Genomic DNA, 57,671 nt, shown 5'->3' with positions numbered 1-57,671 from the left:
CGACGTTGAAAGAAGGCGGGCGCTCATGCGGCGCCCGGCGCGCGGCCGGCCTTGACCGCGTCGAGCGCGGCCGCGCCGTAGATCTGCGCGATCGTTGCGTCGACGCGCGGGTTGGTGCGCAGCTCGTGGCCGCCGTCGACCGCGAAGCTCTGGCCGGTGACCCAGCCCGACTCGGGGCCCGCGAGATAGCGCACCGCGTGCGCGATCGCTTCCGGTTCACCGAGCGTGCCGAGCGGAATCTGTTCGAGGAAGCTGTCGACCAGCGCACGGTCGTCGAACATCGGGGCGGTGGCTTCGGAGCGCGTGAGGCCCGGCCGCACTGCGTTCACACGGATCTTCGCGCCGGCCAGCTCCTCGGCCGCACCGCGCACCAGCGCCTCGAGCGCGGCCTTCGCGGTGCAGTACGCGGTCAGCCAGCGGAAATTGATCTGCGCGGCGGTCGACGAGATGCAAACGATGGAGCCGCCGCCGCTGTCGGCGAGCCGCGGCGCGGCGTGACGGATCGCGGCGAACGCGCTGGACAGGTTCAGGTCGATTTCCGCGCGGAAGCTGTCGGCGTCGTGCATCAGCAGCGGGCGGAACCCGGCGCCGCCGACGGTCGGCACGACGATGTCGAGACGGCCGTCGAGCGCCCATGCGGTATCCAGCGCGGCCTGCAGGTCGGCGTCGTCGCAGGCGTCGCCGGCGTGGATCGCGACCCGGCTGCCGGGCACTGCCTCGGCCAGATGCCGCTGCGTGCGTTCGAGCGCGTCGCGGCGGCGGCCCATCAGCACGACGGCCGCGCCATCGGCGGCGAGCGCGTGCGCGCAGGCCGCGCCGATGCCGCCGGCGCCGCCCGTGACGAGCGCGGTGCGGCCGGCGAGGGGGAGGGGCGAGCGCATCGTTCAGCCCTCCAGCGGCAGGTCTTGCGACCAGTCGACGTGCAGCGTGCGCGCGGCGAAGCGCCACGTGCCGCCGTCGAACACGCAGCGGTCGCGATAGCGCAGCCCCCAGTCGAGCTTGCGCTTCACGCCGTCGCGCACATAGACGTGGCACGCGACGCCGTAGGTCTCGACATCGGCTTCGCCGCCGTCGAGCGTGACGAGCTGGTTGTGCACGTGATGCTGGGTCGTCTCGTAGCGCTCGATCACGCTCATGCCGGCGACGATCGCGTCGCGGTCGTCGAAGCGGAAACCGGGGCCGTCGAGCTGCGCATCGGCGGTGAAGAGGGTGGCGAGGCGCGGCCAGTCGCGCCGATCGACGGCTTGCGCGTAACGGCACGCAAGTTCGTACAGCGCGTGGCGGGGATTCGAATCGGTCATGCGGTACTCCCGTGAGTGAACGGAAAGCGTTTGCCGCGCCGCGAGCGCGGATGCAGCGGCGTTGCGACGTCGACGCGCAGGTTCGCATCGGACCGATCGATGCTCATCATCCATACGGAGCAGGGTCAGGATCGGGGAAAACACCGGGGCCGACGGCGGTGCAACGTCCGATGCTGCGATGCAGCGACGGATGCACGGCATGCGGCCGACGGTGATGCGGCCGATCGCAACAAGCCGGGGCAGACGGTTTGCGGGTCTTTCAGTCGAACCAATCACGCAGTAATGCTGCAGTGCGGTGCGCCGCATGAAGCGCGATTCGTGTTTGCCCCTAGTCGAAATGGACGATGGCTGGCGGGCCGGCGCTGGCTACCGTGCAGTCATCCGGCGCCGTTGCACGTGGTCAGTCGCCGGATACGAACCGCGATAGCGGCCAACCGGAGGGGACGACAATCATGAGACTGACGACTCGCAAGCTGTGCGTATTGGCGATAGGCACGTTCGCGGCCACGGTAGTGGCGCGATATGGTGCCGAGCAGGTCCCGTCGCCGCCGTATGCGGCCGGCATCCTGCAATGCCGCTCGGTCGACTCGAACGGCTTGCCGACGGGTTGCGTACCGATCGATCCGTCGCACTTCGGCTTCGCCGCGCTGCGCGGCATGTGACGCTGGCGCGGCCGTGCGCCGCGCCGATTCGATGTCGCCGGGAAGCCGTCGCGATGCGGCGGCGTCCTCGCGGACAGACCGGGTGGAGCACCGCGATACATGCGCCGCGGGTCGCCCATCCGGTTTCCCGTCGTCGTTCGAGTTTCCCGCCCACGATACCCCGCGCGGCTCGCATGCGCGCTCTCGAGCGCTCGCATCGACACCGCGCCGACGTCCGTGTCGGGCTGCCTGCCCGGCGGTGCTTCGCCACGACCACCGCCTTTCACCCATTCCCTTCACGCAGAACCATTACGCGATGTCATCCGACTATTCCCTGACCCGCCCCCTGAACGTCCGCGACGTGCGTCGCTGGGACGCCGAACACGACGTCGTGATCGTCGGCTTCGGCGCGGCCGGCGCGTGCGCGGCGATCGAAGCCGCGAGCGCCGGCGCCGACACGCTGATCGTCGAGCGCGCGTCGAGCTACGGCGGCACGAGCGCGCTGTCCGGCGGCGAGATCTACCTCGGCGGCAGTGGCGGCACGCCTGCGCAGCGGCAGGCCGGCTTCAGCGACGATACCGAGGACCTGTACCGCTACCTGATGCTCGCGGGCGGCCGAGACGCGGACGAGGCGAAGGTGCGTCTCTACGCGAACGAGAGCCTCGCGCATCACGACTGGCTCGTCGCGCAGGGCCTCACGTACAAGAACACGTTCATTGCCGAGCGGATCGTCGAACCGGAAACGGACGATTGCCTGATCTGGTCCGGCAGCGAGGAGGCCTGGCCGTTCAGCGAGGCCGCGAAGCCGTGCCCGCGCGGGCACACACCGCAATGGCCGGGCTGGGGCGGCGGGCAGATGCTGATGCGCGTGCTGGCCGGGCGCGTGCAGGCGCTCGGCGTATCGACACGCTACGACACGCGCGCCCTGGCGCTGATCGTCGACGATGCCGGCGCGGTGCGCGGCGTCGTGCTGCGCGCGTACGGCGAGACGGCATGCGTGCGGGCGCGCCGCGCGGTGATCCTGTGCGCGGGCGGCTTCGCGATGAACCGCGACATGGTGCGCCGGCACGCGCCGCAGTTGCTGCGCTCGGACGAACCGATCGGCAGCCCGGGCGACGACGGCTCGGGCATCCTGCTCGGCCAGAGCGCGGGCGGGGCCGCGATCCACATGGACCAGGGTTTCGTCAGCCTGCCGTTCTACGCGCCCGAATCGCTGATCCGCGGGATCTTCGTGAACGCGCGCGGCCAGCGCTTCATCAACGAGGACGGCTATCACGGCCGCACCGGCCATCACGCGTTCCACCAGGCCGACGACCGGATCTACCTGCTGGTCGACCAGGCGACCTATCAGGAGCCGCCCGCGATCGCGCGGATCGGCATCGCGGCGGCGGGCGAGACATGGGAGGAAGTCGAACGCGACCTGCAGATGCCGGCCGGCACCCTGACGGCGACCGTCGACGTCTACAACCGCCACGCGGCCGAAGGCGTCGATCCGTTGTTCCACAAGGCGGAGAAGTGGCTGACGCCGCTGATCGAGCCGCCGTTCGTCGCGCTCGATTGCCGGATCGACTACGCGTTCTATCCGCATTTCACGCTGGGTGGGCTCGACACGCTGCCGACCGGGCAGGTGCTCGACGCCATGCGCGTGCCGGTGGCGGGCCTCTATGCGGCCGGCCGCACGAGCTGCGGGCTGCCGCGCTGGGGCGCCGGGTACAGTTCGGGGCTGTCGCTGGCCGATGCGACGTTCTTCGGCCGGCAGGCCGGCCGTCATGCCGCGCGTTCGGCGAGCGAGGCGGAGCGCCGCGCCGCGTAGCGTCGCCTGAACAGGAAAGCACGACGCCCCGGGCAACCGTGTTGCACCGGGGCGTCGTCGTTTCAGGCGGACGTCGGTGGCGCGTCGACAGGCCGTCAGCCGAGATCGAGCGCGTTCGTCAGGTCGCCCGGCGGCGTCGCGCTGCGCGACGCGAACGCCTTGTCGCGCGCGGCGACGCCGTCGAGCGGCGCGAGCCCGTGCACGCGGCTGATGAAGCGCAGGATCGAGTTCGTGTCGTACATCGTGTGGTCGACGTAACCCTTCTTCGCGAACGGCGAGATCACGAGCGCGGGAATCCGTGAGCCGGGGCCCCAGCGATCGCCGACCGGCGGCGCGACGTGATCCCACCAGCCGCCGTTCTCGTCGTGCGTCATCACGATCACGGTGTTCGCCCACTGCGGGCCGCGCCGGATGCGTTCGATCACGTTCGCGATGTGGCGATCGCCGGATTCGACGTCCGCATAGCCCGCGTGCATGTTCAGGTTGCCTTGCGGCTTGTAGAACGCGACGGCCGGCAGGCGGCCCGCGTCGATGTCGGCGATGAAGCGGTTGGTCGACGGCTCGTCGCCGAGGCCCGCGTCGCGCAGGTGCTTGCGGCGCGCGTCGGTGCCGGGCGCATAGTTCGCGAAGTAGTTGAACGGCTGATGGTGATACTGGAAATCCGGCACCGTGCCCGTGTCGCGGTGCTCGAGCGCGTATTGCCACGCGCCGCTGTACCACGCCCAGTCGACGTTCTTCTCCGACAGGCGGTCGCCGATCGTCGCATGGCCTTGCGGCGGTATCACGCGATGGTCGGCCGGATCCGCGTATGCCGCGTTGCCCGGATCGGCCGGCGGCACGTAGCTCGGCTGGTACGGCGGCGCCATCGTGTTCACGCCGTAGCCGTCGGGCGTCAGCGGGCCGTCGATCGCGAACTTCGGCGGGCCGTCGAGCGCGGATGCCGGCGAATCGGCGGCGAGCGTGAGCCGCGTGCCGGCCGGATCGTCGCCGTCGACCTTCGACAGCAGCTTCGCCGCGTGCGGATGCCGGTGTGCATCCGGATAGATCGGCGGCTGCGCGGAAATCAGGAACATGTGGTTCAGCCACGAACCGCCGAAGGCCGCCATGAAGAAGTTGTCGCACAGCGTGTATTGCCGTGCGAGATTCCACAGCCGCAGCGTGTCGGCCGAATTGCGGTAATGGCCCATCACGAGGCCGCCCGAATCGGCCCACGCGGCAAACTGGTTGTTGCGGCCGCCCGCGATCTGCATCTGGTTCTGGTAGAAGCGGTGCCACAGGTCACGCGTGATTACGCCATTGGGCAGCGGCTTGCCCTGCGCGTCGGCGATCCGGAACGGCGCGTTCGGCAGCTTGTCGATGTCACGCTCGGCGATCGCGTAGCGCTTGCCGTCCACTTCCTGCGCCTGCGGCACGAGTCCGCCCCAGATTTTCGGCAGCACCGGCAACGGCGTCTTGCCGTCGCGATCGAGCTGCTGCGCATGCTCGGGCCGCACCTCGCTCAGCGGGTAGCGCACACCGGGGAAGTCGCCATACAGGTTCGCAAAGCTGCGGTTTTCCGCATAGATCACGACGATGTGGCGCACCTGCCGGCGCAGCGCCTCGTCGAGCCGCAGGTCGGCGGCGGTGCGCGGCGCGCCGCCCGGCGTGGTCTCGCAGCCGCCGAGCGCGACGCCGGCGCCGAGCGCGGCGAGGCCGCCGAGCATGCGGCGGCGGTCGGGATCAACGGGAAGGTCGTCGGGGCGATCGGGGGTGTCGTTCACGTCGTGAGCTCCTCGGATGGGCGGTTGTCGTTCGATGCGCGGCGGCGTCACGCGGCCTGCCGCGACGCGGGACGGGACGCAACGGCCGGCGTCGCGCCCGGGCGGGGCGATGCCGGCTGTCACGGAAATGTCATGAACGCGACTATAACGTGGCCGCCCGCCTCGATGAAAGCTGTTTGTCGGACAATGCGCGACGCTTGCGCGCGAACTAGACTTGAATCACGGGCGGCGCGTTGCCGTGCGTCGTCCGCGCGAACGGCGCGTGGCGCGCCTTCGCGGTGTCATTCATGCGACGAAACGAGGCGAAGATGACGCGGATGCGTTCCGTCTGCGCGTGGCTGCCGATGCCGCGTGCCGGCCCGGCGCGCGGGCACGCATAAGCGCGCGGCGGCGTGACCGGCCGGCCCGATGCCATGGACAGGAAATTCGACTACGCAGGATTGCTGATCGCGGCGGGCTTCTTCGTGCTGTTCGCCGCGCAGTTGCTGATGCTGCGTCCGACGTCGACGCTGATCGCGTACAGCGATTTCCATCGGCTCGTCGCCGCGCGGCTCGTCGACGATCTCGAGATCGGATCGACGACGATCACGGGCACGCTGACGATGCCGCAGGCCGGCGCGATGCTGCCGGCGTCCGAAGTCACGGCCCTGAAGTCGGAGGGCACGCCGCCGCGCTTCGCCACCAACCGCGTGACCGACCCGCAGTTGATCGACGCGCTGACCGCCGCCGGCATCCGCTTCCACGGCGCGTCCGACACCGGCTGGATCGCGTCGCTCGCGTCGTGGCTGGTGCCGCTCGTCGCGTTCGTGTTCATCTGGAACCTGATGCTGCGCAAGCGCGGCGGGCTGCAGGATTTCACCGGGATGGGCAAGAGCCGCGCACGCGTCTACGTGCAGCAGGAAACCGGCATCACGTTCGACGACATCGCGGGCATCGACGAAGCGAAGGCCGAGCTGCAGCAGCTCGTCGCGTTCCTGCGCGATCCGGATCGCTACCAGCGGCTCGGCGGCAAGATTCCGAAGGGCGTGCTGGTCGTCGGCGCGCCCGGCACCGGCAAGACGTTGCTCGCGCGCGCGGTGGCGGGCGAGGCGGCCGTGCCGTTCTTCTCGATCAGCGGCTCGGCGTTCGTCGAGATGTTCGTCGGCGTCGGCGCGGCGCGCGTGCGCGACCTGTTCGAGCAGGCGCAGCAGAAGGCGCCGTGCATCGTGTTCGTCGACGAGCTCGATGCGCTCGGCAAGGTGCGCGGGGTCGGCCCGATGTCGGGTAACGACGAGCGCGAGCAGACGCTCAATCAGTTGCTCGTCGAGATGGACGGCTTCCAGGCCGGCTCCGGCGTGATCATCATGGCCGCGACCAACCGGCCGGAGATTCTCGATCCCGCACTGCTGCGCCCGGGCCGCTTCGACCGTCACATCGCGATCGACCGGCCCGACGTGAACGGCCGCCGCCAGATCCTCGGCGTGCACGTGAAGCACGTGAAGCTCGCGGCCGACGTCGACCTCGGCGAACTCGCGTCGCGCACGCCGGGCTTCGTCGGCGCCGATCTCGCGAACGTCGTCAACGAGGCCGCGCTGCATGCGGCGGAACTCGGCAAGCCGGCGATCGGGATGGACGACTTCGACGAGGCGATCGATCGCGCGCTGACGGGCCTCGAGCGCAAGAGCCGCGTGATGAACGCGCAGGAGAAGCTGACGATCGCCTATCACGAGGCCGGCCATGCGCTCGTCGCGGAAAGCCGCGCGCATTGCGATCCGGTAAAGAAGGTGTCGATCATTCCGCGCGGCGTGGCCGCGCTCGGCTATACGCAGCAGGTGCCGACCGAGGATCGCTACGTCCTGCGCCGCAGCGAGCTGCTCGATCGGATCGACGCGCTGCTCGGCGGGCGCGTCGCGGAAGAACTCGTATTCGGCGACGTGTCGACGGGCGCGCAGAACGATCTCGAGCGCGCGACCGCAATGGCGCGCCACATGGTCATGCAGTACGGGATGAGCGAGCGGATCGGGCTGGTGAGCTTCGACGACGGCGATGCGCGCACCGGCATGCCGGGCGCATGGCATTCGGGCGAGGGGCGCTGCAGCGAGCACACCGCACGGATGATCGACGACGAGGTGCATACGCTGCTGACCGATGCGCATGCGCGCGTCGCGTCGACGCTCGGAGAACGTCGCGATGCGCTCGAGCGGATCGCACGACGGCTGCTTGCGTGCGAGGTGCTCGAACGCGATGCGTTGCAGGCGCTGATCGACGGGCGCGAGGCGCCTGGCGCCGTGCCGTCCACGACCGATCCCGGGCCTTGCGCGGGCGCGAATGCGCCGGAGCAGGCGTCGGCGGTCGAGCGCGATTTCGTCGCATACGGGCCGCCGCGCGAACCCGAACGCTGAAGCGCGAGCCTGTCGCCGGCAGGACGTGGTGCGTCAGGACTCGGTCGCGGCGGCGACTTCCGCCGCTTCGGCGAGCGCGTCGAGAAAGCGCGTGCGCCACCAGTGCACGTCGGTCTTGCGCACGATCGCCATCAGCGCGTCGTGGCGCTGGCGGCGTTCGTCGAGCGGCATCGTGAGCGCGCGCTGGATCGCCTGCGCGGTGCCTTGCGTGTCGTACGGATTGACGAGCAGCGCGGGCTTCAACTGCTCGGCCGCGCCCGCGAAACGCGACAGCACGAGCACGCCCGGATCGGCCTCGTCCTGCGCGGCGAGAAACTCCTTCGCGACCAGGTTCATGCCATCGCGCAGCGGCGTGACGAGCGCGACGCGGCTCGCGCGGTAGAGGCCCGGCAAGCGCTTGCGCGCGACCGTGCGGTGGATGTAGCGCATCGGCATCCACTCGAGTTCGCCGTAATCGCCGTTGATCGCGCCGCACAGGCTGTCCATCTCGCGCCGCAGGTCGTCGTACGCGCCGAGATCCTCGCGGCTTGGTGCGGCGATCTGGATCAGCGTCGCGCGGTCGCGGTTCTCCGGATATTGTTCGAGCAACTGACGGAACGCGTGCACGCGCTGCGGCAGCCCCTTCGTGTAGTCGAGCCGGTCGACGCCGACGAGCAACTGGCGACGCGAATACTCGTCGCGCATCCGCTCGAACATGTCGATGCCGTCGCGGTTCTCCGCGAGCGCCGCGAATTCGTCGACGTTGATGCCGATCGGGAACGCACCGGCCGACAGCGTGCGGCCGAACGCGTGCAGGCGGCCGTCCGGTAGCCGCGCGGCGCCGGCTTCCGCCTCGACGTAGTGCTCGAAGTGAAGGAGATCCGATTCGGTCTGGAAGCCGACGAGATCGTAGGCGAACAGCGAGCGCATCAGCCACTCGTGCTCCGGGATCGCGGCCATGATCGGCGGCGGCGGCATCGGAATGTGCAGGAAGAAGCCGATCGGATTCCTGCAGCCCATCGCACGCAGTTCGGCGGCGAGCGGAATCAGCTGGTAATCGTGGACCCAGACGACGTCGTCGGGGCGCAGCAGCGTGCTCAGCTTGCGCGCGAACAACTGGTTCACACGCCGGTAGCCGTCCGCGAAGCGGCGGTCGAACTGCGCGAGATCGAGGCGGTAGTGGAACACCGGCCACAGCACGTTGTTCGAGTAGCCGAGGTAATACGCGTCGTAATCCTGCGGATCGAGATCGATCGTCGCGAGCTGGATGCCGCCGACGTTCTGGATCTGCACGTCGTCGCCGTGCGCGGGGCGTTCGCCGTCGCCGCGCAGCCTGCCGCTCCACCCGAACCAGACGCCGCCCGATTCCTGCAGGCTGTCTTTCACGGCCACGGCAAGCCCGCCTGCCGCGGCTTTACGGGGATCTGCAATGCGATTGGATACGACGACGAGTCGGCTCACCAGCTCTCCTGCGAATGGTTGGGGAAGGTTCGTGCGGCCAGGGCGCGAGGCGGACGCCGCCATCGACGCGTGGCGCGATGGGGCCGCGATACGAGCGGACGGGAATCAGGGAACGCGATTCGCCGTTCGAACGTGGAGTGCTTTTTTTAGGATACTCGTCATTCGCATGATTTAAAAGTGCATGACCGTGATCGGCGAATTCGCAGGCGGTTCAACACTTGCCGTTTCGCGTGCAGGGCGGGCGGGACCGGAAATTGCGCTGCAGCGTGTGCAGCGAGAGGCGGCGATCCTGGAGAAAGGGGATCGTGGACGGACGCGCCCGATCGTGCTCCGTGTCGATCGAAATTGCTTCGATCGATCGCGATTTGCGTGGTCGACGCGCGCGAGGATGCGTGCCGCGGACACATGGAGCGTGCCGCGCGACGCCTGGCGTTTCAGGTTCGCACGAGCGCGACGACCGTCGCACGCAGGCGGTGGCGATGCGCAGCCGGGCCGTGTTACGTGCGACGCGTTACGCGTGACACGCGTGACACGTTATGCGGCAGCAGCCTGCCAGTGCGACGCGCTGTCGTCTGCTTGCGCACGCGCGTGTGCCGACGCTGCATGTTCGCCGGCCGGCATCCGGAACGCGGACACCGTCTCCGACAGATCGCGGCCCTGCGCCTCGAGCGATTTCGACGCGGCCGCAGCCTGTTCGACGAGTGCCGCGTTCTGCTGCGTCGTCTCGTCCATCTGCGTGATCGTCAGGTTCACCTGGTCGATGCCGCGGCTCTGTTCGGCCGATGCGGCCGCGATTTCACCCATGATGTCGGTGACGCGCGCGACGGCTCGCGTCACGTCCGACATCGTCTTGCCGGCTTCGCCCGCGAGCGCCGAGCCGTCCTGGATCGTCTGTACCGACGCCGAGATCAGTTCCTTGATTTCCTTCGCGGCCGTGGACGAACGTTGCGCGAGGCTGCGCACCTCGCTCGCGACGACCGCGAAGCCGCGGCCCTGTTCGCCCGCGCGTGCCGCCTCGACTGCCGCGTTCAGCGCGAGGATGTTGGTCTGGAATGCGATGCCTTCGATGATCCCGGTGATGTCCGCAATTTTCGACGAGCTGTTGCCGATCTCCGTCATCGTATCGACCACGCGGCCGACCACCGCGCTGCCGCGCAGCGCGACGTCCGACGCGTTCGCGGCGAGCGTGCTCGCCTGCTGCGCGTTCTCCGCGTTCAGGCGCACCGTCGACGTGAATTGCTCCATCGTCGCGGCGGTCTCCTGCAGCGATGCGGCCTGTTCCTCGGTGCGCTGGCTCAGGTCGAGATTGCCCGATGCGATCTCGCCTACCGCATGCGCGATGCTGTTCGACGAATCGCGCACGCGACCGACGATGTCGATCAGCCGCGCATTCATCGTGCGCAGCGCGTCGAGCAGGTCGCGCGTCTCGTCGTTGCCGCTCACGCTGATACGGCTGCCGAGATCGCCATTGGCCACCGTGCGCGCGACGTCGACTGCCGCGACGATCGGTGCGGTGATCCTGCGCGTCAGCCACAGGCCGCCGCCAACCGCCACCGCGATCGCGATTGCGCAGATGGCCAGCAGCAAGTTGCGCTCGAGCGCGTAGCGATCCGAGAATGCCTGCGCGATCGCGACTTCACGCTCGTGCGTATAGGTTGCGTACGCATCGGTCGCGCGAACAAGTTGCGCAAGCAACGGACGGCAGCGATTGTCGATATCGGCGGTCGCCTCGTCCTTCTTGCCGGCCTGCGCGAGCCCGACGATATTCAGCGCGACGGGCCCGTAGCTCGCTTCGACGCGCACGATCTCGGCGACCAGTTCGCGCGCGCGGTCGGTCGTGTCGGTCGCATTCGCCATCATGTCCTTCAGCTTCGCGAGACGGTCCTGCACGTCCTTGTGCGCCTGCTGCACTTCTGCCAGTTCGAGCTGAATGTCGGACGGCGTGGTCACGAGCACCAGGTTGCGCGCGGCGATCGCGCGCCGGTCGACCGCCGTGCGGATTTGCGCGGACAGGTTTGCGCGCGCATTGACGCCGTTCATGTACCGGGAAAACTCGTCGTTCGTATCGGACAGCGCTTTCAGCGCCATGCCCGACACGACCACGACGACCACGGCGAGCAAACCGAAGCCGCCAAGCAGTTTTGCCTTGATTGTTATTCTGGCGATTTTCACGATGTGCCTCTGTGCGAGTGGTTGGCGATGGGAATTTGTTGTTCGACCGCGTGCAGGCCCGTGCCGTCATTAACGGGAATGCCGGATATTTCTTTACCCATCGAAAACCCTGATATTTATTTTATTTCGCTTGGAACCCTCGCCGGCTGGGCTTTCTCGATCCGGATCAAGGCTCGGGAATCATCAATGATCGTCGCGTTCATACGCGGACATAAAAATCGACTTTTTACCGAAAGTTAATACGTTCTGGTCGGTTTCTCAAATCGCCAGATTGGTATGTTCCTTGATTTACGGGTGAATCGCGCATTTACGTTCGGACGCTCGGGAACGCCCGATTTGGCCCTGTAAAAGAGGCTAAGAACGTGCGCCCGTTCGACCCGGCCCGCGGTCGGCGCTGCGGGCCGTCCGGCGATCAGAACGTCGTGCGCAGGCCGGCCATCATGCTGCGGCCGCCTTGCGGTGCGAAGCCGCGCACGACCGAGGTCGCATAGCGGATCTCCTGGTTCGTCAGGTTGTCGCCGCGCAGGTACGCGAGCCAGTGCGTCGCGCCGACACGGAACTTGTACGTGAGCATCACGCCGAGCGACGTGTAGCCGTCGGTCGGAACGTCGTTGTCGGGCACGCGGTGCTGCGACCATGCGTGCGTGACCTGTGCGCGCGCACCGAACGGGCCGTAGCCATAGTCGGCCGCGAGCGTCGCGCGCAGCGGCGCGATGCGCGGCAGCGGCTGGCCGGTGTCGACGTTGCGTGCATGCGTGTAGTCGGCGGTCAGTTCCAGGTCGACCGTGTGACCGCGCCGCGAGAACGCGCGCCACTTGCCGTCGAGTTCGACGCCGTAGAACTCGGCGCGCACGCCGCGATAGATTGCTTCGTCGAGCGTATCGCCGGCGCCGGGCGCGACCGGTTCGCCGTCGTCGTTCACGATGCGGCCCGTGTTGTACTCGGTCAGGTAGTTGGAAAAGCGGTTGTAGAACACGCCGACGCTGCCGCGGTTCGGGCCGCTCGCATAGCGTAGCGACAGGTCGGTCGACACGGCCTTTTCCTTCGACGCGTTCGGGTTGCCGATCAGGAACTGGCCGGTCGCGTCGTGCGGGCCGTTCGAGTACAACTCGTAGAAGGTCGGCGCGCGTTCGGTGTACGCGACGTTCGCCGCGACCGACCACACGGGCGTCAGCGAGAACAGCGCGCCGGCCGATACGCTGCCGGCATTGAAGTCGCGCGGCTGCGCGACCGCGAATTTCTCGATACCGGCCGGATCGGGATCGATCTTCACGTGCTCGAAGCGCCCGCCGAGGCTCAGCTTCAGCGCGGGGACGACCTGCCATTCCTCGAGACCGAACAGCGCGACGCTGTTCGTTCGCGTGGACGGCACGAGCATTTCGTCGCCGAGCGCCGAGAACGTGTTCTGGCCGAACTGAATACCGATCGCGCCTTCGAACGGGCCGATCCGGCGATGCCGCGCCTCGATGCGCGCCTCGTAGCCGCGGTTGCGGAAGGTGGTGGCCGTCTCGCCGTTGTCGACTTCCTTGTGGCGATAGTCGGTGTACGCGAAGTCGAACTTCAGCGTCGTGAACGGTCCGCTCAGGTTGCGCACCTCGGACGCGAGCGCGAGGCGCTCCTGGCGCATCCGCAAGCGCACGTCGTCCTCGGCGACGGAGCCGTAGTTCGACTCGTAGCCGCTGTACGACAGGCCCGCGAAGCCATCGGCCCACGTGTACGACGCGCCGAGCGCGCCGCCATGCACGCGGCCGTCGCTGTTCGGCACGTTGCCGTACGGTTGCGGCGTGTCGGGGCTGTCGATCGCCCGTTGCTGGCTGCTGCGCGCGTAGCCGGGAATCCGCAGCTTGCTCGTTTCCCGGTCGAATGCGTCGACATGGAACGCAAAGCGGCCGTTGCCGCCTTCGACCTGCGCGGCGCCCGCGCGCACCGAATTGGCGCCACCGTAGCGCGCGTCGAGCGCGCCCGTCACGCCTTCGATCGCCTCTCGCGGAATCCGGTTGTCGATCGTGTTGACGACCCCGCCGACCGCGTTGCCGCCGTACAGCAGCGCGGCCGGCCCGCGCACGATCTCGACGCGTTCGATCGACAGCGGATCCTGCGGCACCGCGTGGTCGTACGACAGCGACGACGCGTCGTAGGCGGCGACGCCGTTCTGCAGCAGGCGGATCCGGTCGCCGTCCATCCCGCGGATGATCGGGCGGCCGACCATCGGCCCGTAGGTGGTGGTCGATACGCCGGGCAGGCCGTCGAGCGTTTCGCCGAGCGAATCGGCCTGGCGGCGCGTCAGCGCGTCGCCGGACAGTTGCACGGTCGGCGAGATCAGCTCGGTGTCGCCGAGCGGGTTCGCGGTCACGAAAATCGGTGCGAGCGGCGTGGTGTGCGTCGGCGTCGACGAGGCGGGCGTATCGGCCTGTGCGTGCGCGACGGCGGCGAACAGCATCAGCGAAACGGGCGGTAGCGGGCGAAGCGGTAGACGAGGGAGGTCGCGCATGGTCGGTGAATCGATTGGAATGGGTTGGAATCGGATCGGGAAACGAGACATGTGGGTCACCACTTGATACGATATATTGTTGCGTCTGCTACGCGCAGTGACCCGTTTGGATATGACTCGGCGTAACCCGGCCACCCGGGCGGAACGGCTTCAGATGGACGAGTTCGCGAATGATATGTTATATCATCACAAATTCCAAGCGGAACGGCGGTAGCCCACAGGGTCTACGACAACCTGCCGAAATGGCCGAGAACGCGGCGGCGGGGTGTTCAAACCGGCACCGGCACTGGCAGCGCGAGCAACCATGTCTCGCGATGAATCCGCCGCCGGCGCGCACGATTTCTGCCCCGTTGATGCGCATCAATGCGTTCCGGTTTCGAGCCCGGATACTGGCGCGGTCATCGACCAGACAGGAGCGACGCATGACTCAAACCATGAAAGCGGCGGTGGTGCACGCGTTCGGCGAACCGTTGCGCATCGAGGAAGTGCCGATCCCGACGCCGGGCCCTGGCCAGATCCTCGTCAACATCAAGGCGACGGGTGTCTGCCATACGGACCTGCACGCAGCCGACGGCGACTGGCCCGTGAAGCCGACGCTGCCGTTCATTCCCGGACACGAAGGCGTGGGCGTCGTCGCGGCGGTCGGCGCGGGCGTCACGCACGTGCGCGAGGGCGACCGCGTCGGCGTGCCCTGGCTCTACACGGCGTGCGGCCACTGCGAGTACTGCCACACCGGCTGGGAAACCCTTTGCCACGGGCAGCAGAACACCGGCTATTCGGTGAACGGCAGCTACGCGGAATACGTGCTGGCCGATCCCGACTACGTCGGCCATCTGCCCGCGCAGGTCGCGTTCGACGAGATCGCGCCGATCCTGTGCGCGGGCGTAACCGTCTACAAGGGGATTCGCGTCACCGACACGCGTCCGGGCCAGTGGATCGCGATTTCGGGTATCGGCGGGCTCGGCCACGTGGCCGTGCAATACGCGCGCGCGATGGGCCTGCACGTCGCGGCGATCGACGTGTCTCCGGCCAAGCTCGAACTCGCTCGCCAGCTTGGCGCACAACTGACGATCGATGCGTCGACCGACGATCCGGCGAAGGTCATCCAGAAGGAGATCGGCGGGGCGCATGGCGTGCTGGTCACGGCCGTGTCGCGCAGTGCGTTCGCGCAGGCGCTCGGGATGGTGCGGCGTGGCGGCACGGTGGCGCTCAACGGCTTGCCGCCCGGCGATTTCCCGTTGCCGATCTTCTCGACCGTGCTGAACGGCATCACGGTGCGCGGCTCGATCGTCGGCACGCGTCGCGATCTGCAGGAGTCTCTCGATTTCGCGGCGGACGGGCTGGTGCGCGCGCATATCCATCGTGACCGACTCGGCAACATCAACGACATATTCGCGCGGCTGCGCGAAGGGAAGGTCGACGGCCGCATCGTGCTGACCGACATGCATTGACGCGCATTCGGGCACGCTGCCGCGACGCGAGGCGCGTCGCGGCAGCGCTGCGCTCACGCGTGCATCACGGCGCGAAGAACACGTCGGTGCGGTTCGTCAGGTTGCCCGCGTTGGTCTGGACGAAGAACGGATGGAACGACGACGACGGCAGCACGTCGAGCCCCTGGTAATCGCCGATGAAGAAGCCCTCCGCGTTCGGCGCGAGCTTCATGTCGAACGGGCCGCCGACGCGCCGCTCGTCGGCGAACGTGGTGCCGCCGTCGTGCGAGATCTTGCGCCAGAACCCGGTCGGCAGCGTCGTCGTGTTGCCGGCCTGCAGGTCGCGGAAGTCGTAGTAGGTGACCATCACCGAGCCGGCATTGTCGACGCGCACCGACGGATTGAACGCGGCACGCCCGGTCGGCGTGTTCACTTGCAGCGGCGCGCTCCAGCTCGCGCCGCCGTCCTTCGACGTCGACAGCGCGATCTCGTCGTAGTTGCCGCCGTTGAAGCGGCTGTCCTGCCAGACGACGTACAGTTGCCCCGATGCCGGATCGATCGCGGGCTCCGGAATGATGTCGCCGGTGCGTACCGGTTCGCCGGTGTTCGGATCGGTCACGCCGACCGTCTGCAGCCCGGCGATCACCTGCGGCTTCGTCCAGGTCGCGCCGTCGTCGGTCGACTTGATGAACGCGACCTTGCCGGCCGCCTTGCTGAACGGCGGCTGGATCAGGTCGAAGAAGTCGTAGAGCGTACCGGTCTTCGGGTCGACGACGATCTGGTTGCCGATCGTCTGCTGACGCGACGGCACGTTGACGATGACCTTCGCTCTGCTCCACGTCTTGCCGCCGTCGACCGTCTTCGAGAAGAATGTCGGCCCGCGATATGCCTGCGTGTGCAGGTTCGCGTACGGGTTGCCGTTCGGCAGTTCGAGGCGGTCCCACACCGCGTAGGCCGTGCCGGCCTTCACCGGGTTCGCCGTGACCGATTCCTTGTCGTTGAAGAACTGTGTCGTCGGTTCGTCGTTCGCGATCAGTACGGCCGGGCTGCTCCACGTCTGTCCGCCGTCGGTCGACACCGAGGCCGCGACCGCATTGCCGTTGTTCGACTGGTTGAACGAGATCGATACCGAATACGCGGTGCCGTCGGGCCCGAACGACACCCACGGATCTGACGCGCGCTCGTACTTGAGGCCGCCCGGCGCGCAGGCGCTGAACGGTTGCGGCGTGCGCGCCCAGGTCGCACCGCCGTCGAACGTGTAGCCGGCGACGAGCCCGTGGGCGCCGCCGTTCGACCAGCGATCCTGCTGCCACACGCCGATCATGTTGGTCGGGTTCGCCGGATTGACCGAGAGCCATGGTTCGACCTCGGCGTTCACGTAGTTCGTGCCGGGGCCGCCGATGGTGCAGGCGGCGAACGGGCTCGGGCCGGACACGACCACGGGGTCGGCATGCGCGGCCGCGGCGGCGGCCATCGCCATGCCCATCGTGGCGGACAGGCGGGTGAGGCGGGTGACAAGCGAGTGGGATACCATCGTGTGTCGCATGGACTGCTCCTCGTTCACGTGCGGCGGCGATGTCAGGGCGCAGCGGCACGTCGCGCACCGGTACGCGGCGGCAATGGATGCCGTGCCACGCGTCGGATCGTGTCGTTCAGGATGCCGCTTCAGTCATCGCAATCCGCGTGTGCTGGATGCCGCCAGCACGTCGGTCAAGACACCTCTTCGTTTTCATTGCTTGTCGAGTGCGTCCCGGGCTGCGGACGCGACGGGAAGGCCAGTCCGTGCATATGACGAATGCGTCGAAGTGGATAGCAATGTAGGCGATCGGTATGCGGCGCGGGAGGCAATTTTTTGTAACAGGACGTAGCCGGAAAGCGTTGCCGAAGCGGTGCATCCGGAACGCAAAATTTGCCGCCGGAAAGTTCGGAAACCGAATCGAAAGCGCGAATCGGAATTGCTATCGATTACGCGGCATCGTGCCGATGCAGCGCAACGCTGGCGCCGTTCAGCGTTCGGTCGGAAAGCGGTCCTGCAATGCGTGCAGCCAGCGCGCGACGACGTCGAGTTCGGCGTCGGAAAACCCGTCACACAGCTTGCCGTTCAGCTCGCGCAGCGCCACGCGCGCACGCTTGAGCGCCGCTTGTCCTTCGTCGGTCAGGAACAGGCGCGTTGCACGCCCGTCGTCCGAATCGGCGTGACGCGCGAGCAGGCCGGCCTTCGCCATCCGGTCGGCGAGCCCCGTCATCGCGGACGGCGCCAATTGCAGCGCCGCGCCGACTTCGCCGATCAGCGCGCCGTCCTGCCTCGCGAGGCAGAACAGCACGCCGGCCTGCGCGGCGCTGGCGCGCGCATCGGTCTCGGCCTTGCGATCGACCCAGCGCTGCACGCGCCGCTGGCCGATGGTCAACAGGAAAAACAATCGTCGGTCTTCGCTCAAGCTCGGTTCCCGGCTGCAATGGAAAGGGACGGGCGACCCGCCGCGCGCGGCGCGTCGAGTGCCTGCGCGAGCCAGTCTGCGACCGCTGGCCACAGCACGGTGCCTGGCCGGCTGCGGAAGAAACCCATGTGTCCGACCGGTCCGCTGCCCGCGGCGTTCGGATCGATCTGGCGGCGTTCGACGGCCGCCCGGGTCAGGTAGCTTACCAGCAGGTCGATCGCGGGCGGGTTCGCCCACGGATCGTCGTCGAAGCCGAGCGCGAGAATCGGCAACTGCTGCTTCGAGAAGCGCTCGGCTGCCCCGAGCGTCGGATCGTCGAAGAAGTAGCGCGGCAACGTGGTCCAGCGGCTCCACTCGCGGAACACGCCGGCGGGGAGGTCCTCGCCGAGCCCGAGCCGCTTGCCGGGCACGTAGCCGAGCAGCGCGGACGCGAGCGGGCCGAGCACGCGCAGGATCAGCCGCACCTTCAGCCGCTCGGCCGCGCGGGAAATCAGCCGCGTGCTGCCCGCGTGCGCGGCGACGAGCACGGCCGCGCGCAGGTGCGCGGTGCCGGCCGACAGCCCGATCGCGTGACCGCCGACGCTATGCCCGACCGCCAGCAGCGGCAACCCTGCGTACGCGTCGCGCGCCCACGCGATCGCGGCGCCCACGTCGAGTTCGACCCAGTCGCGCATGCGAGCCTGCAGCGCGCTCAGCCGCGCGGGCCGCGACGCACCGATGCCGCGATAGTTGTAGGTCAGCGCCGCGAAGCCGCGTTCGGTCAGGAAGCGCGCGAAGCCCGCGTACAGCCGCTCCGGCACGGCGGTGGCCGGATGGATCAACACCAGCGCGCGCGGCGGCGTGTCCGGCAACCACCGCGTGCCGCGCAGCGTATAGCCGTCGGCGGCGCAAAACTCCACGGGGTCTGACGTCATGGCGATCCTCATTCGGGAAGTTATTTCGTATGCGAAATATAGTTCGTGATTTATTTCGCGCACGAAATATCTATCGAGGAATCATTCGAACGGCGTTGCGCGACGCGTGGCGGCCGGCGTCGCTTCGTGGCGACTCATCCATAAAACATTTGCATCTTTGCATAGAAGAATATTGCGTTTGTCTCATGAAGCGGATCGCCTTATCTTCATCGGTTCCATCCGTGCGCCGGCCGTCGCGGCAAGCGGACCCAAGGGCGACGCCGTCGCGCGGCCGTCCGCCAACCACCGGGGAGATCACGTTGTTGAGCCGAATCGTCACGGCGCTGCTGCTCGCGCTCGCCGCGCAGCCGGGCATCGCCAAAGACACCGTCACGCTGCGCGTCGGTGAACAGAACTACTTCAACATCCAGGCGTCGATGGAGGCGTCCGGCGTGCTGAAGGACCTGCCTTACACGATCGAGTGGAAGCACTTCCAGGCCGCCGCGCCCGTTGCCGAAAGCCTGAACGGCAATGCGATCGACATCGGCTTCCTCGGCGATTCCGCGCTGCTCACGCTGGCCGCGCGCGGCGCGCCGGTGAAAGTGATCGCGGTGTCGCGGCAGAGCCTCGACGGCGTCGCGATCCTCGTGCCGAAGAACTCGCCGGTGCGCACCGTCGCCGACCTGCAGGGCAAGACCGTGGCCGTTTGGCGCGGCGCATGGAGCCAGCAGCTCGTGCTGCGCGCGCTCGAACACGCTGGCCTGCGCGCGGATTCCGTCAAGTACGCTTACCTGATGCCGATCGATGCGACCAACGCGCTCGCGAACGGCTCGGTCGACGCCGTGTCGCTGTGGGAGCCGTTCGTCAGCACGCTCGCGCTGCGGCAAGGCGCGCGGCCGGTGACGACCGCGCAGGGCCTGATGCCCGCGCTGAGCTTCGTCGCGGCGAACGAGCAGGCGGCTACGGCCAGGCGCGCGGAGATCACCGATTTCCTGAAGCGCGTGGTGGCCGCACGCCAGTGGGTCGACAGTCATCCGCGCGAGTATGCCGACCTGTGGGCGAAGCGCGCGAAGCTCGAGCCGGACGTCGCGTACCGCTGGCTCGACAACGCGCACCAGCGCGTGGGCCCCGTCGACGACACGGCCGCGAAGGACGCGCAGAACACGGCCGACTTCCTGCACAAGGCCGGCGTGATTCCGGCCGCCTACGACACGGCGAAGCTGCTCGACCGGTCGTATGCGGGCGCATTCGCGGCGCCCGCGCAAAAGACGGCCGCCGCGCAGTGACCGTGCCGCCACGCCCGCCCGTTCCGATCCACCATCAGAAGGACAACCCGACATGCCCGTCGACATCATCGGCATGATCACCGCGACGCCCGGCGCGGAGGTCGACGTACCGGGCGGCGCCGCCGTTCAGCCCGACTACGTGCGGCGCTTCGCGCAGGCGCACGAAGCCGCCGGCTTCGACCAGATCCTGGTCGGCCATTTCAGCAACGCGGCGGATGGTTTCATCGTCGCGTCGTTCGCGGCCGCCGCGACCGAACGCATCCGCATCCTGCTCGCGCACCGGCCGGGCGTGATCGTGCCGTCGGCGGCCGCGCGGCAGATCGCCACGCTCGACGTGTTCAGCGGCGGCCGGCTCGCGCTGAACGTCGTGTCGGGCGGCGACGATGCCGATCTGCAGCGCGACGGCGATTTCGTGCCGCACGACGCACGCTATCGTCGCACCGGCGAATATCTCGACGTGCTGAAACGCATCTGGCTCGCCGACGCGCCGGTCGATCACGACGGCGCGTTCTATCGGCTGCGCGGTGCGTCGCCGGTCGTGAAGGGCGCGCAGCGCCCGCACGTGCCGATCTATTTCGGCGGTTCGTCGCCGGCCGCGCTGGCGGTGGCCGGGCAACACGCGGACGTCTACATGACGTGGGGCGAGCCGCTCGCCGCGGTGCGCGAGCAGATCGCGCGCGTGCGGGCCGCCGCGGCGCCGTTCGGACGCGCGCCGCGCATCAGCGTGTCGTTCCGGCCGATCGTCGCGAGCACCGAAGCCGCCGCGTGGGAAAAAGCCGAGCGGATCCGTGCGCGCGTGCGCGCGGCGCGGCTCGCGAACGGCCAGCCGATCGACGGTCACGCACCGCAGAATGCGGGCTCGCAACGGTTGATGGCCGCGGCCGCGCAGGGCGACGTGCTCGACGAGCGGTTGTGGATGGGCGTCGCGAACCTGACCGGCGCGCGCTGGAATTCGACCGCGCTCGTCGGCACGCCGGAACAGGTTGCGCGGGCGCTCGGCGCGTATTACCGGCTCGGCGTGTCGACGTTCCTGATTCGCGGTTTCGATCCGCTCGACGATGCGCTGGCCTATGGGCGCGATCTGATTCCGGCGATTCACGCGCATGTCGCGGAACTCGACCGGTATCACGAGGCGGTGACGGCGTAGGCGGCGAAGGTTGTCTTGTCGTTTCGCCCCGGCATGTCGATCGCGGAATGCCGGGGCGATTTCATTTCACGGGTCGGCGCATCGAGTCAGAACGACGGCAACCCAGGCGGATTCGTCTCCGCGCGCGCGACCGCCTCGCTCTGCAACCCCCAGCGCGCCAGCGCCTGCCCGTAGCGGCCGTTGCCGATGAGCGCGTTCGTCGCGAGCGTCAGCGCCGGCGCGAGCCCGCTGCCGCGACGCGTCGCGATCGCGACATCCGCATTCGCCGGCCAGCCCGCGTTGACGACGCCGACCCGGCGAATCCTGCCGTCGCGCGCGGCCTCGTAAGCCAGCGACGCATTCGGGTTCAGCTCGGCATCGGCGCGGCCCGACAGCAGCGCGACGCGGGCGGCCGCATCGTCGTCGAAATAGAGCAGTTCGGTCGCCTTCAGCCCCTGCGCGACATTGCGCCGGCTCCATTCGAGCAGGATGCGCTCCTGGCTCGTGCCCGCACCCGTGATGATGCGCAGGCCCGCGACATCCTTCGGCTCGGCAATCTTCGCGATCGGACTCGCGGTGCGCACGTAGAAGCCGTGCAGCCCGAGCCGATAGGTCGTGAAATCGTATTTCTCCTTGCGCTTCTCGGTCACGCCGACGTTCGAGATCACGGCATCGTACTTGCCCGACGTGAGCCCGAGGGGCCAGTCTGCCCACGCGATCGGCACCAGCACCAGCGTGCGGCCGAGCGCGTCGGCGACGAGCTGCGCATAGTCGGGATCGGCCCCGACCACGGTGCGTGCGTCGGTCGCATAGGTCGACACCGGTGGCGCGTGCGGAGAAATCGCGACCGTGAAGGCTCCGTCGCGTACCCAGCGGTAGCTGCTTGCCGCACGAATCGCCGCATCGTCGCGCGACGCGCGGATCCGGCCGGCCTGGCGCGGATCGAGGTCGGCCGTCGCGGCGGCGTCGGCCGCGTGCCACGGGAGGCCGGCGGCGGCCGCCAGCGTGGCGGTCATGAACTGGCGTCGGTCGATCATCGTCGGTTGCCTCGGAGGTCGTGAGCGGCGCGCATCAGAGCACCCGCGACAGGAACGCGCGCGTGCGCGGATGGGCCGGCGCGTCGAGCACGACGGCGGGCGGGCCCGACTCGACGATGCGGCCGCGCTCCATGAACAGCACGTGGTCCGCGACTTCGCGCGCGAAGCCGATCTCGTGTGTGACGATCACGAGCGTGGTGCCCGAACGCGCCAGCTCCTTGATCACGTCGAGCACTTCGTTGACCAGTTCGGGATCGAGCGCCGACGTCGGCTCGTCGAACAGCAGCACCTTCGGGCGCAACGCGAGCGCCCGCGCGATCGCGACGCGCTGCTGCTGGCCGCCCGACAGCTGGCGCGGGTACGCATCGGCCTTGTCCGCGAGGCCGACGCGCGCGAGCAGCGTGCGCGCGGTGCGCTCGGCCGCCTCGCGCGTGACGCCGCCGACGGCGACCGGCGCCTCGATGAGGTTCTCGAGCACCGTCAGGTGCGGAAACAGGTTGAAGTTCTGGAACACCATCCCGACCGCCGTGCGCCGCTTCAGCACGTCGCGCTCCTTCAGCTCGTGCAGCGCGTCGCCGTCGCGCCGATAGCCGATCAGCTCGCCGTCGATGTCGATGAAGCCGTCGTCGATGCGTTCGAGATGGTTGATCGTGCGCAGCAGCGTCGACTTGCCGGAGCCGGACGGCCCGACGATCACCGTCACGCTGCCGCGCGGCGCGACGAACGACACGTTGTCGAGCACGCGCTGCGTGCCGAACTGCTTCGACACGTTGTGCACGGCGACTTCGCCGCCGGTGCGCGGCACGGGCGCGTCAGCGGTCGTGCCCTGAAGCGTCGCATCGGCCGTTGCGCTGCGTGTCGCCGCACGCCGCCGCAGCGCACCGATGCGCGCCAGCAGGAACGTCAGCGCCGACGGCGGCGGATTGCGCAGCGCGCCGCGCGCATAGTGACGCTCGACCTGGACCTGGATCGCGGACAGCACGGTCAGGATGATCAGGTACCAGACGGTCGCGACCATCAGCAGCGGAATCACCTCGAGATTGCGGCGATAGATGACCTGCACCGTGTAGAACAGTTCGGGCATCGCGAGCACGTAGACCATCGACGTGCCTTTCGCGAGCGTGATCAGGTCGTTGAACGCGGTCGGCAGGATCGCGCGCATCGCCTGCGGCAACACGATCCGCGTGGTCTGGCGGCCGCGCGGCAAGCCGAGCGCGGCGGCCGCTTCGAGCTGCCCCTGGTCGACCGCGAGAATGCCGCCGCGAATCACTTCCGCGGAAAACGCCGCGTGGTTCAGCGTGAGACCGAGCACGGCCGCGAGGAACGGGCTGATCAGGTCGGTGGTCGGCGTGTCGAACCACACGATGTTGGTGAACGGCACGCCGAGCCGCACGTGTTCGTACAGGTAGCCGAGGTTGTTGAGGATCAGCAGCAGCACGATCAGCGGAATCGACCGGAACAGCCACACGAACGTCCACGCGCTCGCGGCGAGCAGGCGCGAGCGCGACAGCCGGGCCAGCGCGACCAGCGCGCCGAGCGCGAAGCCGAACACCGCGCCGAGGAGCGTCAGCACCAGCGTGCGCGCGAGCCCGGACAGCACCGGCGGCGACAGGAACCATTCGGCGAACACGGGCCAGCCCCATTGCGGGTTGCCGAGAATCGAATGCAGCGCGAGCGCGATCAGCACGAGCGCGAGCACGGCGCCGACCGTGCGCGACCGGTGCCGGGCCGGCACGATCCGCGGGCGCGTGCCGGCGTCTCGGGCGTGGGAGGAAGCAAGCGGCAGCGCGCCGCCGAGATGTGTCGTGTCGCTCATGTCGGTGAGGGTCCTCGATCGAGTTGGCCGGGTGCGGCGGGCGAGGCGCAGCGCCGGCGTCAGGCGTGCGCTTCGGCCGCGTCGCCGTGTTGTTGCACCGCGCCGGGCGCCGCATGGCGGCTCGCCTTGCGCGGCAGGCCGAGGTGGTCGCGCAGCGTGCTGCCCGGCAGGTCGCGGCGGTAGCGGCCGCGCGCCTCGAGCACCGGAATCACGAGTTCGACGAAGTCGTCGACGCCCTGGGCCTGCACCGGGAAGCCGAGGATGAAGCCGTCGCCGGCACCGGCGTCGTGCCAGCGGATCAGCTCGTCGGCGACGTGCTCGGCCGTGCCGATGAAGTTCGGTCGCGGCGTCGCGACGGCGAGTGCCGTCTCGCGCAGCGTGAGGTGCTTGCGCTTCGCGTCGGCCTTGATCCGGTCGGTGGTCGAGCGGAAGCTGTTGCGACCGATGTCGCCGAGTTCGGGGAACGGCGCGTCGAGCGCGTACTGCGTGAAATCGTGGTGATCGAAATAGCGGCCGAGATACGCGAGCGCCTCGTCGATCGTCAGGAGGTCGCGAATCGCCTGGTATTTGTCTTCCGCCTCGGCCGCCGTGCGGCCGACGATCGGCCCGACGCCGGGGAAGATCTTCACGTCGCCCGGCTGCCGCCCGTGCTCGACCGCGCTTTGCTTCACGCGCCGCGTGAACGCGGCCGTTTCGTCGAGCGACGGCGAATGCGTGAACACGGCGTCCGCATACTTGCCCGCGAGCCCGATGCCGGTGTCGGACGAGCCGGCCTGGAAGATCACCGGCTGCCCCTGCGGCGAGCGCTGGATGTTCAGCGGACCGGCAACCTGGAAGAAGCGGCCGTGGTGGTCGAGCGTATGCAGCTTGTCGCGATCGAAGAAGCGCCCGGTCGCGCGATCGCGCACGAACGCGTCGTCGTCCCAGCTGTCCCACAGCCCCTGCACGACGTCGAGGTATTCGTCGGCGATTTCGTAGCGCAGTTCGTGATCGGGATGCGCCTTGCCGAAATTCTTCGCGGTGCCTTCGAGCGGCGTCGTCACGACGTTCCAGCCCGCGCGCCCGCCGCTGATCGCGTCGAGCGACGCGAGCTGACGCGCGACCGTGAACGGCTCGCTGTACGACGTCGAGATCGTGCCCGCGAGGCCGATCTTCTTCGTCGCGACCGCGAGCGCCGACAGCACGGTGAGCGGCTCGAAGCGGTTCAGGAAGTGCGGGATCGACTTCTCGTTGATGTAGAGGCCGTCCGCGACGAACGCGAATGCGATGCCGGCGGCTTCCGCCTTGCGCGCGATGCCGATCGCGAAGTCGAGGTTGATGCTCGCGTCCGGCGGGTTGCTCGGATGCCGCCATGCGTTCATGTGGCTGCCTGCGCCTTGCAGCATCAGGCCGAAGGGAATCGATCGTCGGGTCGTCATGGGCGCGTCACGCGTTCTGGTCGGGGGAAGGGAAACGTTCGGCGGCGAGGGCCGCCTGCACGGGCGTGATCGACTGCGCGCCGCCGAGCCATTCGGCAGACGCGAGCCGCGCCGCGTAGTCGGTCACCGGCGAGTCGATCACGAATGCATCGACGTCGAGCCGCCGGCTCAGCGCGTCGAGCGCGCGGTGCACGCGCTCCGGCGTATCGGCCAGCACGGTCGGACGCAACTCGTCGATCCGGTAGTCGGACGCGCCGCTCTGCCGCGCGAATTCGGCGGCGGCGTGCGCGCTCGCCAGGTTGAAGCTCTGGCCGCCGGCGAATTGCAGCTTGAAGATCTTCAGCGGGCCGATCAGTTGCTCGGCTTCGTCGCGGGTCGGCGCGGCGACGGCGTACAGCGCGACGATCGGGCGTGTGCCGCCCGCGTCGCGGTACGCGGCCAGCGAACGTTCGAGGTTCGCGTCGTCGCCGTTGAAGTGCCCCGCGTAGCAGAAGCGCCAGCCGTGGCGGGCGGCGAGCGCGCCGCTATCGGGCGAGCCGCCGAGCAGGATGCGTTCGGGCGCGTGCGGCGGCACCGGCATCGCGACGGCGCCGGCGAGCGGATGGTCTTCGGCGACGCCCCAGCCGAGGAACGCGTCGAGTTCCGCGAGCTGGCCCGCGAAGTCGGGCTTCTTCGCCTTGTCGTGAAACCACTGAAGCGCACGCGTGGTCAGCGGTAGCCCGCCGGGCGCCTTGCCGATGCCGAGATCGACGCGGCCTGGCCCGAGCGCGGCAAGCAGCTTGAACGACTCGGCGACCTTGAACGGGCTGTAGTGTTGCAGCATCACGCCGCCGGAACCGACGCGAATGCGCGACGTGTGCGCGAGCAGGTGCGCGACGACGATCTCGGGCGCGGAGCTCGCGAAGCCCGGCGCGCCGTGATGCTCGGCAATCCAGAAGCGCTCGTAGCCGAGCTGTTCGGCGCGTCGCGCGAGGGTGGTCGTGAAGCGCAGCGCGTCGGCGGCGGTCGCGCCGTCGGCGATCGGGCTTTTGTCCAGCAATGAAAGCGAATAAGACATGGTGTCGGCGTTCCGGCGAGGGCGTGGACGGGCGGCGCTCAGATCTTCGGCAAGCCCGGCGGATTCGTGCGCGACTGGTCGATCGCTTCGGAGGCGAGGTTCCAGCGATCGAGAATCTGCTGATAGCGGCCGTTCCTGATCAGCCCGTTCAGCGCGATCGTCAGCGGATCGGCGAGCCCGCTGCCGCGGCGCGTCGCGATCGCGATGTCGGCCGTGCGCGGCCAGCCGCCGCTGATTGCGCCAACGAGGCGCGTCTTGCCCTGCTGCGCGCTCTGGTAGGCGAGCACCGAGTTCACGCTGAACACGGCATCGGCGCGGCCCGACTGCACGGCGACGATCCGCATCGCCTGGTCGTCGTAGTACTGGACCTGCACGGGCTTCAGGCCGTGCGCGACGTTCTCGCGATCCCACGCGAGCAGGATCTTTTCCTGGTTGGTGCCGGCATCGGTGACGATGCGCAGCCCCGCGACGTCCTTCGGCTCGCGGATCGACTGGATCTTGCTGTCGATGCGCACGTAGAAGCCGACCTGGTCCTTGCGGTAGGTCGAGAAATCGAACTTCTGCTTGCGCTCCTCGGTGACGGTGACGTTCGAGATCACCGCGTCGACTTTCCCCGATTCGAGCGCGAGCGGCCAGTCGGCCCACGCAAGCGGGACGATCTTCAGCTTGCGGCCGAGGCTGTCGGACACGAGCTGGCCGACGTCCGCGTCAAAGCCGATCACCGTGCGCGCGTCGGTCGCATACGAACTGATCGGCGGCAGGCTCGGCGCGACGCCGATCGTCAGCGTGCCGGCCTCGGCGAACCTGAACGACGCGGGCACCGCGCGCTCGACGGCCGCATCGGCCGCACCGCGCGGGCGGCCGCGTTGCTCGGGGCTCAGGTCGAAGGTCGCGGCGGCCGCGGCGATCGCGGTCACGCCGATCAGCGCGGCGGCCAGCGTGCGGATTGCGCGCGGCGTGAAGGGTACGGCTCGTTGCATGGATGTGTCCTGTTGTCGTCGTGTCTTGGGGAACGGGAGAGCGGAATCGGATGGCGCGGGGCGTTCAGCGCGGCAGCACGGCCTCGGGCAGCGGCGCCCGCAGGTCGGCGAGCGTCGACGTGCGCGACGGATCGGCGAGATCCTTGCCGAAGCGCAGGTGGAAATACGCTTCCGGGTCGATCGACGAATCGAACAGCCGCGTATAGCCGGTGCGGTCGTACAGCGCCCACGCTTCGGGCTGGCGAAAGCCGGTGGTCAGGTACACGCGTCGATAGCCCTGCTGCGCGGCGCGCAGTTCGAGTGCGTCGACGATCAGGCGCGCGAGCCCCTGTCGGCGCAGGTCCGCGCGGGTCCAGATGCGTTTGAGTTCGGCGGTCTGCGCGTCGTAGCGCTTGAACGCGCCGCCGCCGATCGTTTCGCCGTCGCGCAGCAGCAGCACAAACGCGCCTTCGGGCGGCGCGAACAGCTCGGCCGGGTAGCGCGCGAGTTCGTCGCGTGCGGACGCACGGCTGTCGGGGCGGTACGCGTCGTAGCGCGTCGCGTATTCGTCGATCAGCGCGTCGATCAGCGGCTGGGCGCGGACGTCGAGCGGCGTCGTGTCGATGAGGCGGTCGTTCGTGGCCATGGGCATCGCGAAGGGCGCGCGATGCGGACGTTCCTGGCGGGGGCGGGCCACGGGGCCCGCCCGGTCTGTTCCGTTATCGCGACGCGGTTGTCGTGATGACGGCGGCCACGGTGCTTCCTGCGCTGCATCCGGCGTGCCGCCGCCGTTTCGAACACGTTAGCGGCGCGACCGGCAAAGACGAACGAAGCAATTTCGATAAGGATTTCGCGGGGTGCGTCAGAAGGCTTGCAGGGGGAGTGGGGTGGGCGGAGAAACCGGTGTCGATCAGGCGTATCACCCGATGACGCGCGGCGGCGTCGACGCCTCCGCCAGCTGAAACAGGCAATCGCCGCGCCGCACCTGCGCGGGCACGCGCTTGCACACCACTTCGCCGTCGCCCTTGAAGCGGTGCAGCACCGGTTCGCGCAGCGGCGTGTCGGGGAAGTGCACCCACGCGGCCGGCTGGCCGGCCTTCACCTGGTCGCCGAGTTCGACGAGCGGTTCGTACAGCCCGCGCTCGTACGCGTAGACGAAGTGGCGATCGCCGTCGACGCGCAGGAAGCGCGTGACGGTCGGCGGCGCGTCGGGCACGAGCGCGCCGTGCAGCAGGCCGATATGGCCGAGGTAGTGCAGCAGCCCGTGGCGGCCGAGCCGGATCAGCGACGGATCGGCCATCCCCGCGCCGCCGAGCTCGGTCACGATCGAGATCGCGCCCTGCCGGCGCGCGGCCGATGCCGAGTGCACCGGGTTCGGCGCGTGCAGCAGCGCGTTCGGCAGCCCGAACGCGACCAGCAGCCCGTTGAGCTTCGCCGCCTCGTCGTCGTCGAGCGGGTCGATCGCGAGCATGTTGCCGCCCTGGTACAGCAGCGAGCTGCCGCCCGAATGCAGGTCGACCAGATACTGCGCGCGCGACAGCAGCGCATGCTCGATGTAATGCGCGATCATCTGCGTCGGCGTGCCGGTCGGGTCGCCGGGGAAGCTGCGATTCAGGTTGCCTTCGTCGAGCGGCGACACGCGCAAGCCTGCATCGGCCGCGGGGAAATTCGCCATCGGCAGCAGGATCAGTTGCCCGCTCACCATCTCCGGATCGATCTCGCGCATCAGCTGCGACACGATGATCTGGCCTTCGTATTCGTCGCCGTGGTTGCCGGCCATCACGAGCGCGACCGGGCCGTCGCCATTGCGGATCGACGCGATCGGGATCGGCAGCCAGCCGTATGCGGAGCGATGCACGGAATGCGGCAGGCGCAGGTAGCCCGCATGCTTGCCTTGTGCATCGAGATCGATTTCGCAGTGGATGGGATTTCGGTGGGAGGAGGAAGCGGTCATGGCGGCATCGTTCGATGAACGGAATCTGCCATCTTATCGGGAAACGGCCGCCGCGCGGCGTGCGCGACGTGGGCGATGCCGGACGCTGTCAAGCGGCCCGCGCGCGAACCTGCGACATGCGCCATCCGAGCAGCCGCACGCGATGTTGCAGCGGTGATACGCATGCCGGCGCGCGGCCGCCCGCGCACGCCGTGTTTCGCGTCGGGCCCCTTGTCGCAACGGGGCCGGCGCGCGCGATCGCTTCAGCGACCGGATGTTTCAGCTTCGATACGGCCTTCTTCCCACAGCGCCCAGAAACGGCTGCCGGCGCGATAGGGATTTGCGCGTCGCGCCGCGTGATCGGTGACGCCCTGGCGAAATGCGCCGTACAGCGTCAGCGGCGGATTGTCGACACACGCGGCTTCACGCGCGGCGGGCGCGCGGTGATCGGAAACGAGCCGCCGGATCAGCGAGGCGCCGTCGATCACGTCAAGTTGATCGCTCGCTTCCGCACGGCTGAGGACTTCGACGGTATTCATGTGTGGGCTCCCTGACATCCTGTTTCCCAGTCAAGGAGCAATAAGGGTGCCAGCCGCGAAAATCCGCTTGCCGCACCGATCGTGCGGGCTTCTGCGGCGAACGTGACGCGCGGTGCGGGCCGATGTTACGGAACACGTCACGTGACACGGGCGAGCGCGGCGGAACACGTGCGCGTATGCGCCGAGCCACGCGACGCGTTTCGGGAATCAATCGCGGGGAAGCGAAAAGGGACGCGCGGGAGGGGCACGCAGTAAAGCGCGGAGGCCGTCGGCGTCAACGAACGCGCGCGCTTAGCTCGTGGTCGCGGGCGCCACGCGCCTGCTTCCTGCCGAATAGAAGCGGTAGATTCCCTTGCCGGCCGACTTCGCTTCGTACAGCGCGCTGTCGGCCTGCCGGATCAGTTCGTCGGCGGAGCCGTGCCCGTCGTCGAGCGCGATGCCGATGCTGATCCCGAAGCTGACGGTCTCGCCGATCGACAGCGCGTACGGCGCCGAGATCTGCCGGATGATCCGCGCGGCGAGGAGCGAGCAGGCCTGCATGGTGGTGGCGTCGAGCGCGACGACGAACTCGTCGCCGCCGATCCGCGCCGCGAGCTCGCCGGGCGGCAGAGTTTTGCCGAGCCGCTCGGCGACCTGCGTGAGCACTTCATCGCCGGCCTGGTGGCCGAACCGGTCGTTGATTGCCTTGAAGCCGTCGAGGTCGAGATACATGACGGCGAGCGTGGCGCCCGGCAGGCGCGGCCGATGCGCGAGCATCCGCTTGAGTTGCGCATGCAGTTCGTGGCGGTTCGGCAATCCCGTCAGCGCGTCGTGTCGCGCGAGGTGCCGGATGTGCTGCTCGCTGCGGCGGCGCGTGGTGACGTCCTCGACGATGACCACCGCGTTGCCGTCCGGCACGCGATGGCGTGTCAGTTCCAGCTGTCGGCCGTCGGCGAGCGTGATGTCGAGCGGCACCGGTTCGTCATGGTTCAGCCAGACGTCGCATTGCACGGCGAGACCTGCACCGTCGGAATCGGTCACCGCGTTCGCGCCGAGCGCCGCGACGACGTCGGGTAGCGGCGTATCGAGCATGATCTCGCGTGGCGAGCCGAACAATTGCGCGGTGCGACGGTTCGCGACGATCACGCGGCTCTCGCCGTCGATCATGCACAGGCCGTGCGGCATGTAGGTGAGGGCGGCGTCGAAGCGCGCGACGAGCTCGGCGTTGCGCTGGCGCGCGGCGATCAGCGCGACCAGCACGCGGTAATGACGCTGGACGACCGTGCGCATGGCCGCGAGATAGATCGCGAGCGGCGGCAGCAGCAGCCATGCGCCGGGCCGGTCGACCAGCAACGCGCCGAGGCCGATCGGCAGGACGCCGAGCGTGACCTGGGTCATCGCGAGCCGCGGCAGCGCCGAATTGCGCGACGCGATCCCGCCGAACACGCCGCCCGCGACCATCACCGACAGCGTGCCGAGCTCGGCGTCGGGCGCCGCCACGCAGCCCATCACGCCGAGGCCGAGCACGAAGCACGCGGCAAGCGACACGGGCGCATAGCGCAGCGCCCAGTATTCGGCGCGATCGTCGCCGGCGGCACGGTGCACTGCATACGCGCGTGCGATCGCGAGTCGCGCGGCGAGCAGGCCGACGTCGACGATGAGCCACACCAAACACCAGAGTTGTTGCAGCCGGATCAGCGCGATCGCCGCGACGAACGCGCTGGCGAGGCCGGACAGCGCCATCGGGCGTACGTCTTCGAACAGCGTGACGAGCATCGACGGGCGTAGCCCGGCCGTCACGCGGTGATTGCCGCAGGGGGGAGTGGCGAGAACGGCGTTCAGGAGGCTTGCCTTGACTGCCATGGCTATTTTGACCTCGACACGATGCGGCGCATTGCCGAGCGCCCCGCACGGCACGTGGCGGGGCGACCGGCGAGCCGGATGCGCACGACATTACCATGAAACGCCGGCCGCGCGTGACGTGCGGGTGCGTCGGCGAGTCGTCTCAGACCACGCCGGCGTGCGCCGTGCGCATTCGCCGACGCGGGGGCAGGCGTCGTTGCCCACGGGACGATGTCGGGCAGTCGCCCGCGGACCGGTTTCGGCGCGCGCCGCACATGGCAGGCCCCTGGCGCGCGATCGTCCGGCGGCGATCGATACGCCCGCCGCGACACCGCCCGGTCGCGCACGTGTGCCGCCCGCGACCGGGCGCCGCAGCCCGTGTGAATCCCGTTATAAGAAATTCAATAAGTATTTCATGTGGGAAATACTATAGGCGATATATCCAAAACAATGCCAGAATGCGCGCCGCTCCGAACGCCGCGACACCCTATCGCCGTCCGAGCCGCATCAGGAGGTTCCCCCCACATGAAAAACCACGGCCTGTCACGGCGGGGTTTTCTGAAAGCCAGCGTGCTGGCGGGCGTCGCGGTGTATGTCGCGCCCATCGGCAGCCGCGCGTTCGCGGCGCTCTTCGAAGAAAAACTCCTCACGCCCGTCAAATGGGATAGCGTCACCGGCATCCCCCAATTCCGCATCGACGGCATCGCGAAAGTCACGGGCTCGAAAGTGTTCGCACGTGACGTGCGTGCCGCCGACATGCCGCACTGGCCGCAGCAGCAGTCGCACGCGCTGATCCTCCGCGTCACGCAGGCCGACCGCACCTACGAAGGCTTCGACCTGTCGCTGCTCGGCGACGAACTGAAGCCGGACCGCGTGGTCACGGCCGATGATCTCGCGCGCGACGGCGTCGCGTTCCCGGCGTTCTATGGCGACGACATGCTGTTGCCCGCCGGCAAGACGCCCGCGTATCTCGGCCATGCGGTCGCGATCCTCATCTACCACGACTTCGCGCGCTTCCGCTTCGCGAAGAACGCGCTCAAGTTCCGCGACGACGTGATCCGCTACGGCGCGGTCACGGGCCCGCTCGAGCGCGATCCGTGGGGCACGTTCCGCTTCGTTCGGGTAGGCGGCAAGACGGCCTATGACGACGACGTCTATTCGAGCCTGAAGGATGCGCCGATCTTCCCGAGCATGATGCGCAAGCACCTGCCGGTCTGGCCGGACGGCAAGGAGCACGGCAAGCTCGACGAGCAGGGCATGTTCCTGGCCGGACAGATCGCCAGCGAGTTCGACCATCCGCCGGCCGACTGGCTCGTGTTCGACCGCGCGTACAGCACGCAGTCGGTCGACACCGCCGCGCTCGAACCCGACAACGCGAACTGCTGGTACGACGCCGCGACGCAGGCGCTGCACCTCGTCGTGCCGACGCAGTCGCCGCTCGAAGTGGCGGAGAACGCGGCCGCGATGGTCGCGAAATGCCGCTTCCCGGTGAAGAAACTGTTCGTGCATCCGTGCTACACGGTCGGCTACGGCTCGAAGGATCACTGCAACGTGCCGTTCTACGGCCTCGTCTGCGCGCTGTACGCGGACGGCCGCCCGGTGCGGTTCGCGAACGACCGCTACGAGCAGTTCCAGACATCGCTGAAGCGTCACGCGTTCAAGATGCATTACCGGATCGCGGTCGATCGCAACACGGGTCTCATGCAGTCGTTCAAGGGCGACTTCGAGGCGAACGGCGGCGGGCGCTCGAACTTCTCGCCGTCGGTGGCGATGGTCGGCGCGACGGCCGCGCAATCGATCTACTACTTCCCGAAGAGCGACCTCGCGGCAGTCGCGATCGCGTCGCGCGCGATCGACGCAGGCTCCGCGCGCGGCTACGGCACGCTGCAGAGCATGGCCGCGACCGAGATGGCGGTCGACGAAATCGCCGCGCAGCTGAACCTCGATCCGATCGAGTTCCGCCTGCGCAACGCGCTGCGTTCGGGGATGAAGAACACGCAGGGCGCGATTCCCGCCGGCGCGCTGCGCGTCGACGAAGTGCTGGAACGTGCGAGGCAGCATCCGTTGTGGACGCGCCGTGCGGCGCGCAAAGCCGAATTCGAGGCGGCGAACCCGGGCAAGCGCTACGGCGTCGGCTTCGCGTGCGTGCAGAAGGATTTCGGCACGGGTGCCGAGGCATCGTTCGCGAAAGTCGAATTCGACGAGAACGGCAAGGTGTCGCTGCATCACACGGCTGCCGAGATCGGCACCGGGATGTCGACGTCGCAGGCCGTCGCGGTCGCGAAGTGGCTCGGTCGCCCGGCGACCGAGGTGCGCGTCGCAGTGACCGAATGGCCCGATCTGCCGGTCGAGACGAGCGGCGATCCGTACCTGATGTCGCAAGCCGACCAGGACCGGCTGAGCGCGAATCCGCGCTGGTCGCCGGGCTATGCGTCGCCGTCGAGCGCGACGAACTCCGCGTACTACTTCACGCACAGCACGCGCGAAGCCGCGCGCGCGGTGTTCCGCTACGGGCTGTGGCCGGCCGCGATGTCGATCTGGACGCGCGGCCTCGGCGGCGGCCAGGCCGCGCCGTACACGATCCGCATCCAGGACGCGCGCTGGGTCGACGGCAAGCTGACCGCCGACGGCCTCGAGCCGCTGACGTTCGAGCAGCTCGCGAAGCAGGCGCATGCGCTCGGCCTGGCGACCGGCGCCGTCGTACACGTGTTCAACCGCTGGCAATGGACCGACGCCGAGTTCGACGTGGGCGGCGCGGTCGATCGTCTGCCGATCGACGGGCTGTCGCTGCGGATCGGCGCGCCGAAGACCGGCGACGACGGCCCGATGCCGGGCACCGCCGCGCCGGTCGGCGCGACCGCGATGCACGGCACGCTGGCGCCGACGGCGAACGGCTATCGCGTGCTGGACCGCAAGCGCGTGTTCATCCCGCCGACGAGCCGCAACAACGCGGCCGTCACGTACTACACGGCGGTCGGCACGCTCGTCGAGCTGGCCGTGCACGAAGCGACCGGCAAGGTCGAGCTGCTCACGCATCACTCGATCATGGAGTGCGGCAACCAGATCTCGCCGCAGCTCGTGTCGGGCCAGTTGCAGGGCGGCCTCGCGATGGGCATCGGCCATGCGCTGCACGAGTACCTGCCGCTTTACGAAGACGGCCCCGGCAACGGCACGTGGAACTTCAACCGCTACCAGCTGCCGCGCGCGACCGATGTCGCGGTGTGGTCGCAGACGGGCGACATCCTGCCGCCGCTGTCCGAGACCGATCCGCCGAAGGGTGTCGCCGAAGTGGTGATGATCCCCGTCGTCGGCGCGATCGTGAACGGCATCGCGCACGCGATCGGCCATCGTTTCACCGACTTGCCGGTGACCCCGCAAAAGATTCAGGAGGTGCTCGCATGACGACCGCCCAAACCGCCGCGTCGGCCGCGAGCGCCAGCGCGTCCGCGCCGAACGCGGCTTCGGCCGCTCCGGCACCCGCGGCACCGGCTGCCGCACCGGCCGCCGTCGAGCGTCCGCTCGTCCGCCTTCAGCAGAAACCGCTGTCGGTGAACATCAACGGCAAGTCCGTCGGCCCGATGCAGGTGCCCGAAGGGCTGATGATGATCGAGTTCCTGCACGAGTATGCGGGCCTCACCGGTTCGCGGCTCGGTTGCGGGCAGGGCATCTGTCACGCGTGCGTCGTGATCGTCGACAAGCCGGACGGCACGAGCGAGGAAATGCGCACGTGCATCACCGGCGCGCACTTCTTCCACGGCCGTTCGATCCGCACGATCGAAGGTCACGCGAAGCGCAACCAAGCCGGCGAAGTGGTCGAGCTGTCGCCGATCCAGCAGAAGTTCCTCGAGCACTTCAGCTTCCAGTGCGGCTACTGCACGCCGGGCTTCGTCAACGCGGCGACGGTGCTGATCGAACGCCTGAAGCGCGAGCCGGTCGCGAAGGCCGACGTCGAGCGCACGATCACCGACGCGCTGAACGCGCACATCTGCCGCTGCACCGGTTACGTCCGCTATTACGAAGCCGTGAAGGACGTGATCCTGACGACGCCGGGACTCGTGAAGGACGCCGCATGAAACGCACATTCGCCCATCGTGCCGCGCGGGCCGCGGGCCTGCCGGCACTCGCGGCCGCCTGCGCGCTGCTGCTCGCCGCCTGCGGCGGCCATGACGCGCCGGCTTCGAGCGCGGCTTCCGGCGCGCCCGGTGCCGACCAGGTCGCGCGCGGTCGCTATCTCGTGAAGGCCGCGGACTGCGCGGCGTGCCACACCGCGAAGGACGGCGCGCCGTTCGCCGGCGGTGCGCCACTCGAATCGCCGTTCGGCACGTTCTACGGCTCGAACATCACGCCCGACAAGGACCACGGGATCGGCGGCTGGAGCGCGGACGACTTCTACGCCGCGCTGCATGACGGCAAGGCGCCGGCCAAGCGCCTGTATCCGTCGATGCCGTATACGTCGTACCGGCAGCTCACGCGCGCCGACACCGACGCGATGTACGCGTACCTGAAGACGGTGAAGCCGGTCGCTCAGGAAAACCGCCCGCACGAACTCAAGTTCCCGTACAACCTGCGCTTCGGCATGGTGTTCTGGGACATGGTGTTTCTGAAGGACAGCCTGCCCGATGCATCGACCGGCCAGTCCGCCGACTGGCAGCGCGGCCGCTATCTGGCGGGCGCGCTCGGCCACTGCGCGGAATGCCACACGCCGCGTGCGTTCACGGGTCAGCTCGACGGCGCGAAGCCGTTCGCCGGCGCCGCGCTCGGCCGCGTGGCCGCGCCGGACATCACGCCGGCCGGCCTCGCCGCGCGCGGCTGGACGGGCACCGACCTGCAGACGTTCTTCGGCGTCGGCATCGCGCCGCAAGGCTCGGCGTTCGGCGAAATGTATCCGGTCGTGCACCTGAGCACGCAATACATGACGAAGGACGATCTGCGCGCGCTGTCCGTGTACCTGCTCGGCGATACGCCGCCTGCGCCGCAGGCGGTGAAGCCGGTATCCGCCGATGCCGCGCAGCTCGCGGCCGGCCGCTCGGTGTATCTCGCGGTGTGCGCGGGCTGTCATGGTTTCGACGGCGAAGGCAAGCCGCACGTGGCGGTGCCGATGAACGGCAATTCGACGCTGCGTCAGGGCGATGCGCGCAACCTGCTGGTCGCGATGCTCGACGGCATCGACGAGCAGAAGTTCGCCGGCTTCGAGAACCTGCAACCGATGCCGGGTTTCGCGCACACGCTGAGCGACGACGAACTCGCGCAGCTCGCGAACTACTTGCGCGCGACGTGGGGCGGCCAGCCCGCGAGCGTCACGCCGGCCGACGTGAAGGCCATGCGTCGGTAAGTCGTGCGGCGCGGCGGGGCGTCGCGCGCGAGGTGGCCGGCTTTCGGCCGCGCTCGTGCGTAACGCCCCGCTCGAGCCTTTCCGGCGGTGCTTCAGTAGCCGCCCCCTCCGCCGCCACCACCCCCGCCTCCGCTGCCGCCCGCGCCGCCATACCGGCTCATCCCGGGGCCTGGCGATACGCCGCCACCCGACGACGTACATCCGGCCGACAGCACCAGCATCAGTGCCGCGAGCAGCGCCGCGGCCAATCTTGCCGAATTCATTTCACTCTCCTTTCGCCGAGAAGGCCGCGCGGCAGGATGGTTCGCGTGAACCGGCGACCGCGCGATGACGAAACGTTTCCGGCGGGCGGTTTATTCCATGCTTTTTGCGTATCGGCACAGGGCGACATGGAGCGAGGCAGGCGCTCGCGCATGCAGCCGGGGCGCGGCGCGCCCCCGCAGATTCGCTGTATCACGGGCAACGGAGGGTGAGCAGCCGGAATGCCGCCGTCGCGGCGGCATCCGGTCAACGATAGACGAGATCGGCGCGGCGGTTCTGCGCCCACGAATCCTCGTCGTGGCCGAGCGCGACCGGCTTTTCCTTGCCGAGGCTGACCGCTTCGAGTTGCGACGCCTGCACGCCCAGCGTTTCCAGTGCGCTCATCACGGCTTGCGATCGGCGTTGGCCGAGCGCGAGGTTGTATTCGGACGTCCCGCGTTCGTCGGTGTTGCCCTGGATCAGCACGCGGCGCGACGGGTGGCTGCGCAGGTAGTCGGCGTGCGCCTGCAGCAGCGTCTGGTATTCCGGCTTCACGGAGTACTGGTCGAAATCGAAGTAGACGCTGCGCTTCGCGAGCGGGCTGTTCGGGTTGTTGAGATCGTCCGCCGCCACCGTCGCGACCGCTTCGCTCGATGGGGCCGGCGCCATCCCGGCGTTCTCGGGCGTTTTCGCCGCGTGGTGACAACCCGCCAGCAGCGCGAAGGCTGCCATGACCGCAAATCGGTTCGTTTTGCTCATCGTGCGTCTCCTGCGGTTGACTGCGAGGAAAGCGTGGTGCGCGCGAACTGTCGCGTCACGCATCCGGCGAGACGGCACGAAAGTGCCGGCTTCCGTGCGCGATGCGCTTTCGTAAGCCGGCGATGCGCCATATGAAAGATTGTCTCGACCGGAACGCCGAAGCACGGCGCCGCTGCAACTAGATTAGGAAAAATGTCACAGCGTGACCAGTTTCTCGGCATTTTTCACACGGGAACGACGCAGGACGCATTCTTGCTTGCGCGGAAACCGCGGCATGCGCGGCGATGCGTGATGCGCCATGCCGGTGCGGGCGCGTCTCGTGTCGTGTCGCCGGGTCGTCAGAACTTGTGCCGCAACCCGAGCGCGACCACCAGCTGGTTGCTATTGGCTGACGGCGTCATCGTCCAGACGGTCGCGTTGAACGCGGGATTGCCGTTGCCGCCGCTCACGCTTTGATAGACGGCTTCGAGATACGCGTCCGTGCGCTTCGAGAACGCGTAGTCGGCCTGCGTGACCACATGGTTCCATTTCGGGCGCGTCTGGCCGGTGCGCGTATCGAAACGGCCCATCGTATACGTGTACGCGGCGGCTACGCTGAACGCCGGCGTGACGAAGTAGCGGCCATCGACCGTGAAGTTGTCGAAGACGAGCGATTCGCCCTTCAGCGGGGTGATGCCGCTGCCCTGGAGCACGCCGCTCACGCCGTCGGTGGCCGAGTGCGACCATGCGGCGCCGACCGAATGCGGGCCGAACGCATAGCGCCCGGCCACGGCCCAGATCTGCTGGTTGCCGCCCGTGATCGTTGCCGAGCCGTCGACCGTGCTCAGTGCGCCGTCCGGATTCGGCGCATTGCGGTCGCGGCTGATCTTCAGGTAACCGGCGCCGAGCTTCAGCGGTCCGTTCGCATACCCGAGCCCCGCGCTCCACACGGCGTTGTTCGAGAACGCGCCGGCCGTGTTCGAGAATCCGTACAACGCGCCGAACGTCAGCCCGCGATACGTCGGGCTCGTGTACTTCACCGCGTGGTTGATGCGCAGGTTGCGGTTCGAGTCGTCGTTGTCGTACGGATGCACCGCGAGGTTGCCGCCCCAGCCGGGGCCCGACGCGCCGAGCGGCGTCACGAAATCGAGGATCAGGTCGTACTGGCGGCCGAACGTGAGCGTGCCGGCCGTGCGCGAGCTCACGCCGAGCCACGCCTGACGGCCGAACATGTCGACGCCTTTCTGCGACAGCTTGCCGTTCGTGCCCGTGAAGCCGTTCTCGAGCGTGAAGACCGCCGCCATCCCGCCGCCGAGATCCTCGCGGCCGCGCAGCCCCCAGCGCGACGCGTTCAACGCGCCGCTCGTCAGCCCGACGCTGCCGCTGCCGGGCGAACCGGCACCTTGCGTACGCTGGTTGGTCGCGTAGGTGATCGACGTATCGATCAGGCCGTACAGCGTCACGCTGCTCTGCGCGTGCGCGACGCACGGAATCAGGCCGGCCGCGCAGGCGGCGAGCACTGTCCCCGGGAGCGCCCCGGTACGACGGCCGCGGCGGACGGCATGCGGCGTGGCAACGCGCGCGTTGGCGGGCTGGATGGTTTTATAGGAATGCATAGGATTTTTTATCGTTGGTCTCCGGCCCGATCGCCGGTGGGTCGCGTCGGCGCGCCGGCCGACTGATCGAGCGGCCATTATTGGAGATCGCGCGACCGTCGATTAAGCCGCTGCACAGGAAAGGTCCTCTGCGAAATCGCGTGGAATCGTGGCGTTTCGATGCAGGGTGTTTCCGTCGAATCGGCGCGCAATGGAACCATCGCGTGGGCGGAAGGATTCGGCAGGGCCGGGGCGGCTCAGCGTGAGCGTCGGTACTTTCACGAGCCTGCGGCGGATGTCGTCGGGGTGGTGATCCAACGCGCAAGGTTGTGTGTTGCTCGTTGGCGGCGGCATGTATTTCTGGTCTCGTGCGCGGCACCCGGCAAAATTTGCCGCCCGAAGCGGCAACGGTCGAATTGCCGCTTCGGGTTCATTCCGTTCGTAGCAGGAGTCTGCCCGCGCTGCCGCAACCCGGCCGGCGACTACGTAATGCGCGACTTTTTCACGCGTGCCCGTTCTGCACAATGGACCATTGCGCGTGGCCCGTCTGCCGCTGTGCCGGCACGTCACGCATGCCGCGGGAGAATGGACATGGTGTTGATGGCTGTGGGCGGGGGCGGGCCGGTGAACGTGCCGCAGCCGCAGAATGACGACGATCCGGCACCGAAGAACGGGGCAGGCAGCACCCCGCCGGCCCAGACGCCGGAACAGCAGGCCCTCGCGGCCGCGCAGGCCGAGACGCAGCGCCTGCTGCAGCTCGCGCAGGCCGAAATGGCGACGCTCAAGCGTCTGCACGACCAGGGCGCGTCGCAGGCCGATCTCGACAACCAGGTGAAGAAGGCCGAAGCCGCATGGGGCTCGGTGCAGGCGGCCGTCGAGAACCAGATGCGCGTCGCGGCGGACGGCGGCGGCGACACGAATAAGGCGATCGCGGGCGTGGCATCGGATCTGCGCAATGCGTCGCCGAACGATCCGGTGTTCGGCTCGGTGCTCGACGATGCGCAAAAGGCGGTGTCGGCCGAATCGGCGCCTGAGCGGGCGACCAACGTGAAGGCGTTCCAGTTCGCGATGGCGATGCAGAAGGATCAGGCCGCGAACGCTGACGTGCAGCAGTACAACGCGTTGCCGGGCGGCATCCGGCGCGCCGATCCCGACACCGGCGCGCAACTGCGCCAGGCGGCCACCACGGCCGACACGAACGCCGACGACGCATACACGGCGCTCACCACCGCGTTGCGCCACGAATACAGCACGTCGGCCGCGACGCTGCGCCTGAACGACGCGAAGGCCGACTATGCGGCGTGGCAGAAGGAGCCCGGCGGATTGCGCCGCGCCGACGAGGCCGACATCACGCAGGAGCTGTCGCAGGCGCAGAGCCAGTACGACAAGGTCGTGACGGGCGGCGACGACACCGCGCTGACCTACGTGACGGCCGACGAGCAGAAGCAGGTCGTCGCGTCGGTGAAGCAGAATCACGACGGCATGTGGTACACCGGGCTCGTCGACGCGCTGGGCGAGGAAAGCCAGCTCAAGCGCACGATCGCGACGATCAATCCCGACGATCCGTCGCTGTCGCCGCAGATGAAACAGCTCGCGCAGTCCGACCCGGTCACGTTCGCGCTGTTGCAGGACACCGGTGTGACCGTCGATCCGAACGACCCGAAACTGTCGCCGCAGGAGAAGACGCTTGCCCAGCAGAATCCGCTCGCCGAGGCGTTCGTCAAGCTGACGGGTGTTCCGGTCAGCACGGACGGCAAGAGCGAATCGGACGCGCAAGCCCTGAACGCGCAGATCAACCAGGCGGGCGGCGTGTTCGCGTATGCAATGGCGCACGCCGACCAGAACCAGCCCGGGTACCAGAAGATCAAGCTGCTGCTCGCCGCCGCGCCCGACGTGCGGCTGCAGTATACGAAGCAGCAGGTCGCACAACTGATGGAGAATCCGGGCAGCAATCCGGGCGCGGCGCTTCAGGTGCTGAACACCAACATGAACGCGTCGTTCTCGCTGGACGAACGCCAGACGCTGTGGACGCAGGCGGGCCAGCCGCATTTCAACGCGAACTTCATCCATTCGCAGATCGATCCGCTGATGCAGAAGCCCGATTCGCAAGCGACGGACCAGGCCAGCATGCAGGCGCGTTACGACGGCCGGATGAATGCCGACAAGGCCGGCAAGTGGATGCAGGACATCCTCGCCAATGCCCCGCCCGAATTCGCGGGCGTCGTGCTCGATACCGTCGAGAAGGATTTCGGCAACAAGTGGACGCAGTCGAACACGGGCACGCCGCAGCCTTACGGCGACGGCATCGAGTTCTACAAGGGCCTCAGCACGGCGGTCGGGCTCGCCGATCAGCAGCCGACCGCGAGCGGCGTGCCCGTGCATCGCGAGGACGACGTCGCGAGCTGGCTGCTCGACGCCAACGGCAACGCGAAGACGATGATCTATACGTTGCGCGGCAGCGATGCCGGCTACGGGTTCGACGGTGTGCGGCAGGCGCTGTCGTCGGGCGTCGACCCGTCGTTGTCGAAGGCGCTGCTGTCAAAAATGCAGAACGACGACCGGTTCCGCTCGGGCTTCGCGAACGACTTCCAGCTGCGTTACGACCAGGGCACCAAGAGTGCCCAGGACAAGCAGAACAAGGACGCCGCCAGCGCCAGCTACAAGCTGTTCCAGGCCGATCCGGACAAGCAGCTGAAGGCGTATTTCGACGACTTCCAGAAGCACTTCGACGACAAGTCCTATACGTTCACCACCGGCTCCGATCAGATGACGAACTTCGTCGGCGCCGGGCTCGGGATCCAGCCGGACGACCCGGGCGCGACGCCGACCGACCGGAACGACGTGCCGTCGATGGCGCTGCTCGAACAGTTGATCGTCAGCAACGGGCAGTTGCAGAACGGCACGGCGGTCAACAGCCAGTCGCTGTACGCGAGGAATTCGGCCGCGACGCAGATGATCCAGAACGTCGTCGATCAGATCCGCAAGGTCGGCGGCGACCACGCGGTCGTATCGCTGGTGCCGATCTACTACGTGTCGAAGGGGACCGGCACCGCGCCGAGCGCGCTCTTCAAGGTGCAGGTGGAGGGACATCCGGACCAGTACAAGCTGATCGACGATCGCGGCTGGAAGTACGACACCGTCGACGACTACCAGCACAACAATGCGCTGTCCGACGACGGCAAGCTGTACGTGCCGAAAAGCCTGACGAACGGTCCGGCGTCCGGCGGTTTCTCGCAATACGAAACGATCGACGCGCACAAGACCGAGTGGTACCAGCACGCCGAACACATCCTCGAAATGGGTGCCGGCATTCTTGCCGCCGCCGGCGGTGTCGTGCTGGTCGCGAGCGGCATCGGGGCGCCGGTCGGCGGCCTGATGCTCGGTGCCGCGTGGACGGCCGTCGGCGCGGGCATGGCCGTCGGCGTGCCTGCCGCGATCGGCGACCTGAAGAACCTGAGCGATCACGGCCAGTCGATCGGCTTCGGCAACGTACAGGCGCGCGGCGACTGGATCAGCCTGATCGGCAGTGGCGCGGGCTTCGCCGGCGCCGGGCTCGGCGTGGCGGCGAAGTCGCTCGCGGAGGCATCGTCGCTGCTGCGCACGACGGGGCGGGTCTCCGACCTGCTGACGGCCGCATCGCGCGGCGACGGCGCCGCGGCCGACGTGGCCAGTGTCGGCCGTTTCACGCAGGAAGCCGACGCGTTCCAGTCGCTCGCGCAGACGACGGGCCGCACGGCCGGCGTATTCAATGTCACGGGCGGCCTGATCGGCGGCTACCAGATGGCCGACCAGGGCGTGTCGCTGGTCAAGAACTGGGACGCGATGTCCGATTCCGATCGCGCGCAGCAATTGCTCAACCTCGGCATCGGCATCGCGCAGATGGGGCTCGGTTCGCACACGCTGATGGAGCGGCCGATTCGAGCCATCACGAAGACGCCCGCACCGTCGACGGTGTCGCGGCCGGTCGCGATCAACGTCGTCGATACGTTGTACGGCAACGGACTGGCGAACCAGCGTCTCGCGGTCGGCGAGATCGGCAACCCGTGGCAGCACGCGGAGGAGCAGGCGAACAGCTTCGGCGAACCGGCCGACGACGGCGGCACGGTCGCGCCGGCCGACAAGGGGCTGCGGGCGCGCGTCGCCGCGTGGTTGCGCGCGCACCGCATGCAGGGCACGCCGGACGACGCCGCGATCGTGCCGCGGCTCGCGCCCGACGGCGAAGCGACGCCGGCCGTCGCCGACGCGCTGGCTGGCGACGGTGCATCGACGGCTCGGGCCGGCATGCCGACAAACGGCGCGCATCCAGCGTCCTGGGAGATCCCCGCGCATGTCGCGGCCGATCCGGCGATGCTGAGCGAGGTGGTCGGAGGAATTATCGAGAGCGGCAACCGGCTCGAGGACGTCGAGTACTACGTGTACGCGCTGGAGGATCCCGAAGGCAACGTGCGCAACCCCGAGGAAGACGGGCTGCCCGCGACCGAAAAGGGCAACATCGTCGACGACATGAGCGCGGCGCGGGCGGACCAGCGGCGCGCGAACGCGGCCGACGATGCGAAGGCGCGTGCGGCGGTTGCGCCCGACGAAGACGGCACGATCGGCGTGACGCGCTACACGACGTATCACGACGCCCTGATGGTCGGCGCCGACGGCGTGGCCGGCGGCCGCTACCGGATCGCGCTGGTCGATCAAGGGGCGCTCGCCGCGGACGGCTCGGTGCCGCCCGAAGCGGTGGTCGGCCACGTCGGGCTGACCGACGCCGGCGATGCGTTCATGCTGTCGATGAACGATGCGTACGACCGCGCGCTGCGTGTGGTGTACCCGCGCGGCTTCGATCCGCAGAAGCCGTTGATTCGCAACGAGGGCGGCCGGCGCGTCGACGTGATCAACGCGCCATTCGGCATGAGCGAAACGCAGTGGGCCGCGTACCCGCGCCGCGAGGCCGACCTCGCGATCTATTCGGACAACCCGAGTCAGCCCGAGAACCGGCTGCCGGCGGGCGAGCGGCCGTTGATGCCGGTGCCGCCCGGCTATTTCGCCGTGTACGCGCATGCGTGGGCCGATGCATTCGCGAGCGCGACCGGCAAGGCGATGAGCGCCGAAGACATGGCCGAGCTGATTCGCCAGAGCGGCTGGGACGGCAAGTCGCCGGTCATTCTTTATGCGTGCGGCGCCGGCACGCGCGTGAGTCCGCTCGCGCAATTGCTCGCGAACGTGCTGGGCGTGGACGTGTACGGCGCAAGCGGATTCGTCGCATGGCGTTCGCCGCGCTATCGGGCCGACGGCAGCCCCGACTCCGGTTATACGGGCGGCATCCTGATCGAACCCGGCGCGCCCGATCAGGCCGGCGTGCCGGACCATTCGGTCAGCGGCGAACCGCGCACGTACCGGTTCTCGCCGGCGCTGGCGGTCATCGACCAGGGCGCGCATCCGGTCGACTGGAGCGGCGTCGCGCCGCGCCCGGTGTCGAATCATTGGGGCGGCAGCGCCACGACGGGCGACGCGCGCGTGCCGATCGGCGTGTACGTGTGGCGCCTGTTGACGAAACGCGGCTCGATCATCAATCCGCGCAGCGGCCGGTCGGCCAGCGCGCTCGAGATGACGCATGCGCTGGAAGAACTGGCGTGGAAAGGCTATACGCCGGGCACGCCGATCGCGCTCGAGGGGCCGCGCAGCGGCGCCAATCCCGAGTTGCTGCAGGAATTCGCGGATCTGATCCAGGCGCCGGTATTCGGCCGGCTGGGCGACGACGACGCGGCCGGATGGCGGCGGGCGCTCCCCAATCCGGGCCGACGGCTTGCGCGCTTCGAGATCGAGCCCGACGTGAACGGGAAATTCTCGCCGGGCGGCGCGCAGCCGGTCCGGATCAATCCTCTGGAACTGCGGCCCGTGCCGGGTTCGAACGTCGTGAACCTGCTCGGGCACGCGACCGCCCGGCAGTTCCTGAAGGTGTCGGGGTTCGACATCGCCGAGTCGCACGGCACGGCGCCGCGCGACGTGACCCTGGACAGCGCGGCCGCCGTCACGGAAGGCGGCAAGACGATTTCGCCGCGGCAATTCGCGCGCAAGCTGCTCGACGATCCGGCCTATACGGAAGGCAACGGCGTGCTGCTGACGGGCTGCTATCTCGGTGCCGGCGGTTATTCGTTCGCGCAGGAGCTCGCGTACGAACTGCAGGTGCCCGTGATCGCGTCGATCACGTCCAACTCGGTGCGCGGCACCGGTGCGCTGGAACTGCATCCGATCGACGACAAGATCGTCCTGCCGGCAAACGATCCCGACGTCGCGACGCGGCTCTATCTGCATCTGCCCGAGGCGCCCGATGCGAGCGACCCGCCGATGGTATTCGCACAGCGCGGCGAACCGGCGGCCGTGCACGACCATGCACCGGTCGAGCCGGTGCGCGCGATCGACGCGCAGATCGATCCGGACTCGGACAGCGGCCGTCGCGGCGCGGGCGGTTCGCAAGGCGATGGCGGACGCCAGGACGTGACGCCGGGCGGGCTCGCGCATCCGCGGCTCGCCCCCGACGCGGAACCGGGCGAACCGCCCGTCTACGAGCCGACTCCGGTCGTCGAAGTCGGGCCGGGGCAGATCTACAAGGCGGACGAATGGGCCGCACGCGTCGAGCAGGTCGCCGAAGCCGAGGCCGACGACAGCCTGTCAGGGAAAACGCAGAAAATCTATCCGAAGACCAGCCGCGTCTATACGGACCGCCGGATCGCCAACGATGGCGTCGTCACGACGACGGTTCATGGTCAGTCGGTGCTGCAGCCCGGGTTCGACGACGTGACCGGCATCGACGCGACGCAACATCCCGAGTTCCTGCGCCCGGCCGATACACTGCTGATGCCGTCCGACGATCCACTCCATCCGATCGGCGCGCGCGGGCTGATGTCGCCGCCCGGTCATCACGTCGTGTTCGGCCACGGGATATCGGCCGACGCGATGCTGGGCCCGGAAGGCCGTCCGCTCACGCCGGACGAGGTGGCCGAGCGCGTGGCGCCGTATCTCGAACCGGGGCAGGACGTCACGCTGTATTCGTGCTTCGGCGGATCGAACAAGCACGATCCGCTGCGCATCGCGCCCGGGCAAGTACGGGCGGCCAGCACGACCTTCGCGGCGGCACTCGCGCAGCGCCTGTCCGAGCTGACCGGACGGCCGACATCGGTCTGGGCGCCGCCGGACATCCTGCTCGTCGAGCCCGACGGTTCGACCACCGTACGCGGCACGCGGCTGACCGGCCAGGTCGACAAGGATCGTCTGCCGATGCAAAGCTTCCGCGGCGATCCGGCACGCGCGGGCCGGCCGGCGCTCCCCGCAGGACGCGACGCGGAACCGGCCGCGACGACCGCCCGTACCGCGTCGCGCCCGCTCGCCGATCCGCCGCCGCGCCCGACGGTGCCGCGCGTGGCCGATCCGACGTTTGCCGATCCTGACTACGATTTCACCGCGATTCCGGACGACACGTTCGAATCGGTCACGCTCGATCATCCGTTCCGCACCGCGCTGGCCGAACGGCCCGGCGTGATCGGCGACGCGGCGCGCGTGACGCAACCCGGCGGCACGGTGAGTCAGCGCTGGCCGAGCGGCTTCCTCGACGGCCCCGAACCGACCCGCGTGATCGACGGGGTGATGCAGGCGTTCGACGCGGCCGGGCTGACCAACCTGCGCGTGGAATTCGTGATGCGCGACGGCAGCATCGAGCTCGGCAGCGGCACCGATTTCGGTGCGCTCGATCCCGAGGACGGCTGGTTCCGGTTCAGCGGCACGGTGCCCGATGCACCGGCTACCGCTGCCGCGCACGCGCCGGCCCGTTCGTCGACCGATGCCCGGCTCGCATTGCCGGAAGGCGCGCGGACGATCGCGCACGACGATCTCGGGCAGGCAATCGATACGGCGCATACCGGCCCACGGAACCACGCATACGTGCGCACCGATGCGTTGCCGGACGGCACCGCGTTCGCACGGGACGACCTCACACCGCAGGAACGTGTCGCGGCCAGCGCGTCAGCGAATCTCGCCGCGGTCGAGGGCCAGGCACCGACCGACGTCGTGCTGCTGTCGGCGCTCGGCCACGATCCGGCTCGCGCGCTGCGCATCACGACGCCCGATGGCGGTGAGCTGGTCAAGCCGGCCGGTGTCGACATGTACGTCGTGCGCACCCGCGACGCGGCGACCGGCGAGGTGTCGTACCGGCTCGTCGGCATCGATCGCTCGGGCTTGCCGGAAGGCTATGCGGCCGTGCATGCGGGCGGCATGCGTGCGGTCGGGGCGACCGACGGGCGCCCGACCTGGCCGACGATCGGCCCGGCGGGGCCGGCGGCCGGCCGCCTTGCCGGTACGGCCGGCGAATCGTCCGGCGCGGCGGCGCCTGCCGCCGTATCCGGTCATGCGAGCCAGCCGGGCGTGCCGCAGGGCGCCGCGGCGGCCGAAGCGAGCGATCCACAGGCGGTTGCCGCGACGTGGCTCGATAGCCTCGGCCGACGCACGCTCACGCGCGTCGATGGCCAGCGCGCGCCGACGCTCGACGGGTTGGGCCGCCAGCTCGGCCCGAACGCGCACGTGCTGATCACCGCGCATACCGACGCGCCGGCCGCCGACGCCGAACACGCGGCGCCGGCGTTCGTCGCGGTGCTCGAGACCGACGAGCACGGCGCGCTCGGCCCCGTGCGGATGCTGGACGGCAAGCGCGTGCCGGGCGCGCTGCGCAAGGCGCTCGGGAAGACCGGCAGCAGCGGGCGCACGGCACGCCGTCAGTTCGATTTCTTCGTGTCGCCGGTGGCGCACGACGAGCTGATGCAGTTCGGCGGCGCGTCGAAGATCGAGACGCGGGACGGCAAGTCGTCGTGGTCCGTGACGGCGTCGGGTCATCCGGTCGACGCCGCGCTCGCCGCAGACGTGGCGAAACTGCACGACGCACCGGGTTTCAAACGGCCGCGTCAGGCCGTGCGTGCCGTCGAGGGAGAGCGGCGCTGGATTCACGTGGTCGAAGACGAGACGGGCAAGGTGCTCGGCTACGCGGAGCGCAACACGAACCACGAATGGAAGTACTACGAAAAAGCGCCGCTCGGCGACACCGAGGTTCCCGAGCAGGATCTGCGCACCGTGTTCCGGCGACGGCGCAGGGGCGGCATTCCGGTCCTGCGCTCGCCGCGGCGCGGCATCCGGTTCGTCGTGAGCGACGTCAAGCCGGAAACCGTCGATCGAATCGGCGGCTTCCGGCCGGCGAAGGAAACCACCCCGGCAGAGAAACCGCCGCACCGTTCGCTCGGCGATCTTTTCCAGTCGAAGGTGCCGCTTCGCCGGCCGCTCGAGCGCGCGGAGCAGGGCGGTGAAAGCAACACGGCAACGCGGCCGCCGGTCGATCCGCATTTGCTGCCGTCGCACACATCCGCGCTCAATGCGGTCGATTTCAGCGGCAACAGCGTGCCGCACCTGCTGACTGCGATCCGCAACGGTGCGGTTGACGGCAACCAGCACGTGATCTACGTGTTCAGGACGGACGGCGCCGTGGCCGAGGCGCTCGGCGATCCGGTCGGCGTGATCGCCGCGCGCAACGGCGAGATGCGGTGGTTCGACGCGGTCCGGCACGCCAACAACCCGCATCATCAGGGCGTACCGCTCGACGAAATGCCGATCGGCAACGACCGGTTCGGCACGGACGTGCATTTCCTGCTCACCCAGTTGCCGCCGCGCGCGTTCCTGCGGAGTGCGCGGCCGACGCGCATCGCGGCGCTCGAAGCGCGCGCGAAGGCGCTGCGCGAGCAGCTGTCCGACGCGGAAGCGCGTGGTCAGCATTCGGCGCCGTTCAGGGCGCTCGCGGCCCGGACGCGGCACGGTTACAACGAGGTGCTCAACGACTTGCAGCGCTTGCGGCGCAGCGGCACCGCACCCGCGCCGCTGTCGATCGAGCCGTACCAGCCTGGGCTCTCGTCGTCGACCGTCGTCGCGTTCAGCCTGCGCAATGGTGCGGCGAAGACCGAGCAGTATTTCCCGACGCACGACCAGATCGAGGCCTACAACAAGCAAGCGCAGCGTGCCGGCAAAGTGAATCTCGTGCTGAAGGGCGAGCCGCAGGCCGTGATGGTCGACCCGGGCATGTGGCGCACGCTGCTCAACAAGCTGTACGTCGGGCGCGACGTGTCGACGTCGGCGTCGCGCTTCCTGCCGGTGCCCGGCAAGCTGCGCGCACGCACCCGGCGCTTGGGCGCGGCGACCGTCGCCGACCGGCGGATCCGGTATTTCTTCACGCGCTCGAGCGAAGCATTGCAGGACCGCATGGTGCCGATGGCACGTCCGCTGTCGCTGAGCGACGATCCGGCGCTGATGCGCAAGATCGTCGAGCAGTACGGCGGTGTGACGCCGGTCGTCACGCTCGTGGTCGATCCTCATCTGCTCGCGGCCGTGCTCGGCAAGGCGCACGATCCGGATTTCCTGCGCGCGGTGAAGGCGCTCGGCGAACAGAAGAACGCCGTGTTCGACGGCGAGAACGGGATGATTCATCCGGCGCCGGGCACGGACGGGACGGCACTCGCGCTCGATCATCTCGCACATCTGAATCGCTGGCTCGACGAGGCGGCGCACACCGGCTTCGCGATCCGGCTCGAAACGGCGCCATCGCGCGCGCTCGTGTCCGGCACCGACTACCGGTACCAGTCAGGCACCAACGACGCATACCACGATTACGTGCGCGTCATGACGGCGCTCGAGAAGTGGTCGAACGAACATCCCGATACGACGGCGCCCAACGTGATGATCACGTTTCACGGCTGGGACGCAGTGCCCGAATCGGTGCCGGGCGCAGGGCACGAGAAGCTGTTGCGCGCCGTGCTCGAGCGCGAGGGGCTCGAATGGGTCCACGTCGGCCTGTCGCTCGGCACGCACGGCGCCGACTTCATCGGCAACCAGGACCTGACCGGCGCACTCGCGAAACTGATCGTCGAGAACCGCGCGCGACCCGAAATCATCGACCGCCTGCACGGTGCCGATGCGCTCACACGCGTGTTCGAGCGCGTCGACCGCCAGACGCTGGCGAACCAGCATCAGCTGCTGTTCGCGGAGGTCGAGCGGATCGGTGCCGCGCAAGGGATGACGCCCGCCGAAGTGGCCGCGCTGCGCCAGAAGCTCTACGAAGGCAACACGACCGTGTGGCTGAACCAGGCGCGCAAGGCAACGATCGAGCATGCAACGGAACACTGGAAGGGCGACGGCAACGAGCCTGGCAACAAGACGGAGAAGGGCGCGCGCAGGTTCGCCGCACGCTGGCTGGAGCAATACGGCGTCAGCGTGCCAGACCGCGTGACCACCCGAGCGCAGCCATCCGCCGCGGACCCGGCCGACCACTGGCGCGCGGTCGTGCGCGATCCCGCGCTGATCAACGATGGCACCAAGCCGATCGGTACCAGCCGGCGGGAGACCGCACAGCTCGCCAAGGTCGAGATTCCCGACGCGAAGCGCGCGCAGGCGGAGCTGCACGCACTGCGCGTGCACGACGAGCCGATCGGCACGAACCGACGTCCGCCGTCGCGACGGCGGATTGCCGGCGAAATGACCGCCGCCACGCTGGCCGGCGGGACCGGCGCGGGCGCGCTCGTCGCGACGGGCAAGGAGTTCGTGGGTACCGCGACGAATTCGCTGTACGCCGGGCTGCGCGTCGGCCGCGTGTTCCAGGCGCTGCATCACGGCGCGGTCGCCAGCCTGAAGAACGGCGATCCGCGCGTGTTCGATCGCGTCGTCGACCGCCTCGTGCGCGGCCTGCAGAAGCAACTCAAGGCGAACGGGTTCGACGCCGACGCGCGAGGTACGCAGCTCGAACAGATTGCACACGAAGGCAAGGCCGCCGCCGCGCAGTTGCGCGCGCTGAACGAGGACGGGACGCTGTCGTTCGACGAAACCGCGACGCACACGCAGGCGATCGCGGCCGACATGCTCGCGCAGATGCAGGGCGTGGTCGGCGGGACGTCACTGAAACTGCTGCACCATGGCAGCCCGCGGCACGCGGTTGGTCGGTTAGGGCGGCTGTTCGCACTGGGAGGGTACGGTGGCTCGATCACGATCAACGGGGCCAAGTTCCTCCATGGCGACGGGCTGGCAGGCGGGCAGGCTTTGGGCGGGATCATCAGCGCCGTCTCTACCGGGATCGTCTACAAGGGTGGTTCGCGCGGCGTGAATGCGGAGAATCGCAGTCAGCTGGCGCGGATCGCGAGCGCGACCGGCGACTACGTGACATCGGCCGTTGGTCTGGCAAGCGGCATCCACGGCGCAATGGCCGCCCACACGTTCGGCGACGGGATGACCGGCATGCTCGGAGCAATGTCCGGCGCGCTGCTGGGCGCCGGCCGCCTGCATACGCAATTCCCGAATGCCACGCCGTGGCTCGCGCGCTTGCCGACAGGCATCGCGCTGTTCCCGGTGGCGATCTTCGGAATCATGCAGGGGTACGGCGTGATCTCGGCGTTGACGGGATCGGACGACAAGGACAAGCATCCCGGTTCCGGTCCGTCGCCGACGCCTTCGGGTTCGAGCAGCACGACGCCGACGCCCGGGGCCTCGCTCGCCCCGACGCCCGGGGCGACGACGGCGCCGGCGGCTCAGCCGAGTGCGAGTGCGTCTGCGTCATCGACGCCGAATGCGCCGCCGTCGGGGACGCCATCCGCGCCGGCGCAGCCTTCGACGGGTTCGCCGCGCCCGACGCCAACTCCGCTGACGGTGCAGGTGGTCGCCGGCGATTCGTTGTGGACCATTGCGGAAAGTCACGAAGGGTCATTGCTTGCAGCCGCTCGCGTACCGGCCGACGAACAGCAACGGATGTCGGACGGTCAACGGATCAACGTCGCGTTGAACGAGATCCTGCAGCTCAACCCGAACCTGGCGAGCAATCCGGGGGAGATCAATCCGGGGCAGCAGGTGATCGTCGGATGAGGGGGCGCGCGGAACGCATGCGTGGTCTGGCCGTCGCACGGGGCATACGCGGTCACTTCGACGATCGGGCAGGGTGGGCGATCAGGATTCCGCGCGTGAATGGCAGCGATCTGTGGGAGGCGATCTTTAACAGGCGGTTCAAATACTCCGGTCCGTCCTGCACGATGTAGGTTCCCGAGATCAAGGAAGAGCAGGCCGACGCGAGGAAAGAGCAATGTGGCGCCGGCGCTGCCGAGCGATCTTGGTCATATGCTGACCGACGATCGGCACGGTCTGGTGGTCAATGTTCAATGTACAGGCCAGCCGGGCGAATGAGCCGAAATCGAACGCTTCGCGGTGGTCGCCGCGAACGGCCGAAGCGAAAATACGTCCGGCCCGACAGTAACTCAACGATCTGCTAGCCCTGGTTCAGCACGGATACCGCGTACCGCGGATTTGCCCGCCGCCGTGGTAATCGGGTTCAAGAAGTCCGCCGAGACTGCTGGGGACGGCAGCAGCGGGTGGATGCGCATGTTCAGCAACGCGGGGAAGTGGATGGGTTGATCCGCCTGACACAGTGGGAAACAACGCGCCGGGACGACTCAACTCTTTTTTTCGGGATTCGGCCGGATGCCCGGTGAGCGGCGGGTCCGCGACCGCCTTGGCAATGTTTCCTGCGCAGGTGTTATATTGCGCGCGCATGCGTCCCGACCGGTGAACCAAGAAAGACAGTATCCGCGTACCGGCACGCCAGAGAACGAAAACAGAAACGGGTCCGTCGCGCCATCGGTCCAGCGTCTCCGTGACCAGCGCCATGGGTCCATGCAACGAGGGGATCAACATGAACCGGGTCTATCGGCTGGTCTGGAGCCGCACCTTGCGTGCTCCGCAAGTGGTATCTGAACGCACAAAGGCGGCGCACGGCGGGGGCCGCGCCAGCGATGGTGCCACGCCCGCGCGCCGCTGCACTTCCATTGTTTCCATCGGCGTGTCGGTTGGTCTGGCTGGCGCGGCCTTACCCGGCTGGGCCACCACGTGTTCTACCAGCACCATCGCCAATTGCAGCGCTGCCGGCGGCAACGGCCTTCCGAACCGCAGCGGCAACGGTGGCAGTGGCAATGGCGGTGGCGGCGGTTCATCCGCGCTTGGTCCCGGTAACGCCACGATACAAGTGCCCGGCGGGGCTACTTCGGGTGGCACGGGCGGTATCGGCGCGGTGAACGATAGTGGGCAGGTTGGCCCGGCTGGCGCGGTGGGCGCAACGACCGCCGGGAATACGGTCGTTGGTGCCGATGTTTCCGGGGGGGCCGGACAGGGGTTCGACGGCTTCAACTTTGCCGCAGGTGGCGGCGGCGGCGGCGCTGCCGTGTATTCCACCGGCGCCAGTATCTTCGTCACCCCCGGGGTGACCCTGCAAGGCGGTGCGGGCGGGAATGGCGGGGCCGGCACATCGGGGCCTGCGTCGAATGGCGGCGGCGGCGGCGGCGGCGGCGCAGGATTGATCATGGTCGTGCCTTCCGCAGAAGTGAACAACCAAGGCTTGCTGGTCGGCGGCAATGGCGGCACCGGCGGTGGCGGCGGCAATCCTGGCGGCGGCGGTGGCGGCGGCGACGGGCTACTCACCTTGGGGCAGTCGATCCTGGTCACTAACCAAGGCACGATCACGGGCGGGACGGGCGGTGCCGGTGGGGGTGGCGGCACCACCGCCGGAGACAGCGGTGCAGGTGTCAATCTGGCCGGCGGCTTTAACGTGCTGGACAACTTCGGCACCATAACGGGCGGTGCAGGCAACGGCGGCGCGGCGGGCGTCGGCGTCATCGCAAACAACGACTTCATCGTCAACGGGGGAACGATCAGCGGTGGCCTGTTAAGCGATGGCGTCACGCGCGCGGCGGCCATTCGCTTTAACGGCACGCACAACACGCTGCAGTTTGTCACGGGCTCCAACATCATCGGCAACCTGGACGTAGCGGCAGGCGCAGCTGCCTCGGTCGTCGCCGGGAGCGCCGGCCTTTCGCTTGGCAACAACATCACGCTTGGCGATACCGCGTCGCAGGTCACGTTCGATTCCAGCCTCAACACCTTTGTGATGTCGGGCGCCGTGTCCGGCGCGGGCAACGTGGCCGTGAGCGGCAACCGAACGATCACGCTGACGGGTGACAACACCTATACCGGCGACACCACAATCAGCGCCGGCACGCTGCAGATCGGCAATGGCGGGACCACCGGCTCCGTCGCAGGCAACATCGTCAACAACGGCACGTTGGCGTTCGACCGCAGCGACACGGTGTCGTATGGCGGCACCATCAGCGGGACGGGCAGCCTTGTGCAGGCCGGGGCAGGTACGCTGGCGATATCCGGTGCCGCCGGCTATGCGGGGAGCACCACCATCAACGCCGGCACGCTCGCGCTGATCGGTGCCGGCAGCATCGCCGCTTCCAGCGGGGTCGTGAACAACGGCACGTTCGATATCTCGGGGACCATCTCCGGGGCGACGATCAATGCGCTTACCGGCACGGGCACGGTTGCGCTGGGTGACCGCACGCTGACGCTCGCCAATGCGGCCGGCACCTTCAGTGGTGCCATTGGCGGCACCGGCGGCCTCACCGTTGCGGGCGGCACGCAGACACTTTCGGGTGCCAATGGCTTTACCGGAGCAACGTCGATCAACGCAGGCACGCTCGCGCTGTCAGGCACCGGCAGCATTGCCGCGTCCAGCGGCGTCATCAACAACGGCACGTTCGACATCTCAGGGACGACCTCCGGTGCCACGATCAATGCGCTCACCGGCACGGGCACGGTTGCGCTGGGTGGCCGCACGCTGACGCTCGCCAACGCGGCTGGCACCTTCAGTGGTGCCATTGGCGGCACCGGCGGGCTCACCGTTGAGGGCGGAACACAAACGCTGTCGGGCGTGAACACGTACACCGGGGCGACGATGGTCAACGCGGGCACGCTCGCCTTGTCGGGTGCCGGCCGGCTTGCATCTTCCACGTCGGTCACGCTCGCCAGCGCAACTGCCGCGCTGGATCTGTCCGCCGGCGGCAGTCAGCAGGTCGCGCATCTCTCCGGCGTAGCCGGCAGCCGGGTGGTATTGGGCGGCAATGCCCTCACGCTGTCCGACGACTCGTCGCAAACATTCAGCGGCAGCCTCAGCGGCACCGGCGGTTTGGTCAAACAAGGCGCGGGCACGATGACGCTGAATGGTGCCAGCAGCGCGTTCTTCGGGACGACGACGGTGGCAGGCGGCACGTTGGCCGTGGGCGACGCGGCTAATGCCGGTGCGGTGCTGGGTGGCAACGTCCAGGTGAACTCGCTTGGCACGTTGCGCGGCCATGGCACGGTATCGGGGGACGTCAGCAGCAACGGCGTGGTCGCGCCAGGTGGCTCCATCGGAACGCTGTCCGTGGGCGGGAACTATACCCAGGGAGCGGGCGGCACCCTCTCGATCGAGGTCAGCCCGACGGAGGCATCGCAACTACGCGTAGGTGGTGCCGCGACGCTCGGCGGCTCATTGGCCATTCTGTTCGATCCCGGCACCTATACCGCCCGCCGCTACACCGTGCTGAGCGCGGCCAACGGCGTGACGGGCCGCTTCGCGAACGTCGGCACCACCACCGCCGGCGCGAATCTCAGCGCGTTGCAGTCATCGCTGGACTACGGTGCCAACGGGGTCGACTTGCAGCTCGCCGAAGCCACCGGGCCCGGCACGCCGGCCAGCCCGACTGTCATCGCACCAACCAAGACCTCTATCTACACGGCCCTGGGCACGACAGCATTGCTTCAGGCGCAGGGCGCCAGTTCGACGCTGCTCGGCCGTCTGACGGGCCCGCAGATTAACGAGGCGGGTTCCAGCAACGTGTGGGCAGTTGCCAGCGGTTCCAGCACCAAGGTGGGCGGAACGGGCGGCGCGCCCGGCTTCCTTACCCACGCCTACGGCTTCCTGGCGGGCGCGGAAGGGCGGCTCGGCGGTGCCACGGTCGGTGCGGCGGGAGGCTATACGCACACCACGCTGAGTGAAGAAACGACAGGCGCATCGGGTGGCATCGATACGCTGCGCGTCGCCCTGTATGGCGCGCAGCCCATGGGTGCCGTCAACCTGTCGGCCACGCTCGGCTATGGGCTGGATTTCCTTTCGCAGAAGCGGCCATTCGGCAGCCCGGGTACCGCCGAAGGCGATCATCTCGGCCACGAGTTCACCGCCGCCACGCAGGCCAGCCTGCCCATGGACGTTGGCGGCCTCCGGCTTGCGCCGCACATCGGGCTGCGGTATGCCTACGTGCGCGGCAGCGGCTTCGGCGAGAACGGCGCCAACGGCCAGAACCTGCAAGTCGGCCCCGACAGCGCGAGGAGCCTCCAGCCTTACGTGGGTGTCTCGCTCGATAAGACCTTCGGCGATGCCGTGCGACCCGTCGACGTGCAGCTTCGCCTGGCCTATGCGCACGAGGTGCTGGGCGCGGGCCGCGTCGTGCAGGTGCAGAGCCAGGACGGGACCGTGTTCGCCGCGCCGGGCACCGATCTGCCGCGTTCGTTCCTGACTACGGGCGCCAGCGTTACCCTCCAGGCCGCCAAGGCGACCACGGTAGCACTCGGGTTGGATGCGACGATCGACACGAGTCATGTGTCGGCGCAGTCGGCGTATGTGCGGCTCAATCACAAGTTCTAACCGCGTACGCATGGATCCGGCAGTGTGGGTTGCGCTTCGCGCCCGCGCTACCGGCCGCTCGATACAGGCGCCACGTACAGCGCAAGCAATTGCGCCTTCCAGTTCATGAACACCTGCACCCGCACCGGCAGGGTCCGCCGGTTCTGGTACACCAGCGATACCGGCATCAAATCGGCCAGGCAGCTTGCATTCCACGCCCGACGTGTTTCACGCCACGTCAACAACGTATCCAGATCCTCGTCGTCTCGCAGTGGCCGATGCGCATTGAAGTCGCTGCGCGGCGGCTTCGCGAAGCGTGCGTTATAAGCGGCCATGAAGGAGGGCGCGTAAGCGTTGGCGTCGGCCACCGTGTTGATCCCGCGCAATCGCATCTGTTCGCGCAGAATGTGTCGATGTTCAGCTCATACATGGCCCGGCCAAACTGCGTCACGCTGCTGCCGGTCTTGCT

At 68.5% G+C, this 57,671-nt stretch carries 32 protein-coding genes and 3 pseudogenes; 12 read left to right on the top strand and 23 right to left on the bottom strand.

The annotated features are described in order from the left end of the window. Nucleotides 1-23: 23 nt before the first annotated feature. On the bottom strand, nt 24-881 hold the full coding sequence (locus tag DIE11_RS08245) for an SDR family NAD(P)-dependent oxidoreductase (protein WP_059600484.1): 858 nt from the start codon (nt 879-881) through the stop codon (nt 24-26). A 3-nt stretch (nt 882-884) separates the two neighbouring features. Continuing rightward, nucleotides 885-1,301: a nuclear transport factor 2 family protein gene (locus DIE11_RS08240; RefSeq protein WP_059525569.1), complete on the bottom strand. Its 417-nt coding sequence runs from the start codon at nt 1,299-1,301 to the stop codon at nt 885-887. 452 nt (nt 1,302-1,753) lie between these two features. Here DIE11_RS08240 and DIE11_RS08235 point away from each other — a divergent pair, with 452 nt between their 5' ends. Together DIE11_RS08235 and DIE11_RS08230 are read left to right on the top strand one after the other, a co-directional pair. Next, a complete protein-coding gene (locus tag DIE11_RS08235; protein WP_124622747.1) occupies nt 1,754-1,963 on the top strand; it encodes a hypothetical protein in 210 nt (69 codons plus the stop codon). A gap of 295 nt (nt 1,964-2,258) precedes the next feature. Further along, nucleotides 2,259-3,755 (top strand): FAD-dependent oxidoreductase, encoded by a 1,497-nt coding sequence (locus DIE11_RS08230; RefSeq protein WP_124622745.1) that lies wholly within the window; start codon nt 2,259-2,261, stop codon nt 3,753-3,755. Between the two features lie 95 nt (nt 3,756-3,850). Here the strand turns inward: DIE11_RS08230 and DIE11_RS08225 are convergent, their stop codons facing one another. Further along, nucleotides 3,851-5,515, bottom strand: a complete 1,665-nt coding sequence (locus DIE11_RS08225; RefSeq protein ID WP_124622743.1) for an acid phosphatase — start codon at nt 5,513-5,515, stop codon at nt 3,851-3,853. Between the two features lie 413 nt (nt 5,516-5,928). Here DIE11_RS08225 and ftsH point away from each other — a divergent pair, with 413 nt between their 5' ends. After that, on the top strand, nt 5,929-7,896 hold the full coding sequence (gene ftsH / locus DIE11_RS08220; RefSeq protein ID WP_124622741.1) for an ATP-dependent zinc metalloprotease FtsH: 1,968 nt from the start codon (nt 5,929-5,931) through the stop codon (nt 7,894-7,896). A 33-nt stretch (nt 7,897-7,929) separates the two neighbouring features. Here the strand turns inward: ftsH and otsA are convergent, their stop codons facing one another. The 3 genes from otsA to DIE11_RS08205 all read right to left on the bottom strand — a co-directional run bounded on the left by otsA (nt 7,930) and on the right by DIE11_RS08205 (nt 13,999). After that, nucleotides 7,930-9,336 (bottom strand): alpha,alpha-trehalose-phosphate synthase (UDP-forming), encoded by a 1,407-nt coding sequence (gene otsA / locus DIE11_RS08215; RefSeq protein ID WP_124622739.1) that lies wholly within the window; start codon nt 9,334-9,336, stop codon nt 7,930-7,932. Between the two features lie 534 nt (nt 9,337-9,870). Then, complete coding sequence (locus DIE11_RS08210) at nt 9,871-11,508, bottom strand: methyl-accepting chemotaxis protein (protein WP_124622737.1); 1,638 nt, start codon at nt 11,506-11,508, stop codon at nt 9,871-9,873. Between the two features lie 412 nt (nt 11,509-11,920). Next, nucleotides 11,921-13,999 carry a TonB-dependent receptor gene (locus DIE11_RS08205; protein WP_260437098.1) on the bottom strand — a complete coding sequence of 693 codons (2,079 nt, stop codon included), beginning with the start codon at nt 13,997-13,999 and terminating at the stop codon, nt 11,921-11,923. Nucleotides 14,000-14,421: 422 nt separating this feature from the next. Here DIE11_RS08205 and adhP point away from each other — a divergent pair, with 422 nt between their 5' ends. Then, nucleotides 14,422-15,450: an alcohol dehydrogenase AdhP gene (gene adhP / locus DIE11_RS08200; protein WP_059600475.1), complete on the top strand. Its 1,029-nt coding sequence runs from the start codon at nt 14,422-14,424 to the stop codon at nt 15,448-15,450. 64 nt (nt 15,451-15,514) lie between these two features. Here the strand turns inward: adhP and DIE11_RS08195 are convergent, their stop codons facing one another. The 3 genes from DIE11_RS08195 to DIE11_RS08180 all read right to left on the bottom strand — a co-directional run bounded on the left by DIE11_RS08195 (nt 15,515) and on the right by DIE11_RS08180 (nt 18,781). Continuing rightward, on the bottom strand, nt 15,515-16,975 hold the full coding sequence (locus DIE11_RS08195) for a sialidase family protein (RefSeq protein WP_124622733.1): 1,461 nt from the start codon (nt 16,973-16,975) through the stop codon (nt 15,515-15,517). A gap of 460 nt (nt 16,976-17,435) precedes the next feature. Next, nucleotides 17,436-17,867 (bottom strand): MarR family winged helix-turn-helix transcriptional regulator, encoded by a 432-nt coding sequence (locus tag DIE11_RS08185; RefSeq protein WP_124622729.1) that lies wholly within the window; start codon nt 17,865-17,867, stop codon nt 17,436-17,438. Then, a complete protein-coding gene (locus tag DIE11_RS08180) occupies nt 17,864-18,781 on the bottom strand; it encodes a serine aminopeptidase domain-containing protein (protein WP_124622727.1) in 918 nt (305 codons plus the stop codon). Before DIE11_RS08180 ends, DIE11_RS08185 begins: the two co-directional genes overlap by 4 nt. A 299-nt stretch (nt 18,782-19,080) precedes the next feature. On the opposite strand from DIE11_RS08180, the gene DIE11_RS08175 reads away from it, so the two are divergent. Both DIE11_RS08175 and DIE11_RS08170 read left to right on the top strand, forming a co-directional pair. After that, complete coding sequence (locus DIE11_RS08175) at nt 19,081-20,046, top strand: ABC transporter substrate-binding protein (RefSeq protein WP_124622725.1); 966 nt, start codon at nt 19,081-19,083, stop codon at nt 20,044-20,046. A 52-nt stretch (nt 20,047-20,098) separates the two neighbouring features. After that, a complete protein-coding gene (locus DIE11_RS08170) occupies nt 20,099-21,193 on the top strand; it encodes an LLM class flavin-dependent oxidoreductase (RefSeq protein WP_124622723.1) in 1,095 nt (364 codons plus the stop codon). Nucleotides 21,194-21,279: 86 nt separating this feature from the next. Here the strand turns inward: DIE11_RS08170 and DIE11_RS08165 are convergent, their stop codons facing one another. The 9 genes from DIE11_RS08165 to DIE11_RS08125 all read right to left on the bottom strand — a co-directional run bounded on the left by DIE11_RS08165 (nt 21,280) and on the right by DIE11_RS08125 (nt 31,773). Next, nucleotides 21,280-22,209 carry an ABC transporter substrate-binding protein gene (locus tag DIE11_RS08165; RefSeq protein WP_124622722.1) on the bottom strand — a complete coding sequence of 310 codons (930 nt, stop codon included), beginning with the start codon at nt 22,207-22,209 and terminating at the stop codon, nt 21,280-21,282. Nucleotides 22,210-22,243: 34 nt separating this feature from the next. Beyond that, a complete protein-coding gene (locus tag DIE11_RS37365; protein ID WP_124622720.1) occupies nt 22,244-24,025 on the bottom strand; it encodes an amino acid ABC transporter permease/ATP-binding protein in 1,782 nt (593 codons plus the stop codon). A 59-nt stretch (nt 24,026-24,084) separates the two neighbouring features. After that, entirely contained in the window at nt 24,085-25,443 is a 1,359-nt protein-coding gene (locus DIE11_RS08155; protein ID WP_124622718.1) for an LLM class flavin-dependent oxidoreductase, read from the bottom strand. Between the two features lie 7 nt (nt 25,444-25,450). Further along, the gene (locus DIE11_RS08150) at nt 25,451-26,500 is read right to left on the bottom strand and encodes an LLM class flavin-dependent oxidoreductase (RefSeq protein ID WP_059679477.1); all 1,050 of its coding nucleotides are present in this window, start codon (nt 26,498-26,500) and stop codon (nt 25,451-25,453) included. Between the two features lie 38 nt (nt 26,501-26,538). Further along, a complete protein-coding gene (locus tag DIE11_RS08145) occupies nt 26,539-27,480 on the bottom strand; it encodes an ABC transporter substrate-binding protein (protein WP_124622716.1) in 942 nt (313 codons plus the stop codon). 64 nt (nt 27,481-27,544) lie between these two features. Further along, nucleotides 27,545-28,105, bottom strand: a complete 561-nt coding sequence (locus DIE11_RS08140) for a GNAT family N-acetyltransferase (protein WP_124622715.1) — start codon at nt 28,103-28,105, stop codon at nt 27,545-27,547. A gap of 273 nt (nt 28,106-28,378) precedes the next feature. Beyond that, complete coding sequence (locus tag DIE11_RS08135; protein WP_124622713.1) at nt 28,379-29,413, bottom strand: succinylglutamate desuccinylase/aspartoacylase family protein; 1,035 nt, start codon at nt 29,411-29,413, stop codon at nt 28,379-28,381. A 242-nt stretch (nt 29,414-29,655) separates the two neighbouring features. Further along, nucleotides 29,656-29,931, bottom strand: a complete 276-nt coding sequence (locus tag DIE11_RS08130) for a hypothetical protein (RefSeq protein ID WP_059600470.1) — start codon at nt 29,929-29,931, stop codon at nt 29,656-29,658. A gap of 291 nt (nt 29,932-30,222) precedes the next feature. Continuing rightward, nucleotides 30,223-31,773 carry a sensor domain-containing diguanylate cyclase gene (locus tag DIE11_RS08125; RefSeq protein WP_124622711.1) on the bottom strand — a complete coding sequence of 517 codons (1,551 nt, stop codon included), beginning with the start codon at nt 31,771-31,773 and terminating at the stop codon, nt 30,223-30,225. A gap of 504 nt (nt 31,774-32,277) precedes the next feature. Between DIE11_RS08125 and DIE11_RS08120 the strand changes: the two genes are divergently transcribed. Genes DIE11_RS08120 through DIE11_RS08110 form a run of 3 tightly spaced genes read left to right on the top strand, consistent with a single transcriptional unit; the run spans nt 32,278 to nt 37,084 of the window. Beyond that, complete coding sequence (locus tag DIE11_RS08120) at nt 32,278-35,154, top strand: xanthine dehydrogenase family protein molybdopterin-binding subunit (RefSeq protein ID WP_124622709.1); 2,877 nt, start codon at nt 32,278-32,280, stop codon at nt 35,152-35,154. Further along, nucleotides 35,151-35,825: a (2Fe-2S)-binding protein gene (locus tag DIE11_RS08115; RefSeq protein ID WP_124622707.1), complete on the top strand. Its 675-nt coding sequence runs from the start codon at nt 35,151-35,153 to the stop codon at nt 35,823-35,825. Before DIE11_RS08120 ends, DIE11_RS08115 begins: the two co-directional genes overlap by 4 nt. Continuing rightward, the gene (locus tag DIE11_RS08110) at nt 35,822-37,084 is read left to right on the top strand and encodes a cytochrome c (protein WP_124622705.1); all 1,263 of its coding nucleotides are present in this window, start codon (nt 35,822-35,824) and stop codon (nt 37,082-37,084) included. The genes DIE11_RS08115 and DIE11_RS08110 overlap by 4 nt, the downstream gene beginning before the upstream one ends. A gap of 92 nt (nt 37,085-37,176) precedes the next feature. Here DIE11_RS08110 and DIE11_RS36240 read toward each other — a convergent pair whose 3' ends face one another. From DIE11_RS36240 to DIE11_RS08100, 3 genes are all read right to left on the bottom strand, one after another. Then, complete coding sequence (locus tag DIE11_RS36240; RefSeq protein WP_174911803.1) at nt 37,177-37,347, bottom strand: hypothetical protein; 171 nt, start codon at nt 37,345-37,347, stop codon at nt 37,177-37,179. Between the two features lie 244 nt (nt 37,348-37,591). Next, the gene (pal, locus tag DIE11_RS08105; RefSeq protein ID WP_059600465.1) at nt 37,592-38,083 is read right to left on the bottom strand and encodes a peptidoglycan-associated lipoprotein Pal; all 492 of its coding nucleotides are present in this window, start codon (nt 38,081-38,083) and stop codon (nt 37,592-37,594) included. A gap of 338 nt (nt 38,084-38,421) precedes the next feature. Beyond that, a complete protein-coding gene (locus tag DIE11_RS08100; protein ID WP_124622702.1) occupies nt 38,422-39,678 on the bottom strand; it encodes a porin in 1,257 nt (418 codons plus the stop codon). Between the two features lie 570 nt (nt 39,679-40,248). Between DIE11_RS08100 and DIE11_RS08095 the strand changes: the two genes are divergently transcribed. The 3 genes and pseudogenes from DIE11_RS08095 to DIE11_RS08085 all read left to right on the top strand — a co-directional run bounded on the left by DIE11_RS08095 (nt 40,249) and on the right by DIE11_RS08085 (nt 57,223). Further along, on the top strand, nt 40,249-52,578 hold the full coding sequence (locus tag DIE11_RS08095; protein WP_124622700.1) for an LWXIA domain-containing protein: 12,330 nt from the start codon (nt 40,249-40,251) through the stop codon (nt 52,576-52,578). Nucleotides 52,579-52,752: 174 nt separating this feature from the next. Next, nucleotides 52,753-52,887: pseudogene (locus DIE11_RS37525) on the top strand (IS5/IS1182 family transposase); the annotation flags it as partial. Between the two features lie 511 nt (nt 52,888-53,398). Next, nucleotides 53,399-57,223, top strand: a complete 3,825-nt coding sequence (locus tag DIE11_RS08085) for an autotransporter domain-containing protein (protein WP_124622696.1) — start codon at nt 53,399-53,401, stop codon at nt 57,221-57,223. A 47-nt stretch (nt 57,224-57,270) separates the two neighbouring features. On the opposite strand, the pseudogene DIE11_RS37360 reads toward DIE11_RS08085, so the two are convergent. Both DIE11_RS37360 and DIE11_RS08080 read right to left on the bottom strand, forming a co-directional pair. Then, a pseudogene (locus DIE11_RS37360) lies at nt 57,271-57,390 on the bottom strand (LysR family transcriptional regulator); the annotation flags it as partial. A 33-nt stretch (nt 57,391-57,423) separates the two neighbouring features. Continuing rightward, nucleotides 57,424-57,671, bottom strand: a pseudogene (locus DIE11_RS08080) (ISNCY family transposase); the annotation flags it as partial.

This window comes from Burkholderia sp. Bp9012, from assembly GCF_003853825.1.
In the GTDB taxonomy this organism is placed as follows: Bacteria; Pseudomonadota; Gammaproteobacteria; order Burkholderiales; family Burkholderiaceae; genus Burkholderia; species Burkholderia diffusa.
The sequence above is the reverse complement of the archived record's forward strand: the minus strand, read 5'-3'. Positions and strand labels throughout refer to the sequence as shown.

What these genes read in the sequence shown, in the direction of transcription:
- ftsH (WP_124622741.1), top strand. Translation starts at nt 5,929, where the DNA reads ATGGACAGGAAATTCGACTACGCAGGATTGCTGATCGCGGCGGGCTTC.
- DIE11_RS08115 (WP_124622707.1), top strand. Translation starts at nt 35,151, where the DNA reads ATGACGACCGCCCAAACCGCCGCGTCGGCCGCGAGCGCCAGCGCGTCC.
- DIE11_RS08120 (WP_124622709.1), top strand. Translation starts at nt 32,278, where the DNA reads ATGAAAAACCACGGCCTGTCACGGCGGGGTTTTCTGAAAGCCAGCGTG.
- DIE11_RS08110 (WP_124622705.1), top strand. Translation starts at nt 35,822, where the DNA reads ATGAAACGCACATTCGCCCATCGTGCCGCGCGGGCCGCGGGCCTGCCG.
- DIE11_RS08180 (WP_124622727.1), bottom strand. Translation starts at nt 18,781, where the DNA reads ATGACGTCAGACCCCGTGGAGTTTTGCGCCGCCGACGGCTATACGCTG.
- DIE11_RS08195 (WP_124622733.1), bottom strand. Translation starts at nt 16,975, where the DNA reads ATGCGACACACGATGGTATCCCACTCGCTTGTCACCCGCCTCACCCGC.
- DIE11_RS08240 (WP_059525569.1), bottom strand. Translation starts at nt 1,301, where the DNA reads ATGACCGATTCGAATCCCCGCCACGCGCTGTACGAACTTGCGTGCCGT.
- DIE11_RS08095 (WP_124622700.1), top strand. Translation starts at nt 40,249, where the DNA reads ATGGTGTTGATGGCTGTGGGCGGGGGCGGGCCGGTGAACGTGCCGCAG.
- DIE11_RS37365 (WP_124622720.1), bottom strand. Translation starts at nt 24,025, where the DNA reads ATGAGCGACACGACACATCTCGGCGGCGCGCTGCCGCTTGCTTCCTCC.
- DIE11_RS08245 (WP_059600484.1), bottom strand. Translation starts at nt 881, where the DNA reads ATGCGCTCGCCCCTCCCCCTCGCCGGCCGCACCGCGCTCGTCACGGGC.
- DIE11_RS08155 (WP_124622718.1), bottom strand. Translation starts at nt 25,443, where the DNA reads ATGACGACCCGACGATCGATTCCCTTCGGCCTGATGCTGCAAGGCGCA.
- DIE11_RS36240 (WP_174911803.1), bottom strand. Translation starts at nt 37,347, where the DNA reads ATGAATTCGGCAAGATTGGCCGCGGCGCTGCTCGCGGCACTGATGCTG.
- DIE11_RS08085 (WP_124622696.1), top strand. Translation starts at nt 53,399, where the DNA reads ATGAACCGGGTCTATCGGCTGGTCTGGAGCCGCACCTTGCGTGCTCCG.
- DIE11_RS08165 (WP_124622722.1), bottom strand. Translation starts at nt 22,209, where the DNA reads ATGATCGACCGACGCCAGTTCATGACCGCCACGCTGGCGGCCGCCGCC.
- pal (WP_059600465.1), bottom strand. Translation starts at nt 38,083, where the DNA reads ATGAGCAAAACGAACCGATTTGCGGTCATGGCAGCCTTCGCGCTGCTG.
- DIE11_RS08235 (WP_124622747.1), top strand. Translation starts at nt 1,754, where the DNA reads ATGAGACTGACGACTCGCAAGCTGTGCGTATTGGCGATAGGCACGTTC.
- DIE11_RS08145 (WP_124622716.1), bottom strand. Translation starts at nt 27,480, where the DNA reads ATGCAACGAGCCGTACCCTTCACGCCGCGCGCAATCCGCACGCTGGCC.
- DIE11_RS08150 (WP_059679477.1), bottom strand. Translation starts at nt 26,500, where the DNA reads ATGTCTTATTCGCTTTCATTGCTGGACAAAAGCCCGATCGCCGACGGC.
- DIE11_RS08100 (WP_124622702.1), bottom strand. Translation starts at nt 39,678, where the DNA reads ATGCATTCCTATAAAACCATCCAGCCCGCCAACGCGCGCGTTGCCACG.
- DIE11_RS08230 (WP_124622745.1), top strand. Translation starts at nt 2,259, where the DNA reads ATGTCATCCGACTATTCCCTGACCCGCCCCCTGAACGTCCGCGACGTG.
- DIE11_RS08140 (WP_124622715.1), bottom strand. Translation starts at nt 28,105, where the DNA reads ATGGCCACGAACGACCGCCTCATCGACACGACGCCGCTCGACGTCCGC.
- DIE11_RS08125 (WP_124622711.1), bottom strand. Translation starts at nt 31,773, where the DNA reads ATGGCAGTCAAGGCAAGCCTCCTGAACGCCGTTCTCGCCACTCCCCCC.
- DIE11_RS08135 (WP_124622713.1), bottom strand. Translation starts at nt 29,413, where the DNA reads ATGACCGCTTCCTCCTCCCACCGAAATCCCATCCACTGCGAAATCGAT.
- adhP (WP_059600475.1), top strand. Translation starts at nt 14,422, where the DNA reads ATGACTCAAACCATGAAAGCGGCGGTGGTGCACGCGTTCGGCGAACCG.
- DIE11_RS08130 (WP_059600470.1), bottom strand. Translation starts at nt 29,931, where the DNA reads ATGAATACCGTCGAAGTCCTCAGCCGTGCGGAAGCGAGCGATCAACTT.
- DIE11_RS08205 (WP_260437098.1), bottom strand. Translation starts at nt 13,999, where the DNA reads ATGCGCGACCTCCCTCGTCTACCGCTTCGCCCGCTACCGCCCGTTTCG.
- DIE11_RS08170 (WP_124622723.1), top strand. Translation starts at nt 20,099, where the DNA reads ATGCCCGTCGACATCATCGGCATGATCACCGCGACGCCCGGCGCGGAG.